This is a genomic window from Paenarthrobacter sp. 22069 (assembly GCF_052046035.1).
Lineage (GTDB): Bacteria > Actinomycetota > Actinomycetes > Actinomycetales > Micrococcaceae > Arthrobacter.
Map to the genome: position 1 here is coordinate 1 of NZ_JBQEQF010000013.1, position 56680 is coordinate 56680.

The following is a 56680-nucleotide window of genomic DNA, read 5'->3' on the forward strand; positions in this document are numbered from 1 at the left end:
GGCCAGGACGCCGGCGCCGGCCGCGAGGAGCAGGAAGGTTCCGGGGTTGTTGCGGGCGTACCGCTGGACCTCGGTCAGGAGATCGCCCGGCTGCCGGTTCTCCAGCCAGGACGCCACCGAGGAGGTGCGTTCTGCTGCCTGGCGGATCAGGTCGCTGGCCACGCCCTGCTGGTCCGGGGCGCTGGCCATGCTGTGCAGCTGGCTGGAAATGTTCCGGATCCCTTCGGCCGCCTTCTGCTGCTGCGTGCCGGCCTGGCTGGTCAGGCCCGACTTGGCCTGGTGCAGCAGGTCCTGCGCATTGGCCTTGGCCTCCTGCGCCACGTTCGCAGCCTCGCTCTTGGCGGTCTCCGCCACTCCCTGCGCCGCGGACGCAGCGTGTCCGGCAACATTGGAGGCCTCCTCCTTGGCTGCTTGGGACTTGGAGGTATCTGCTGAACCTGCCGGGTAGGCGGTCTGCGGAACCGAATCCGTTGTGCCGTAGGGATCGGCGATTGCCGGCTCGGTTTCGGTCCGGGGTGTCTGGGGCCATTGGTTCTCTGTCATCTTCGCTCTCTTTCCGAAAGGGGTAGCTGGCGATCAAGAACCAGCAGTGCTGGCAACTTAGTAAGCAGGGTTACTAAATAGATACTAAGCACACTTTCCAATTCGAATGCAAGGGCTAATGCTCCACAGCAGGGCTCTTGGTGCGCAAACCACCGGCGACTCGCGGAAGGATAGTAAGCCTACTTGCGAACAGGTTGCTAAGCATGCTTATTGTAGGGGTGTAGCGACGCAGGGTGACCAGCACTTCGCCACCTACAGGAAGGCCAGGGCCGATGACCAGCAATCTCGATCCGGACGCCCGGAGCAGCTACCGCCTCATCACCCTGGCGGCACGGCTGATCCAGCGGCGCCAGGACGATGCACTGGCCCCCCTTGGGCTGACCCGTGCGGCTGTCATTGCCTTGGAAGGCCTGACGGGGGGGCCATTGAACCAGGAGCAGCTTGCCGATGCGATCAGGGTTCAAAGCCAGACGCTTGGCCGGGTACTTACCCGGCTCGAATCGGCGGGACTCATCACCCGAACGCGCCACGCGTCGGACCGCCGGCAGCTGAAAGTGGAGCTGACGGACGCGGGCCTTGCCGCGGTGGACGCGGCCCGGCAGGCAGAAATCAATGCTTATCCGGACGATCCGGACATAGCGTGGAAGGCGCTGCGGGAGGAACTGACGAAGTTCGTGCAGGCCGTTCCCCCCGGCCGGGATACGGACGTGCTGCCGTTCGCACCGCCCGAGCACCGGTCCGGACATGCACACAGGCCTCCCGGCCGGGCGGGCGGCCTCCGCGGCTGGGAACAGCCCCGCCAGAACTGAAGATGCCCGTAAAAGCAGTGGCCGGACCTTTCGGACCGGCCACTGCTTGCCTTAACGGGTGTCTTCCGCTTCCCCTTCAGCAGGCCGCCCTGTACGAGATCTGACTCGTCGCAGCCTCCGCCCGCAGCGGAGCCGTTCCTGGACGTTAGCGCCTGACGGGTTCTTGCTGGCCTCCTGCTAAGGCCGGCAGGCATCCTTGAGGGCCCGGACGGAGTCGGCCGGCACCTGGTCCCCCGCCTCCGCAATCTGGCCCAGCGGCGTCGTAACTTCCGTGGGCACCCCTGCGGTCCGTGCCGCTGAAACCAGGCCCGCCAGCGCCTGCTTGTCCGATGCACTGACCAGGCCGTCCTGCACCACTGCGCAGATCTGCCGGTTGAGTTCCTGGGCGGCGGCGGAGGCGGCTTTGGAGGCGGCATCGCTGGCGGCGTTGCCGGCCGCTTCCTCCACTGCGCCGCAGCCCGTGAGCAGCAGCAGGGCAGTGCAGAGTGCGGTGGCTGGGGCGACGGCGGTGCGGAAGTTCATGCACCCAGCGTACCGATGGCAGGTTAACGGCGGGCGGGCACGCCCAGGACGCTGTCCAGCAGCCTGTTCCGGAACTTGCCCTCGGGATCATGCCGTGCGGCGAAGGAACGGAAGTCGGCGAAGCGCGGGTACAACTGCTCCCAGTCGTGGCCCCCGGCGGTGAACAGCTTGCCCCAGTGCGGGCGTGCGCCGAATGGCCGAAGCGCCGCTTCGAGTTCGGGGAGGAAGGCTTCCACCTCGGGCTGCAGCGGTTTCCAGGTGAAGTGCAGGGCCACGCTTTGTTGCCGGTAGAAGGGGCTGAGCCAGAACTCGTCCGCCGCGCCGGTCCGGATTTCCGAGACAAACAGCAGGGGCGCCAGCCTGTCCGCCAGGCCACGGACGGCCTGGAGCGCTGCCGGGGCATGCTCCAGGGGAAGGATGAACTCACTCTGCAGTTCGTCCCCGTTGCTTGGCGTGAATTCGTGGCGGAAGTGCGGCAACCGGTCCAGCCACAGTCCGGGCTGGTCCAGCTGCACAGTGCAATTTTCCGCGGACATATCCGGCAGCGGGTGCCGCGGGCTGATGGCGGCCGTGGCACCGAACAGGCTGGACAGCGGCGGTTCGCCGTCAAGTGCCTTGAGCCAGACCTGGTTGATCCTGTCGCCGGCGTAGTCCGTGAAGAGGCTGACGCTGTAGGCGCTCGAGACGATGGCGCCGAAATCCGAGAGTGCGTTCTCCCAGGGCAGGTCCTCGAGGACGCGCTGGCGCATCCCGAAGCTTGGCCGCACCGAGAGTTCCAGGCCGGTGACGATGCCCAGCGCGCCGATGCCCACCACGCTGGCCAGGAACTCGTCCCCGTCGGCCCGGCTGAGCGTGGCGTGCTCACCGGAAGCCCGAACCAGCTCGATGGACTCCACGGCGCCGGCGAGTGCCTGGTTTTCCACCCCGGAGCCGTGCGTTCCGGTCTGCACCGCGCCAGCCACCGAGATGTGCGGCAGCGAGGCAAGGTTGTGGATTGCCGTGCCGGACGCCTCGAGGGTGCGGCACAGGGCCCCGTAGCTGACCCCGCCGCTGACCCGCACGGTTCCGCGTGCGGTGTCCAGCTCCACCTGCTGCGGCAGGGCGTCAAGGAGCACGTGCACGCCGTCGGTGTCACCCACGCGGTTGAACGAATGCCTGGAGCCCAGTGCCTTTACCTGCGGTGCCGCGGCCACCACTTCGGCCAGCTCCGCGACGGATTCCGGCCGTACGACGTCCGTGGAGGAGTATTCGAGGTTTCCTGCCCAGTTCTTCATCGGGTGGCTTTCGCTTGGGGTCGGTTTCCTCCACTGTCAGCGCTAACAATCCCGCCTGTCAAGGCGCTTCCGCGGTCCGGTCGGAGCGTCTTCCGGGACGGACGCCGCCCAGTGGCCGGGGCGCGCCAGCCCTTCCGGGAGCCTGGTCGATCCACTGCCCCTGGCTGCGCCGACCTGCGGCGGGGTGAGGAAGAGGGCACCGGCCAGGTCGGCGCCGTCGAGCCTTGCGTCCCGGAGGTCGGCGCCCAGGAGATCCGTGGCCGTCAGGTCTGCGCCCCGGACATCGGCACCGATGAGGCATGCCCCGCGAAGATCCGCCCCGCACAGCACCAGCCCCCGCAGGTCGGCACCCGCAAGGTCGGCGCCAGGCTCAAGGCGGATCCGGGGGTGAAGGCTGGAGGAACCGGCATCACCGTAGGCTGCACTGAAGTATCCGGCGCGGACCTCCTCACTCACCACGCGGAGTGTTTCGCCCACCTGCCGGTGGAGGGACTCGACGTCGGCCGCCAGGAGGTCTTCCAGCCCGCTGTCCGCAACCTTCCGGACCGCGGCCGCCAGGGAATACGCGTCCCCGGCAGTATCCGGGCCGTAGGCCCTCGCCGCGGCCTGGCCAAGCAGCCACAACATTTCATGCAGTTGGCGCAGGACCTTGAACGCGGTGAACATGCCGGCCGCCGAGTCAGGGTTGTCCCGCCAGCTGATGCCACCGAAAAGCCGCTGGCTCACCGCCTGTCCGGCGCCGAAGCAGTCAAAGACCGTGCAGCCGGGAAAGCCCCGGGGCCGGAGCCGGTCATGGATGGTGCAGGAGAAGTCCGCGGCCAGGTTGGGGCATGGCGTGGCAGGTGGCTTGTCGATGGCGAAGTCCGCCGATCGTGCGAATCCGAAAGCGGTGCAGCACAACGCGAAGCATTGTGGGCAGTCAGGCCGGAGGGCGCCCTGTACAGGGAAATTGGCTGTTGATGAAGGCGTTGGAGGTTTCATGGTTACTCCCGAAGGTGGTTCCGATAAGGGTGCGGAAGGGAGGGGAACCCAGGGTTGGGTCCCCCTCCCGGGTGCACGGAATCACCGTTCCTGCAAGGAAGGACGGGAACGTGGGACGGCTGGAGGTCAACGGCAAAGAGGAGAAGTCACTGACTCCAGAATATCCGTTGCGGGCGTTTCAGCCAGAGATTTCCTGAGTAGCAGCCGGTGTGGTGCGGGGCGGTGGAACGCGCCTGCGGCCGGTGGCTTCGAAGGCGGCGGAAAGGCGGAGCAGGTCCGTGTCCGCATAGGCCTTTCCAGCGAAGGTCAGTCCCACCGGCATCCCGATGTCGGCCGCGAGGCCCATGGGAACGGTGACGGTGGGGATGCCCAGGTGACGGGGAACCAGGTTTCCGTTGGCCACCCACACCCCGTTGCGCCAGGCGATGTCCGCCGAGGCGGCATTGGTGTCCGCATCAGCGGGCGCCACGTCCGCTGCTGCCGGGAACACCACCGCGTCCAGGCCCAGGCGGTCCATCCAGTCCTCGAGGTCCACGCGGCGGGTTTCCTCCAGGCCCGCCAGGCCTTCGGGCAGGTGCGGTATGCGGTCAAGGTCGGGAACGCCGTGCTCGCGGATCCAGGCGGGGTAGTCGCTGATGTCGTCATCAAACCCGTCGTAGCGGTCCGGCAGGGCGCCGGCCGGGGCAGGGAAAATGGCGGCACCCTCGACGTCGGCCAGGCGGTTGAGCTGCGGGTCGCCGTTGGCATCAAGGAAGTCGTTCCAGGCCCAAGCGGACAGGTCGACAATCTCGCGCCGCAGGTACTCCGGGGACACCAGGCCCCGCGTGGCAATGGTGGGTGCGCCGGTCCGGTCGCCTTCGTAGTTGGACACCACGGGGAAGTCCACCTCCACCACCTCGGCGCCCGCGGCTTCCAGGTCGCGCCGCGCGGCGTTCCACAGCTCCAGGATCGAGGCGCGGGTCAGGATCTTCTGGCCGGTTGGCCCACCGATGCCCGGTGCCGCCGCCGTGCCGGCCTCTGGATCGGCGTTGATGTACATCCGGGGAACGCCGAGCCGCTTGCCCGCCAGCACCCCGGCGGCTGCGGCACCGTCCGGTACGGCCAGGTCCAGGTACGACGGCGGGCGGACGGCGGATGCCTTGGGCACCTGAATCCAGGGCTGGACCCGCCAGAAGTCACCGCGGTTCTCAGTGTCGTCGGCGACCACCACGTCCAGGACTTCGAGCAGGTCTGCCATGGTGCGGGTGTGGGGGACCACCACGTCCATGGTGGGCACCAGGGGCCAGTTGCCGCGCACCGAGATGACGCCGCGCGAGGGCGTGTAGGCGCAGAGCGCATTGTTTGACGCCGGTGCCCGCCCCGAGGACCAGGTCTCCTCGGCCAGGCCGAAGGCTGCGAAGCTGGCCGCGGTGGCGGTTCCTGAACCGTTGGACGAACCGGACGCGAAGGCGGCGGTGAGGTAGTTGGCGTTGTATGGGCTTTCCGCCCGGCCATATACCCCGCGCTGCATACCTCCGTTGGCCATGGGTGGCATGTTGGTCAGCCCGATCAGCACGGCCCCACCGGCCCGGAGCCGTTCGATGGTGAAGGCGTCCTGCTGGGCTACGAGGTCCTTGAATGCCGGGGAGCCCGCTGCCACGCTGAGCCCCTTTACCTGGTAGCTGTCCTTCGCCGTGTAGGGGATTCCGTCGAGGGGGCCGAGAGTGAAACCTGCGGCCCGGCGCCGGTCCGACGCCTGGGCCTCGGAGATGGTCTCCGGGTTCAGGACGACCAAGGCATTGAGGCATATGCCAGTGGAGTCATACTTCTCGATCCGTTCCAGGTACAGGCGTACCAGTTCCTCGCTGGTTACCTCGCCGGAGTCCAGGGCGGCGCGAAGCCGGCTGATGCCGGCCTCCACCACGTCGAACTGCGGCTGGGACCGCGGAAGCGTTTGCGTGGGGGCGGGGTTCACCATGTTCCTCCCTCCTTGGCCGCAGGCTGCTGCTGCGTGATGCAGTGGATGCCCCCGCCGAAGGCGAAGATATCGCGGGCGTCCACGAGTTCCACTGTCCGCCCCGGGTAGGCGCGCTCCAGGATGCCTGCCGCGATGGCGTCGTTGGGATCGTCGAAGCTGCAGAGCACTACAACGTTGTTGGCGACGTAATGGTTGATGTAGGACCAGTCCACCCAGCCGTCATCGTCCTTGAGTGTTGTGGGGGCGGGAACGTCGATGATGCGCAGCGGCCTGCCCTGGGCGTCCAACTGGCCGGCAAGGACTGCCTTCAGCTGCAGGTAGACAGCATGATCGGGGTGTGCGGGGTCGTCCTGGCGGTGCAGCAGGATGGTGCCTGCTCCGGCGAAGGTGGCCACGATGTCCACGTGGCCGCGGGTCCCGAATTCGTCGTAGTCCCGGGTGAGGCCGCGCGGAAGCCAAATGGCCTTGGTGGTGCCGAGCGCGGCGTGGAACTCCGCCTCGACGGATGCCTTGGTGGCGCCAGGGTTGCGGCCCGGATCCAGCTGGACCGTCTCGGTCAACAGCACGGTTCCTTCGCCGTCTACGTGGAACCCGCCGCCTTCGTTCACCAGGGAGCTGGGCCGGACCGGCACGTCGATGCCGGCCGCCACGCTCCGGGCCACATGCTGGTCCTTGTCCCAGGCCGCCCACTCCTGGGCGCCCCAGCCGTTAAAAATCCAATCAACGGCCACCAGTGAACCATCCGGCCCGTGCACGAAGGTGGGGCCGCTGTCCCTCAGCCAGGCGTCGTCCAGTGGCACCTCCACGACGTCGATGCCATCGCCCAGCCATTCCCGTGCGGCCGTGGCATCGCGGGGGTCTGCCAGCACGGTGACCGGCTCGTACAAGGCGATGGTTCGGGCCACCCGGGTCCACGCTGCCCGGGCCCGGTCGAGAGTGGGACTTCCCACGGGACCAAAGGTGTCGTTCGGGGGCGGGAATCCCATCCAGGTGCGGCGGTGGGTGGCCCACTCTGCGGGCATGCGGAGCCCGGGGCCAAGGGAAGAGTGCCCTGGGGCGGCACTGCCCCGGAGTTCTGTCGAATAAATGAATGCCATTCATTTATTATGAGGACACGGCACCCCGTGCGCAAGAGTGTGTCGGGTCAGTTCCGGGGTTCCCGGTCCACGGCCGCCACGATGGCGCGTCCAAGTTCGGCCGGCTTTGTGAACTGGGGCCAGTGCCCGGTGGGCAGGTCGACGAAGTCGATGTCGTCAACCTTCGCCAGTTCCGCGACGAACGGGTGGCCGGCCGCTATCCATTCACGCAGCGTGGCGGAAGGGAATTCGCACGAGATCACTGTCGCGGGCACCGCATAGCGGCGATCGTCATGCAGGTGCTGCTGTCCGTACGCCACACCGCGGGGCTCGGGGATTGCGCGGCCGCGGAACGCCCGGCGGAGCCCCTCGTCCAGATCCACCAGGTCGGCGTCGTCGAAACTGTCCCAGGGCGGCAGCGGCACGTCGTCGCCTTTGGCGGGGAGTTCGTCATTGATGACGCCGCCCTCGCCCAGCGGTCCGCTGTCCACGTAGATGGCGCGTTCCACCTTCTCCGGCCTCGCGTCCACGGCACCGTGAATGATGGCACCGCCGCCGGAATGGCCCACCAGGACCACCTTGCCGGGCGTGCGGTCCACGGCTTCCACCACGGCGTCGATATGGTCCTGCAGGCTTATGCCCGCGCGATTGGCGTCCGCCGACTCCTTCCCGGGAAGCGTGAGGGGGTGGGCGCGGTGCCCGGCAGCTTCCAGTGCCGGCGTCACCGGGTCCCACGAGGATGCGTCCAGCCAGAAGCCGGGAACCAGGATGATGTCCATGACCGAACCCTACTCCCGGCCCCGGCCGGGCAGCAGGGGGTGCTACCTCTTCTGCTTCCGGTCCTTCCCTCCCGTCCGGTTGCCGCGCTCGGAGGCTTCGCGCTCAGCCGAGCGCTGAGACTTTCCCCCGGAGACCACTTTCTGGTGCCACTCGCGATGGTAGGCGCGTTGGGCGGCGACGTCCGAGCGGCGTGCCAGAGCCGCCAGTTCCCGCTGCATCTTCTGGTAGGAGTTCCAGCGGCGCATGGCGAGGAGGCCGGTGCCGATCGCTTCCCGGACTGCGCAGCCGGGCTCGGTTCCGTGAGCGCAGTCCGCAAACCGGCAGTTGGCTGCCAGTTCCTCCACGTCGGCGAACATGCCACCCAGCCCTTCCCCGGCGTCGAACAGCCCAAAGCCGCGGACCCCGGGGGTGTCCATCAGCACAGTGCCGTTGGCCAGCGGCACCAGCTCCCGGGCGGTGGTGGTGTGCTTGCCCTTGAAGTCCCCGGACCGGACCTCCCCGGTCTGCTGGACTTCGTGTCCCACCAACGCATTGACCAGGGTGGACTTGCCGGCACCTGACGGGCCCAGGAAAACGATGGTGCCGCCGGCCGGAATGTGTGCCAGCAGTTCGTCGATGCCGTCGCCGTTTTCTGCGGACGTGGTGACCACCTCCACGCCTGCCGCCTGCAGGATGACTTTGCCGACGACGTCGTCCGCCACCTGCGCAAGGTCAGCCTTGGTGATGATCACCAGCGGAGTGGCACCGGAGTCCCAGGCGGCCACGAGGGTGCGCTCAAGGCGGTTGTGGGTGAGCGGGCGGTCCATGGGCACCACTACCCCCACGGTGTCCATGTTGGCGGCCAGCACTTGTTCCGCGGAGGAATCCTCGAACGCACGTTTACGGCTGAGTTCCGACCGGCGGGGGAGGACGGCAAGGATCTGGCGGTCGCCCGCACGGTTGGGGCCGACCCAGACCCAGTCCCCGGTGACGGGCTGTTCACCGGACAGCGGATAGGGCAGGTGGAGCAGCCCATCTGCGACGGCGACGAGCAGCAGGGTGCGGTCCACCCGCACCACCCGCCCGCGTCCCGTCGCGCCCGGACATGGATGCTGGTTGAAGTGGCAGTCCACCCCTGGCGTGTAGCCGTAGGCGGCTGGACCGTCGGTCATTGATGGGCTGTTGCCGGCGGCGTTGGCCAGGGCATTGTCTGAAGAAAACTGCACGGTGGGTTCCTTGGGAATGTCCCCAGTGCAGCCGCATCGGGCCGGACAGGCGCCCGTCAGTTAAGGCGGATACAGCAGGGAAGGATGGTTGATGGTGTGGGTGCGGGGCGCTCAGGGCGCGCGGCGACAGCAGTCATCAAAACCACCTCCATTCCCTCGTGCGGCGTCCCGTTGTCCTGCCGGGACGGCAGGTGGGGGCCGGGTTCCACTCTAGTGGCCGCCGGCACCGGGGGCCAGAGCTGGAGTGGTGCAGTTCCGCCGGTGGACACCGGACGGGATGCCGGGCCGGTTCTTCCGCAGGGGCTTACAGCCGGCCTTCCAGGGCGCGCTTGCGGGCGCCGCTGATGGTTGAGGCGTAGCCGCAGTTGGTGCAGGTGATCCGGAATTTCCGGGAGACGGTGAGCACCGGAAGGAAGAACAGCGTGAACTTTGTGGCCTGCTCCTCCAGCAGGTGGTGGATGAAGGCGCCGCAGTGCGGGCAGGTTGCCGTACGGCCGGGCAGTGCCTTGTGGACAGTCTTAAAACCAAAGAGCAGGAGCATGGCGGCCTTTCGTTATCCCGGATAACCCAACCCTAGGCCCGTTACGGGATTCTGATCAGGGGTAATGACCACCCGCAGCCTGTATGCTGCGATTCGATACTGGTGTGGGCATTCGGGTTTGGGGGCACTGCGGTCAGATGGTTCTGGACACGGCAACCCTGCGCACCGCTTTTGGCCTGATGGCCCTGGTGCTGGTGGTCCTCTTCTACTTTTCCGCGTACCGGCTGACGCGCTCGCCGTACAGTGCGTGGTGGTGCGGAGCCCTGCTCTTCTTTCTGACCGGATCAGGCTGCTTCCTGCTGGACGGCACCGTGCATCAGGTGTGGGCCAACCCGGTGGGCAACACACTGCTGGTCCACGGCGGTGTGGCAGTGTGGGCGGGAGCGCGTTCGCTGCGGACAGTGCCGCCGCCAAAGTGGGCCTTCACCGGCATTCCCCTGGTCACCTTGGTGGCCTCACTGCTGGACCATCCGGCCACCAATACATGGTCCGGCGGCCCGGTGTTCCTGGCCGCCATGAGCCTGACCATCGGGCTGGCCTCCCGCGAGCTGTGGCGTTTGGAGCCGGGCTATTCACGGGTCCGGCTCCCCATGGCCGTGGCTGCCGGAGGCCTTTCCGTCTTCTACTTCTTCCGTTGGCTCGCGTTCCTTGTGGAAGGCCCGCAGGGGGCGGTCTTCACCACCATGTTCGGATCCGCAGTGACCACCATGGTGACCATGGTGCTGCTGGTGGTTGTCTCCTTCAGCATGGCGGCCTTGAGCACGGAACAGCAGACCCGCGCCCTGCGCGTGGTGGCCACACGGGACGACCTCACCGGGCTCCTGAACCGCAAGGCGTTCCTTGACCTTGCCGCCGAGCAACTTGCCGACCGCACCATCACCGGTGGTTCCGGGGCCCTGATCCTGGCGGACCTGGACCATTTCAAAGCCGTCAACGATACCTACGGCCACGCAGCCGGTGACGTCGCGCTGCAGGCCTTTGCTGACGCCTGCGTTGCCACCGTCCGTTCCACCGACCTGACCGGGAGGTACGGCGGGGAAGAGTTCCTCATCCTGGTTCCCGGGGCCACCGCAGAACGGGCCGAAGCGATTGCCCAGGAAATCAGCCGACGCCTGGCCGGCGCAAAGACGCGGAACGGCATGGAGATGCCCACAGCGAGTTACGGCATTTCAACGTACGACGGCGGTACCTCCACGGTGGACGGGCTCATCGAAGCAGCGGATGAGGCGCTTTACCGGGCAAAGTCGCTGGGCCGGAACCGCGCCGCCCGCAGCGACGGGCGGGGGTAGCCCTGCTGCAATCAGCGGCGCGGTTCCTACATGCGGCTTACCGTGAATGGAGCGCGTCCGCCTGTTCCGCAAGGACTGTCAGCGGTACGCTTTCGGGCCGCTCAACGGTGCTCTGGATGCCCACCGTCATGCCGCTTTGTGCTGCCTTGAGGACGGATTCCATGACCTCCAGGACGTGATAGGCCAGGGTTCCGCCGGCGCGCGGTTCTTTGCCGTCCGGGGTGGAAGCCAAGTCTGCGATGCCGAATCCGCGGCCGGAATCGACGTACCCTGCCGAGGCGGGAAGGGTTTCCCAGTCCTCGGCTCCCAGCGGGAACAGCTGCACGTCACCGTCGAAGTGGTTGGGGTCAGGCACTACCAGGGATCCCCGCTCGCCGTGGATTTCGATGTTCGGTGATTTGGACTTCACAGCATCGAAGCTCATGAACAGGGTGGAAAGTGCCCCGGACGCGTGGACCAGGATCCCGGTGACGTGGGAGTCGATGGTGACTGGCACTTTTTCACCCTGCCGGGGACCGGATCCGATGGTGCGTTCGTCGCGGGTGTGGCTGGCTGCGCCGATGACCGACACCACCGAGCCCAGCAGCGTGACGAGGGCGGTGACGTAGTAGGGGCCCATGTCCAGGAGGGGGCCGCCGCCGGGCTGGTAGTAGAAGTCCGGGTTGGGGTGCCAGCGCTCATGGCCGGGCGTCACCATGGTGGCCGATGCGGAAATGGGCGCGCCAATGAGGCCGTCGTCGATGGCTTTCCGGGCTGTCTGGACCCCGGTGCCCAGCACCGTGTCAGGGGCGCAGCCGACGACGACGCCGGCCTGGCGTGCTGCGATCAGCACCTGGCGTGCCTCTTCGGTTGTGGCCGCGAGGGGTTTTTCGCCGTAGACGCTCTTTCCTGCAGCGATCGCCTTCAGGGCCACCTCCGCGTGCGCTGCGGGGATGGTCAGGTTCAGGACCAGGTCCACGTCCTCCGCGGAGAGCAGTTCGTCGACGGAGACGGCGCGGACGCCGTCGTAATCAGCCGCAACTGCCTGCGCACGTGCCGGATCCAAGTCCGCCACGGCCACCAGCTGGATTTGGTCCAGCCGGCGGAAGTTGGCGAGGTACTGCGCGATGATGGCTCCGCAGCCAACGATTCCTACGTTCAACGGCTTGCCCACAGCAGGCCCCTTTCGATGATGGTGCGTACGTTCCGGTCCTGGAGGATTTCCACGCGATGCCCGGGGGTGGCCACGAAGATCCGGCCTTTGCCCCACTGACGGGTCCAGATGGCAGGGGACGTCACTTCGCGGTTCCAGGGGTCCCACTCGCGGACTTTTTGGGTGGTGGTGGCCAGGACGTCGATGTAATCGTCGGACAGGACCCAGTACTGCTCGGTGACCAGGTCGAAGTCCTTGATTCCCTTGGTGATGGGGTGGTCGGCGGCGGCCGGCAGCATGTTGACGGTGTGGGGCACGTAGTTGTCCGACTGCTCACCAATGCACTCGTCCGGGTGCTTGCCGGCGTGGCAGGCGAACTGGCCGCCGATCAGGTGCAGGTAGTCGGACGTGTTCCGGTAGGAATCGGCAATCCCGCCGTGCCAGCCGGCCAGGCCGGTGCCGTTCTCCACAGCTGCCCGAAGGCCGGCGAACTCATCCTTTTCAATACTGGACATGGTCATGCACTGCATGATGAGGTCCACCCCAGCCATGTAGCCGGCATCGGCGTAGACCTTGGGGGATTCCTCCACCCGGACGTCGTAGCCGTTGTCCTTGAGGTAGGGGATGAAGAGCTCTGTGGCCTCGTAGGGCTGGTGGCCGTCCCAGCCGCCGCGGACCACCAGGGCGTTCTTGCGTTCTGTCATTGGAGTTTCCTTTGGTTTGCTGCCGGCTTTTGCCGGCAAGGCGTGGGGTCAGCGGCTGGCGAAGGCGGCGTCGAAGGCTGCTGCCGGCGGGGCGATCCGGGCCAGGTCCTGGACCATGGCCAGCGCCTGCGGGGCGCCGACGAGCCGGTCCATGCCGGCGTCCTCCCACTCGATGCTGGTGGGGCCCTGGTAGCCGATGGCGTTCAGGGTCCGGAAGATCCGGTTCCACTGCACGTCCCCGTGCCCGGCCGTGACGAAATCCCAGCCGCGCCGGGGATCGGCCCAGGCCAGGTGCGAGCCCAGGCGGCCGTTGCGGCCGTCGAGCTGGCGGATGGATTCCTTGACGTGGACGTGGAAAATCCTGTCTGCGAAGTCCTGCAGGAACATCACGGGGTCCAGGTCCTGCCAGATGAAGTGGGAAGGGTCGAAGTTCAGGCCGAAGTTTTCCCGGTGGCCGATGGCTTCGAGGGTACGTTTGGCGGTCCAGTAGTCGTAGGCGATTTCGGACGGGTGGACCTCCAGGGCGAACCGGACACCCACCTCGTCGAAGACGTCGAGGATGGGGTTCCAGCGGTCCGCGAAGTCCTGGTAGCCGGCGTCGATCATTTCCTGGGAGGCGGGCGGGAACATGGCCACCGCCTTCCAGATGGAGGAGCCGGTGAAGCCGGTGACGGTTTTCACCCCGAGGCGGGCAGCAGCCCTGGCGGTGTCCTTCATGGCTTCCGCTGCCCGGCGGCGTACGCCTTCGGGCGCGCCGTCACCCCAGACGTCCGCTGACGGGATGCCCTGGTGGCGCTCGTCGATGGGGTCGTCACACACTGCCTGTCCGGTCAGGTGGTTGGCGATGGCGAACACCTTCAGGTTGTTCTTTTCGAGGATGTCCAGCCGGCCCTGGAGGTAGTTGTCATCCTCGGCCGCGCGGCGCGGATCCAGATGGTCGCCCCAGCAGGCGATCTCCAGGCCGTCGAAGCCCCACTCGCCCACGAGCCGCGCCACTTCCTCGAAGGGCAGGTCGGCCCACTGGCCGGTAAACAGCGTGATTGGTCGTGTCATGTCTATTCCTTGGATCGCTTGAAGCTGGTCATTGCCGTGCCGAACCGCTGCTCAGACTTTTTGCCACTGGCTGGAATTTGCGGCACTGGACTCCACGGCGGCCAGAACCCGCTGCACCTGCAGGGCGTCCGCGAAGGACGGTTCCGGCTGCCGGGCTTCGCCGATGGCCGTGACGAGGTCCACCACCTGGTGGGTGAAGCCGTGCTCATACCCCAGGCCGTGGCCGGTGGGCCACCAGTTTCCGACGTAGGGGTGCTCGGGCTCGGTGACGAAGATCTTCCGGAACCCGGCGTCGGGGGATTCGGCGGCGTCGTAGAAGGACAGGACGTTCATGTCCTCGAAATCGAAGGCGAGGGAACCCTTGGTGCCGTTGACCTCCAGCCGCATGGCGTTCTTCCTGCCCAGGGCGTACCGCGTGGCTTCAAAGACGCCGATCGCACCCGAAGCCGTGCCGCCGTCGAACTTGGCACTGAAGATTGCCGCGTCATCAACCGTGACTTTTCCGCGCGGAGCATCACTGCTGAGGTCGCCGTGCCCGCCGAGGCCCACCAGGTCGCCGGCCAGCGGGCGTTCCTGCACAAAGGTCTCCATCAGTGCCGATACCCCGCTGATGTTCAGGCCTGTGACCCACTGCGCGGCGTCGATGCTGTGTGCTCCGATGTCACCCAGGGCACCGGATCCGGACCTGCTCTTGTCCAGCCGCCACGTCATGGGGGCGTTGGCATCGGTGAGCCAGTCCTGCAGGTACTGGGCCCTGACATGCCGGATGTCGCCCAGCCTGCCCTGTTCCACGAACCGCTTGGCCAGCGCCAGTGCCGGAGTTCGGCGGTAGCTGAAGCCGCACATGGAGAAGACGCCGTTCTTCGCGGCGGATTCCGCGACGAGCGTCATCCGTTCGGCTTCCTCGACGGAGTTGGCCAGCGGCTTCTCGCACAGCACGTGCTTGCCGGCTTCCAGGGCGGCCATGGCAATATCGGCGTGCGTGTCGCCGGGCGTGCAGATATCGATGAGGTCGATGTCTTCGCGCTCGATCAGGCGGCGCCAGTCCGTCTCCACCGATTCCCAGCCGAGCTTGTCTGCCGCGGCACGGACGCCCTCGGCATTCCTGCCCGCGACCGCTGTCAGCCGGGGCTGCAGGGGCAGGTGGAAAAACCGGGGTGCAGTGCGCCAGGCGTGGGAGTGGGCTGCACCCATGAAGGCGTAGCCCACCATGCCGACCCGCAGGGGTTGTGCGGTGGTCATTGTGACAGTCCTTTCTACTTGCTGAAGCCGGCGGTGAGGCCCGCAAGCAGTTGGCGCCGGCCGATGACGTACAGCACCAGGATGGGCAGGGTGCTGAGCACGACGGAGGCGAGCACGGCGGGGATGTTGACGCTGAACTCACCCTGGAAGGTCCACAGGCCCAGGGGCAGGACGCGCAGGCCGGGACTCTGCGTGAGGACCAGGGGAAGCAGGAACCCGTTCCAGACATGCAGGCCGTTGTAGATGGCAACCGTCACGATGGCCGGGCGCGTGAGCGGCAGCGCGAGCCGCCACATGGTCTGCCATTCACTGCAGCCGTCCAGCCGCATGGACTCGAACAGTTCGTTCGGGACGTCGCGGATGAAGTTGGAGAGGATCAGCACCGTCAGCGGGATGGCGAAGGCAATGGACGGCAGCATCAGCGCCAGCAGGCTGTCATACAGGTTGAGCCGGATGATCATCAGGTAGATGGGAATGATCGTTGCCTGCAGGGGAATGGCAAGCCCCATGAGGAACACGCCGTTGACCAGCTTGAGGAACCTGCCGCTGCCACGGACGATGGCGAAGGAAGCCATGAAGGAAACCAACACCGTGGGGATCACGGAACCGAGCGTGACGATGGCGCTGTTCATGAAGTACGTGGCGAAATCGGCCTCGAGGACCATCTGGTAGTTCTCCAGCGTGGGCGAGGTGGGGAGGGCCAGGGGATTTTGGCCGAAGTATCCCGCCTGCGTCTTCAGGCTGGTGATCACCACGTAATAGACCGGCAGGATGATAATGGCCAGCCAGATCCAGCCGCCAAGGCCGCCGGGAATGTTCAGCCGCCTCAGCCGTGAACCGAGCCCCCGCTTTGCGGCGGTGGTGCCGCCGCGCAGGCCGGTGCCGGCCTCCTGGATGTTGCTTTTCAGGACGGTACTCACCCTACAAACCTTCCAATTGGCTGCCCTGCTTGTCCTTGCCCCCAAGGCGCTGGAGGAACAAGGCAAGTGCAAGGCCGATGATGACGAGAATGACGGCGATGACGCTGGCAGGGCCCATGAGGTTGGCCCGGAAGCCCCTCAGGTACATGTCCAGGGCCAGGATGCGGGTTGAGTTTCCGGGTCCGCCCCCGGTGAGGACGAAGATCAGGTCGAAGTAGGTCAGTGAACCCACCACCATCAGCGTGGACGAGGTGATGATGGTGTACTTCAACTGGGGCAGGGTGATGTGGAAGAACTGCTTGATCGTTCCCGCGCCGTCGATCTGGGCCGCCTCATAGAGGGACTTCGGGATCTGCCGCACGCCGCCCTGGTAGATCAGCGTGTGGAACGGCACGAACTGCCAGGCGATGACGAAGATGACCAGGCCCAGGGCCAGTTGCGGTACGCCGAGCCAGTCCTGCGCGAGGAACGGCAGTCCCAGGCCGGTTGCCAGGCCGAAGTTGGGGTCCAGCAGGGCTTTGAAGGCAATGGCGACGGCGGCGGAGGACAGCAGCAAGGGCAGGAAGTACAGCACCGCCAAGGCGGCACGGTAACGCTGGCTGCCTGCGGTGAAGACGCCCAGCAGGAGGCTGATGGGCGTCTGGACCAGCCAGGAGACAATCATGATCAGGAAGGTCAGCCCCAGGGCGTTGTACAGTCCAGGATCTGCCAGCACGGAGAACCAGTTGTCCAGGCCCGCCGCCCCGATGGCACCGATTCCGTCCCAGCTGGTGAAGCTGAGGATCAGCACCCCTGCCAGCGGGATGACTGCGAACACCAGGAAGAAGAACAATGCGGGAACGGTCAGCCAGGCCAGGGCGGCCTTGCGCTGGTCGGTCTGCTTGGAATCGCTCACCCTGGCGGCTGCCCGCGGGGCGGTTGAGACGGCGTTGCTCATTTGCCGAGGGTGCCATTCATGTTTTCAGCAAACTGCTGCGGCGTGATCGACTTCAGGAACAGCTGGTCGATGTTGTTCAGCAGGGCCTCGGCCGCGGTGGGGCTCAGCGCCTGGTCCCAGGACTGCTGGAAGCTCGGGGCGTTCTTGGCCATGTCGTAGACGAAGTTCAGGAACTCCTTGTCCTCGGATTTGTCCAGCTTGTCCTCGATGCCGTTGACGATGGGCACCGAGCCGGAGTTGATGTAGGCATCAATCACCGTGTCCGTCAGGATGCCGTCCTTGAAGAACTTCTTGGCGGATTCCTTTTCCTTGTCGCTGGCCTTGGAGGAGATGGACATGTAGGCCGCGGGGTTTCCCACGCCGTTCTTTGGGTCGCCCTTCCCGCCGGCAACGGTGGGGAACGGGACGAAGCCCAGCTTGCCGCTCTGCACAAAGTTCTGGCCCGCCTTCTTCATGGCGCCGTAGGTCCAGGATCCGTGCAGCATCATGGCTGCCTTGCCGGAGAACAGCAGCGCCTGGTCCGCCTGCGAGTCAGCGGTGATGGAGGAGAAGCCCTTGATGAAGCCGTCGGCGGAGACGAGTTCCTGGATCTTGGTCCCGGTCTCAATCACGGCCGGGTCCATCCAGGCGTTGGGCTTGCCTTCGAAGATCGCCTTGAACACCTCCGGGCCGCCGATGCGGTCCAGCAGGTACTCGAGCCACATCATTGAGGTCCAGCGCGACTGGCCGCCCAGGGAGAAGGGGGCCACGCCCATGTTGTTGAAGGTCTTGACCAGCGACATGACGTCGTCCCAGGTATTGGGCGGCTGGACGCCTGCCTTCTGGAAGAGCTCCTTGTTGTAGAACAGGACGATCGGGGCTACGTACTGGTTGGGGAGGGCATAAATCTTGCCGTTGACCGTTGCGGCGCCAAAGACGGACGGGAAGAACTTCTTCTTCAGGTCCGGGTTCTGCTCGAACCAGCCCGTGAGGTCCTCCACCTGGTTGGCCTCGGCGTACGTTTTCAGGCCACCGCCGCCCCAGCCGTAGATGATGGTGGGCGCCTGGTTTGCGCCGATCGCGGTCTTGATCTTGGTCTTGTAGGCGTCGTTCTGGAAATAGGTGACGGAGATCTTGTCACTGGAGTTGGCCGAGTTGAAGGCGTCCACAGCCTTCTGCATGGTGGTCTGGTTCGGCTCGCCGGACAGATACCACATGCTGGCGCCCCCGCCCCCGCTGGAGGCACCCGGACCGGACGTTCCGCAAGCAGTGGTTACGGCAACGGCAAAAGGAGTAAGGGCAGCGAGGGCGAGGAAAGAGCGGCGGGAGGTCTGGGGTTGCTTCATTGCTTCTCCATTGTGAAATTTGCTGTCAGGTGCGGGCTGTAGAGCCGCCACATGTCCGAAACATTTCGAACAGTGATTTAAGTCACGGTCTAAACTAAAGCGGCAAATGTGCTCTTCGTCAAGGGCTGGTCAGGGAATCTTTCGCCTGGAAGTTCGGCTTCGCCTGGTCCTTGACCCCGCACATTCATGATCCGCACAATAAAGGCAGTCATCATTTTCGAAAGATTGCGAACTCATGAGCCTCAAATCGCCGGCGGACCCCAAGCCGACGCTTGCCACCATTGCCAGGCAGGCGGGGGTGTCGGCGCCAACCGTTTCCAAGGTGGTTAACGGCCGCGACGATGTGGCACCCGAAACCAGGGCACGCATCCTCGCCGCGCTGGAGCAGGCTGGCTACCAGTCACCTATGCAGCGCCGGGCGGCCGCGGACACTGGAGCCGTCATTGAAGTCGTCATCGACGTCCTGGACTCCGCGTACACCATCGAGGTCCTGAACGGCATTCTGCAGTTCGCCGCAGCTGCCGATGTCGAAGTCCTGGTAAGCGTCACGGGGCAGGCAGGGCCGGCGCGGCATGCCCCTGAGCGCCGCGCCCAGCGGATGCTGGAAGAGGGCAGGGCGGGAATGATCGTTGTCACCTCCGCCTTCAGCGAGGACCAACTGCACGCTTTCCGGCGCCGCCACATACCCGTCGTCGTGATCGACCCCCTCAACCCGCCGTCGGCTGACGTTGTCAGCGTCGGGGCGACCAACTGGGCGGGCGGCAAGGCGGCCACGGAGCATCTCCTGGGACTGGGACACCGTCGGATCGCCTACATCGGCGGCATTGAGGGCTCCGAATGCAACCAGGCACGGCTACACGGCTACATGGCAGCCCTGATGGCTGCCGGCATACCGGTAGACCCTGAATGCATCATCTCCGGGGGCCGATTCCGGGCCGAGAGCGGGGTGGCCGGGCTGCGGGCGGTGCTGCAGCTGGACCCGAGGCCCACCGCCGTCTTCGCCGCCAGCGACACCATCGCCCTGGGCGTCCTCAGCGAAGCCCGGCGCCACGGGATCAAGGTTCCCGAGGACATCAGCCTCATCGGTTTCGACGGCACCAACCAGGGTGAGCAGTCTGTTCCGTCGCTGAGTTCGGTGTCGCAGCCGCTCGAGGAAATGGGGCGCGCGGCGCTGCGGTCACTCCTTCGCCAGGTGCGCGGCGAGATCCTGGATTCGCACCGGGTGGAGCTTGCAACGCAGCTGATCGTCCGTGAATCCACCGCGCCTCCCGCATCCTGAGCCGGCCGGTGGTAACTCCTGCAGCAGCAACGGCAAGGAAACCAGACGGATGAAAATCACCAGCCTCGACACCGTGACCGACATCCGGCCGCCATCAGCTGACCGTGGCCGCCAACGCTTCCGGCTCCGCGCCCCCGGTGCCCCGGCGGGGCCCCACGGATCCGCGCCGCACCAGGGTTGCCGTGAACTGCGCGGGCGGCCCCGGTGGCCGTCCCTCCATCTGGCGGATCAGTGCCTTGGCGGCCGCCACGCCCATGTTGTAGACGGGCTGGGCGATGACGGTCAACGGCGGGGTGGTGAGCCGTGTCCAGGCAAAATCGTCGTACATCAGGAATGAGACGTCTGCCGGAATGGACAGGCCCAGTTCCCGGATGGCCTCCACCACGCTGAGGGCGATCAGGCCGTCCGAAGCCACCACGGCTGTGGCCGCATCCGGCCCGCGGAGCACCTCGCGGGTAACGCCGCGGATGGAGTCCTCGTCGCCGGCGTTCAACCGGACCAGGTCCTCGGGAAACGGCAGCCCCGACCCGGCGAAGGCCTGCCGCATCCCCTCGATGCGGTCTGCGATCTGCGAGGATTCCAGCGTCATCCCGGGCGTGTATGGGGCGTCCGTCCGCAGTGTGGAAATGAACGCGATCCGGCGGTGTCCGGCGTCCAGGAGGTACTGCGTGGCCTCCCGCGAGATCCTTGCCATGTCCACGGCCATGGTCTCCACCGGCAGGTCCCCGGCCGTGCGGTCGATGAAGACCAGGGGGCGCCCGGACCGGTGCACTTCCTGCAGGTGTCCGGTGTCCACTGATGACGCCGGAGCGACGATCAGCCCGTCCACCCGCTTGTCCAGCAGGACGCGGACAGCGTCGACTTCCGCCGCGCGGTCCTCGTCGGTGTTGACCAGGATGACGTTGTAGCCGGCCTTCTTGGCGGTGTCGGTGATTCCCCGCGTGGCAAGGCCGAAGTGCGGGTTTTCGATGTCGCCCACCACCACGCCAATGGTGTGGGACTTGCCCGTGTTCATGCTCCGGGCAAGCTCGTTGGGCCGGTAGGAAAGCGCCTCCGCGGCAGCCAGGACGCGCTCCCGGACTTCGTCGCTGACAGCGCCGTAATTGCCCAGCGCGCGGGCGGCCTGGGCCTTGGAGACCTGGGCGGCCTTTGCGACGTCGGCAACGGTTACGTCCCGCCGTCGTGCTCCTTCAGCGCTCATCTTCACCTTCCAGCGGGGTGTTGACGTCCGTTGTGACGTCAGCTACATTTCTATCCATCGATGTGAGTCCGGTCTCAATCCTAGAGGGTGAGACCGGACTCAACAAGAACATCGGCGACTTTTATCGGCGGCCCTGACAGCACCGCCTCCCACCAAACGATTGGACAACGCTGTGAAGAAGAAGAATCTCCGCCCGGCCGGAATTGCCGCGGCAGCACTGGCCGCGGTCCTGGCCCTCTCCGGCTGCGGCTCCACGTCTGCTGCATCCACCACGGAGAACAACCCCTATGGCCTCATCCAGCCCGGCACCATCCGCGTGGCCAGCCTGGGCGACTCCAAGCCGTACACCTTCGCCGACGCCTCCGGTAACTTCACCGGTTTCGACGTGGAACTGTTCAAGGATGTGGCCCACCGGGCCGGTGTGGACAACGTGGTCTTCACCGGGCAGGACTTCTCCGGCCTGCTGGCCGCAGTCGCTAACGGCCAGTTCGACGCCGGTGTTGCCGCAATCGGCATCACGGACAAGCGCAAGGAAACCGTCGATTTCTCCGACGGCTACCTGGCCGGCTACCTGACCGTTATCACCACCAAGGCCTCCGGCATCACAGGGGTGGACGGCCTCGCCGGCAAGCGCCTGGGCGTGGTCCAGGGGACGCTGCAGGAGGCCTACGCAGTGAAGAACTTCACCTCGGCCAACCTGGTCCGCTTCCCGGACAACAACACCGCCATCGCGGCGGTGAACAGCGGAAGCGTTGACGCCCACTTCCTCGACTACGAGGCCGCCAAGGCCTACGAAGAGCAGCACGGGCTGGTCAGCGCCGCTGACATCCCGTCCTTCGACGCCCCCGCCGGCTTCGCGGTGGCCAAGGGCAAGACCGCGTTCAAGGAAGCCCTGAACAAGGGGCTGGCGGCGGCCATGGAGGACGGCACCTGGAAGAAGCTCTACCAGAAGTGGTTCCCCGGCTCGCCGATGCCTGAGCAGTACCTGCCCAAGGCCGAGCAGACGGCGTCACCCGCCCCGAGCAAGTAAGCGCGGCAGGCACGCAGCCTGCTACCCGGCCTCTGGCCGCCCCGCCGGGNGCAAGCGGCCCGCCCGGCACCTCCCCACAATCTACGTCTGAGAGCAACCATGGACTGGCTCAACACCATCATCCGTACCTTCTTCGACTTCCGCGCTATGGCCGAAGTCATGCCCCAACTCCTGGCGGTCGGCCTGCTGAACACGCTGATCATTTCCATCGCCGCCACCGTCCTTGGCACGGTGCTGGGAATGGTGGTGGCCGTCATGGGCATCTCGCCGTCCACGTGGCTGCGGGTTCCAGCAAGGATCTACACCGACCTCTTCCGCGGCCTTCCCGCCATCCTCACCATTCTGCTGATCGGCCAGGGCTTCGCCCGCCTGAGCCAGTCGGTCTTCGGCCCCTCGCCCTACCCGCTGGGCATCATTGCGCTGAGCCTGATCGCCAGCGCCTACATCGGGGAGATCTTCCGCGCCGGCATCCTCAGCGTGGACAAGGGCCAGGGCGAGGCCTGCCGCGCCCTGGGCATGAGCTACGCCAGGTCCATGGCCCTGGTGGTGGTGCCCCAGGGCGTCCGCCGGGTCCTGCCGGCACTGGTAAACCAGTTCATCGCCATCGTCAAGGACTCCTCCCTGGTGTACTTCCTGGGCCTGCTGGTCACCGAACGCGAACTCTTCCGCGTCGGCCAGGATGCCGCCGTGCTGTCCGGCAACCTTTCACCGCTGGTGGCAGCCGGCCTCTTCTACCTGGTGATCACCGTCCCGCTGACGCACCTGGTGAACCACTTCGACAACAAGTTCCGCACCGGCCGCCGCCGCCCCGCACCGCCCACCAGCGGGCTGAAGGAAGTCAAGGAACTCGACGCGGCCTCGCCGCTCACCACCGGGAGCAACACATGAAAACCCCAACCCCCACCACCACCGCAGCGCCCGACGCCCAGGCGTTCCACGGCTCAAGTCTGGAACTGCGCAACCTGACCATGGCCTACGGGGACATCGAGGTGCTGCGCAACGTCAGCCTCACAGTGGCCCCGGGCACCACCACCTGCATCATCGGCCCCTCGGGGTCCGGCAAGTCCACGTTGCTCCGCGGCATCAACCGGCTGCATGAACCCAAAAGCGGCGACGTGCTCCTCGCCGGCGAAAGCGCGCTCACGGTCAATCCGGACACCCTCCGCACCCGCATCGGCATGGTCTTCCAGCACTTCAACCTCTTCCCTGACCACACCGCAGAAGAGAACGTTGCCCTGGCCCTCTGGAGCGTCAAGGGCATGCCGAAAGCGCAGGCCATGGAACGCGCGCGGCGGCGGCTCGCCGAGGTAGGCCTGGCCGAGCGCGCCGACCACCGGCCCCGGGACCTTTCCGGCGGCCAGCAGCAGCGCGTCGCCATCGCCCGTGCCCTGGCCATGGAACCCGAAGTCATGCTCTTCGACGAAGCCACCAGCGCCCTGGACCCGGAACTGGTGAAAGGCGTCCTGAACCTGATGGCAGGCCTGGGCCGCCGCGGCATGACCATGCTGGTGGTCACCCATGAGATGGGCTTCGCCCGCAAGGTGGCCGACCAGGTGGTCTTCATGGACGAAGGCGAAGTGGTGGAAGCGGGAACACCCGCACAACTCTTCGACAACCCCCGCAGCGAACGCCTCCAGCGCTTCCTCTCGGAGGTGCTCTGATGGCGGAGGCTGCAACGGCACGCATCCGGACCGCCGTCGTCGGCTTCGGCATCTCCGGCAAGGTGTTCCACGCCCCGCTGATCGCCGCCAACCCGGACTTCTCCCTCGACGTCATCGTCACCTCCAACGGGAGGCGGGCGGCTGAGGCGGCACGCCTCTACCCGCAGGCCCGGATTGTTGCGACGCCGGAGGAACTGTTCGCGCTTGCCGCTGACCTCGACCTGGTCATCCTCGGTACCCCGCCGCACACCCATTACGGGCTGGCGGCAACTGCCATCGCCCACGGGCTGCACGTCGTTGTGGACAAGCCTTTCGTCCCCACCTCCGCCCTGGGTGAGGAACTGGTCAGCAGGGCGGCCGACGGCGGCGTGCAGCTTACGGTGTTCCAGAACCGCAGGTGGGACGCCGACTTCCTCACCCTGCAGAAGGTGTTGGCCTCCGGAGAGCTTGGCGAGGTCACCAGCTTTGAATCACGGTTTGAATGGTGGCGCCCGGAAGGCTTCGGAAACTGGCGGGACACGGTGTCGCTTGCCGAAGGCGGCGGCATCCTGCACGACCTCGGCGCGCACCTGATCGACCAGGCAATCCAGCTGTTCGGCCCGGTTGAACAGACCTACGGCGAGACGGCCAACCGCGGGCCGCACCCGGACGCCGCCGACACGGAGGCCTTCGTGTCCCTGCTGCACGCATCCGGCGTCCGGACGCGGCTCTGGATGAATGGCATGGTTGCCCAGGCCGGCGCCCGGTTCCACGTCCTCGGCTCCCGGGCTGGCTATACCAAGTGGGGCCTGGACGGCCAGGAACCTGCCCTCGCAGGCGGGATGCCGCCGTCGGATCCGGCCTACGGACTTGACCCCCAGGAGTCTTGGGGGCTCCTGGGCATCGACGGGGCAACGTCTCCCGTTCCTGCCGAACGCGGCGCCTACCCGCAGTTCTACGAAAAGCTGGCAGCCGCCCTGCGCGGCCAGGGCCCGCTGCCCGTGGATCCGGCCGGACCGCTCGAGGTCCTGAAGGTCATCGAAGGCATCTACGCCCTGGCCTGACCCGCCGCATCCGCATTCCATTCCATTCCATTCCATTCCACGACGCAGGTCCGCGTCCTTCAGCATTACGAATTTCCATAGAAAGGGACACCAATGTCCTCTGCAGCATCCACCAAGCGCGTCGCGATCATCGGCGGCGGCATCCTGGGCGTTTCCACCGCGGTGCACCTCCTCCGCGAAGGCGCCTCCGTGATCCTGCTGACCGAGCGCGGCCTGGCCAGCGAAGCCAGCGGCCGCTCGCTGTCCTGGCTCAACTCCGCCGGTGAACGGTCCACCCCCTACCACCAGCTGCGGGTGGCCGGTGTGGACCGCTACCGCACCCTTTTTACCGCCGACCCCAACCGGGAATGGCTGCAGTTCGGCGGCGGACTGATGTGGAACGCCGAGGGGGAGCGCGGGGCCACCGAAGCCCGGCATGCCTACGAAAAGTCCATTGGCTATGACTCCAAGCTCGTTGGCCCGGAGGAAATCGGCTCCGTCACCCCCGGGATCGATTCCAGCGCCGTCCCCGAGAACGCCATTTTCAACCCCGGCGAAGGCTGGGTAAGCCTGCCGGACCTTATCGACTTCCTGATGGAGGAGTTCCATTCCCGCGGCGGCGAACTGGTCCTCAACGCCGGCAAAGCCTCCGTCATGGTGGCGGGCGGCCGCACCACGGGCGTGGAGACTGCGTCCGGCGGGACCTACCCGGCCGACGCCGTGCTGGTGGCCTGCGGCGCAGCGACGCCCGCCGTCGTCGCTCCTCTTGGTGTCCACATCCCCAACGGTTCCCCGGTGTCCATGCTGGTGGTGACCAAGCAGGTCCAGCACCAGGTTGCCGCCGTGATGAACACGCCGCGCGCAGCCCTCCGGCCCAACCCGGGCGGCACGTTCGCGCTGGACCACGACTGGTACGAGGAGCGCATTACCGAGCACGCCGACGGCTCATTCACCATCCCGGATGAGGTGGTGCAGGAACTGGCCGACGAAGCCTCCAAGCTGGTGGCCGGCAACCCTGAACTCAAGCCCGCTTCCTGGAAGATGGGCTACAAGCCCATCCCGGGCGACGGCGAGCCGGTCCTGGGCGAGCTGGGCCAGGTTCCCGGCTGCTTCGTCGCGTTCACCCACTCCGGCGCCACCCTGGGCCTCATTGCCGGTGAACTGCTGGCCGGCGAGATCCTGACCGGAAAGAAGCACCCCATGCTGGCCACCTTCCGGCCCGGACGTTTCTCCTAGGAACCAAAGCAGCAGGCGTGGCCGGATGGCCCCGCCTGCTGCTGCGTTAAAGGGTGTCCTGCCCGGGTGCGGGCAGCGGGTCAGGTGCCCAAATGCCCCGTCAGGCGGCGGTGGAAGCCGGTGCTGCGCTCATCGAGGCCGACGATTGCCACCGTGGCGCCGTGGTCCGCGTACTTGGTCTCGATTGAGTCCAGGGCGGCAACGGTGGAGGCGTCCCAGATCTGCGCGCGGCTGAGGTCGATGGTCACGGAGCCCGGATCGTCGGCGTAGGCGAAGTGTTCCACCAGGTCGTTGCTGCTGCCGAAGAACAGCGGTCCCACCACCTCGTAGCGGACGCTGCCGCCGTCGCCGGCCAGGCTTCGCTCCACAGTAATGACGTGGGCCACGCGGCGGGCGAACAGCACCATGGCGAGGATGACGCCCACCAGGACGCCGTAGGCCAGGTTCCCCGTGAGGACCACGACGGCGACCGTGACACCCATGACCAGCGTCTCCGGGATGGGCATCCGCTTCAGGGTGGACGGCTTAACGCTGTGCCAGTCCACGGTGGTGACCGCGACGACCATCATGACGGCGGCCAGGGCCACCATGGGAATCTGTCCCATGATGGAGCTCAGGCCGGTCACCAGAGCCAGCAGGAACAGCCCGGCCACGAACGTTGAAATCCGGGTGCGGGCCTGGCCGGTCTTGACGTTGAGGACAGTCTGGCCAATCATGGCGCAGCCGGCGATGCCGCCGTAGAAACCCGCGAGGATGTTCGACACGCCAAGGGCCCAGGACTCCCGTCCCTTGTGCGAGGGAGTGTCCGTGATCTCGTCCACGAGTTTGGCGGTCAGCAGGGTCTCCATCAGGCCGACGAACGCCACGCTCAGCGCCGTGGGCAGGACCAGCTGGAACGTCTCCAGTGTGAACGGGAAGAGGAACGGCGTGATCCCGGGCATGGCACCGGTGAGGGGCCCTTCGTCCGAGACGCTGGGCACGGCGAGGCCGGCGACAATGACGATCGCTGTGACCACGACGATGGCCACCAGCGGCGAAGGGACTGCCTTGGTGAAGCGCGGAAGGATGAAAATGATGGCGAACGTCAGGGCGAACAGGACGTAGGCCAGCCACGGAACGTTGATGACATGGGGCACCTGGGCCATGAAAATCAGCACGCCCAGGGCATTGACGAATCCGATCATTACCGACCGCGGAATGAACCGCATCAGCCGGGCAAGGCCGGCCAGGCCAAAGACCACCTGGATCACGCCGGCGAGGAGCACGGCCGGCAGGACGTACTGGGTGCCATGCTCATGCACCAGCGGGGCGATCACCAGGGCCACGGATCCTGCCGCGGCCGTGACGACGCCGGGCCGTCCGCCGAGGACCGACATGGCTAGCGCCAGCACGATGGAGGCAACGAGGCTCACCATGGGATCCACGCCGGCCACGATCGAGAACGATATGACTTCCGGGACGAGGGCCAGGGTGGTCACCATCCCGGCCAGGACCTCGCGGGACAGCTGCCGTGGGGAACGCAGCGCCGTGAGCACGGTGATTGGTTGCCGGATGGGGCGGATGCGGTCGGCGGTGGCCATGGAGCGGCTCCAGGGGGTTGGCTCTGCGGAAAGAGCGGTGGGCAACGTTTCTGCGCGCCACGCTGCGCACGGACCCGGCACTGCCGTGGAAGGCAGACTGCCGTGGAAGACAATGGGATGGAAAGAAAATGCGCCGAAAACCCGGCTGCCTTTCCAACGCTAGCTTAGCTATGTTGCCAAACTGTGGCGTTCCGGGCGCCGCGGACCGGGGGTGTCCATAAGCATGGCTGATAAAATAGCCGGGTTGCAGGGCGGCCTTGTGAAGCTGGGCGAGCAGTGCCGTAACAAGGTAGGGGACCACACAATCATGTCGGCAGGCGGGTCACACCTCAGGACATCGGAGAGCAGGCCGGGCGCACTGGCCGACGCCTCCGTGCCCGCCAGGGGCCGCGCCTACCTGGCGACCATCGAAGGTTTCATCGGCGCCCTCATGATGTTTGTCGGCTCCATTGGAACCGGCTGGATCGCCAACGGTTCCCCCATGATCCGGCAGCCGGTGGTGATCGCGCTCCGCACCGAGGGCTGGGGAGTGGCGGTGTCCACGATCCTCCTGACGGCCGGCGCCATGCTCCTGATGCGCTCCTGGCTGCGGCTGGGCCAGCGGCTGGGGGACTGGGGCCACTCGGCGCTCCGCTCTGTAGTGCTTGCCATCTCCGCCTGGTCCCTGCCGCTGATGTTCTGTGTCCCGGTCTTTTCCCGGGACGTCTACGCCTACACCGGCCAGGGCAGGCTGGTCATGGAGGGCCAGAACCCCTACGAGGTGGGCATCTCCACCCTCAACAACTGGTTCGCCCTGGGCGCCGACCCCGCCTGGGCGGAAAACCGGACGCCGTACGGGCCGTACTTCCTGTGGCTGGCGCGCGCGGTGGTGGGACTGACCGGCGCCCAGCCGGACGCCTCGGTCCTGCTCTTCCGCCTGCTCGCCGGCGCCGGTGTGCTGCTCTGCGTCATCTTCGTGCCCAAGCTCGCCGAACTGCACGGCATCAACGGCGCGCGGGCCCTGTGGATCTCCGTGGCCAACCCGCTGTTCCTCATCAGCTTCATCGCCAGCGCCCACAACGACGCACTCATGGTGGGCCTGGCCGTCGCCGGCGTCTACTTCGCGGCCACCCGCCGCTACCTGGCGGGCATCCTCCTGGTCACCGCCTCCATCGGCATCAAGCCCATCACGGTCCTCTTGCTGCCGTTCATCGGGGTTATGTGGGCGGGCCCCTCAGCCTCCTGGCCGCGTAAGTTCCTGACGTGGGGGGCGACGGCGGCCATCAGCTTCGGCGTGCTGGTCCTCAGCGGCATCCCCTACAACCTGGGCATCGGCTGGACCTGGGCCATCATGGACCCCACCCCGGGCTACACCGGCTACTCGCCGTCCGGTTTTATCGGCCAGCAGGTGGAGATGCTTGCGAACGCGCTGGGCCTTCCGGGCGGAACGCTGGCCACCTGGCTGCGCACTGCCATGAAGTGGGCGGCGATCGCCCTGGTCCTGCTGCTGATGTTCCGCGGCGACTACTCGCGGGCGGTGCGGCGGATGGCCCTGGCGTTCACCGCCGTCGTGATGCTTTCACCCATCATCCAGCCCTGGTACATCCTGTGGTTCCTGCCGTTCCTTGCCGTCACCGGCATCCGGGACGACTGGCAAATCCGCTCGCTCTACGTGGGCGTGACGTTTTTTGTGGTGTTCGGCGCCCAGGACCAGCTTTCCGTCTGGTCCTTCGTGGAACTGCCCATCGACGCGTCGTCGCTGGCGTTCTTCACGGCCCTTGCGTTCACGTTCTACCTGCTGGTCCTGGACGTGCACACGCGCAAACTGCTCATCGAAGGCAAGCCGCTGGATCTTGCCCGCAGCGGCTGGCAATGGGCGATGGAACGGCGGGCGGCCAGGCGCGCTGCCGCGGCTCCGGCCGCAGCCGACCGGCCCGAAAGCCGCTGACCGCCGGACCTGCCAGCCGTTAACCTGCTACCTGCCCGCCGGCACCTGCGCGGCCGTCCTGCGGCCCAGTTCGGCGGTGCGCTTCACCGACCACCAGAGCAGCACCACCAGCAGGACGTTGCGCGTGGTGAGGATGGCCGCCATGACCGGGTGGGCGTGGATCAGCGGGGTGTAGAACAGCGGGTAGATCACGAACGTGGTCATCGCGATGCCCATCAGCAGGGCAGCGGGGACCTTCCAGCGCTCCCAGTCGTGCGCCAGGCCCGCGATGATCACCGGTGCCAGCCAGATGATGAACTGCGGGGAGCCCACCTTGTTGAAGACGATGAATGCGGTGACCATCATGAGCGAGCCTTCGAGGAAGAGTTCCTCGCGTTCGGCGCCGCGCCGCATGGCACGGACCAGCAGGATGGCGGCAATGATGGCCGCGAGGATCAGCAGCGGCTGCATCAGGACCGCTGCCGTGGCGGCCCCGGGCCCGTAGACCTCAGTGGAGTTGATGGCCGTGTTGTCCGCCATCTTCGAGCCCGCGATGTGGAACACGCTCAGCCAGACCCAGGGCGTGGAGAAGGTGGCCTCCAGCTGCATGCCGCGCTCGCCCTGGTTCAGGAGGAAGTCCATGATGTGCGGCAGGCCCCCGGCCAGCCACGTGCCCAGGGCCACGGCGGCGCTAACGGCGGCGCCGGCGAGCACCACCTGGATCCGCTTGTGGCTGGCGATGACGATGGGAACCAGGACAGCTGCGGGCCACACCTTGATCCACGTGGCGATGCTGAGGAGGACGCCGGCCACGACGGGCCGTTCCGCCGCATACAGCAGGGCGATCAGCACGATCGGGGCGGTGATGCCCTCCACCCGGGCGAAGCTGAGGTAGCCCATGAAGACGGTGAAGAACAGCCACCACCAGGCCGGGGCGACGCCCGTCACCTTCCGCGGACCCAGGGTGAGGTAGAGCAGGCCGACGGCGTTGAGCAGCGTGATGATCAGGAACCAGACCAGCAGGTAAAGGCTTGGGCCGGCAATGTTGGCGAGGAAGATGGGGATCTGCGCCAGCACCGGGTAAACCCATGGGCTGATCTTCCCGGTCAGGTCCGCCGGGTTGTAGCCGGCCATGGCCCACTGCCGGTACTGCTCGGTGTCGCTGAAGGTGTCCCCGTTCAGGAAGAAGGACGCCATCCAGCCCAGGAAATACAGATGGACGACGGCGAAGCCCCACCAGACGCTGGACGGACGGGCGAACCAGTCCACCACCTTTGCCGGCAGGACTTTGCTGCGGACCGTCACCAGGCGGTCAAAGAACCTCGTGGAAATCTCAGGACTCCTTGAGCGCGGGGGCGGGTACGGCGGTCTTCCGGCCCAGGGAGTACAGGCGCCGGACGCTCCACAGGAAGAGGACCACCAGCAGGACGTTGCGGGTGGTCAGCACCAGCGCCATCCACGGGTTGTTGTGGCTGAGGGCGTCGTAGAACAGCGGGTAGATGAAGTAGGTGGCCACGGCGATGGCGATCAGCATCGCGGCCGGGACGCGCCATTCCCGCCAGCTGTGCGCCAGGCCCACGGCGACGGCGGGGCCCAGCCAGACCATGAACTGCGGGGAGCCCACCTTGTTGAAGACAACGAAGGCGGCAGCCAGTGCGAGGGCGCCGGCGAGAAGCAGCTCAGTCCGGTCCACGCCGCCGGCCACCTTGTGCTGCTTGCCGTTGTGGAGGGCCCAGAAGGCCAGGCCTGCCACCAGCAGGGCGGCCAGGACCAGGAGCGGCTGCATCAGCACGGACATGGTGGCGGTGCCCGGGCCGTCCACCTGCATGGAGTTGATGTCCGTGTTCATGTACATCCGGGAACCGCCCGCGTTCAGGACAGAGAGCCAGAGCCAGGGGGTGGTGAAGGTTGCCTCGAGCTGCATTCCGCGGTCGCCCTGCTGGGTGAGGAAATTCAGGAGCCGGGGGACGCTGCCCAGTGCCGCTGCCAGCGCAACGACGGCCGCCGTCGTCGCGATTCCCGCCAGGACCACCAGCAGGCGGTTCTTCACCACCGCGAAGAGTGCCAGCATGATGGCCGCAGGCCAGACCTTGACCCATGTGCCGATGGCCAGCAGGACCGAGGCGACGAAGGGGCGCTTGACGCCGTAAGCCAGGGCGACCAGGACCAGCGGGGCAGTGAGGCCGTCCACGCGGGCGAAGCCAAGCCAGCCCATCAGGAAGGTGAAAGCCAGCCACCACCAGCCGGCCGGGATCGCCTGGCTGGCACGGCCGCGTTCGGTCAGTTTCAGCAGGGCCCAGCCGTTGAGGAGCGTGGTCATGAGGACCCAGAGGAAGAAGAACGGTCCGGGCCCCGCCAGTCCGGCGATGGCCATGGGGATAAGCGCCAGGATGGGGTAGACCCACGGGCTGGGGCCGCCGCTCAGGTTCGCGTCATTGAAGCCGGCCATGGCCCACTCGCGGTAGATGAAGGTGTCGCTGAAGGCCTCGCCCCGCAGGGACAGCGATGCGGCGAAGACAAGGAAGACCAGGTGGACCACGATGAAGCCGCCCAGCAAGCCGCGCCCGGAGTTCAGTGCGTTCCTTGCGGGGGTGGGGAGGATGACGTTGCGGATCCTGGTTAGATTGCCGAAGAGAGCGTCGGTGGAAATGGCGGAATCCTTGTCAGGTCGTTGCACAGTCAGCGGTCGCGCAATAATGGCTCGGGTGGGGCCGCGGGGCGGGTTTCAAAGGCACGTGGAAGCCCTGAAATTCGGCTCCCACTCCTGTCCAACTCTAATTGACGGTGCCTCCCGGCCAGTAATTGTCAGGACAAACGCAGGGGCGTGAGGCGCTGACCTGCGTCATTTATCTAAAGTTGTTGGCCCTTATTCGCTCGGGCACCATGGTTCGAGCACGAAAGTGCCAACCGCCTATGCAGCCAGGGGGAGCGCTGGGCGGCGTTTGCCCACCCACCCTGAAAGACATAAGGCCCACCCATGAACTTCCCACTGACCCTCACCGTGTCCGATCGCCACAGCATGGACAGCCAGCTCGACGACGCGGTCGCAGCCGCCAAGGCCCACGCACTGGACGGCAAGCGCCACGGCATCCTCGTCACGCGGCACGGCGCCGACACGTTCACGGTTGACCTCAGCGAGACAGTTCCCTTCGGCCTCACCCGGGAATGCCAGGCCTGGTAGGCCCCTTCCGTTCGGGCGCGGCCGGTTTCGGTTCAGCTGCCTGAACTGTCCCCTTCGCCGGAAACGCGGTTGCTGCGCTGCTGCAGCCTGTCGATGTGCTTTGACGCCTCCGCCTTGCTCAGGTCTGCGGGAAGTTCCTCCCCGGCCTCCCGCGCCAGCGTATCGAGGTAGCTGCGCTGCGCCGCCGTCATGGGTTCATCACCGGTCACCCAGTCTTCCGGATCCCTGTTAAGGCCTGCGTTGGGCTCGGGTTCGGGGCTGCCGATGGTTTCCTGGTTGCTGTCGCTCATGCGCACGAGTCTAGGACGGGCCACCGACATTCGTCAGGAGCCGGCAGTCCTGATGAATAACCAGCTGAATCCTGGAAACGTTGGTTTGGTAGGCAAAGCCAAACATTGACAGGAGGATGACGTGAACGACAGCAAACTCACTGTGGCGGTGCTGGGGACCGGGATCATGGGGGCGGCCATGGCCCGGAACCTGCTCCGCGCCGGCCACGCGGTGTCAGTGTGGAACCGGGACGCGGCCAAAACGGAACCACTGGCCGCCGAGGGTGCCAACCGGGCGGCGGACCCTGCCCAAGCCGTGGCCACTGCCGACGTTGTCCTGACCATGCTGTACGACGCCGCGGCTGTTGACCAGGTCATGCGGCAGGCTGCTCCCGGCGTCAGGCCAGGAACGGCGTGGGTCCAGTCCACGACGGTGGGTGTGCAGGATGTTCCTGCCGTGGCAGCCCTGGCCGCGGAACTGAGCTTGGACCTGGTCGAGGCCCCGGTTTCCGGCACCCGCGCGCCGGCCGAAGCGGGCCAGTTGCTGGTGCTTGCCGCCGCCCCCGGTCCCGTACGCCGGCGCGTCGCTCCGGTCCTGGACGCCATCGGCGCCCGCACCATCTGGGCGGGCGACGACCCGTCCGCCGGTTCGGCGGCCCGCCTCAAGCTCGTGGTCAACAGCTGGGTCATCGCCGCCTCCAATGCCGCCGGTGAAGTGGTTGCCCTTGCCCAGGCGCTGGGCGTCGATCCCCAGCAGTTCCTTGACGTGGTGGACGGCGGTCCCCTGGACCTTCCCTACCTCCGGATGAAGATGGATCTCATCCTCAAGGGCGCGCTGGAACCTGCATCCTTCGCAGTGGACACCGCCTGCAAGGACGCCCACCTCATTGTCGATGCTGCCGCCGAACAGGGCCTGACGCTTGACGGCGCCGAAGCGTTCGCTGCCCGGCTGGACCGGGTGGCCGGGCAGGGGCATGCCAAGCAGGACATGGTTGCTGCCTACTACGCCAGCCGGTAGCCCGGGAACGCGCGGCTCTTCCGCGGGATAGCGCTTGCCAATTGACGTTGCGCACGTCACCTTCTATAGTGAATGAATCGATTCAAGAGCTGTTCCGCCGTTCCAATGCACCGGCGCAGACGACAACCCCGAACACCTGCTTTGGCCAGCGGTTCCTTGCCAATGAAGACGAAGGACAAGCACATGAGCACCACCCCAACCCGAACCCCGCTCACCGGTGAGGATGCTGGAACCGGAGCGCGGGACCTGAGGAAAGCGGCGATGAGCGGCTGGATCGGAAGCGCGCTGGAGTATTACGACTTTGCGCTGTACTCGCTCGCCGCCACGCTGATTTTTCCCTCCATCTTCTTCCCGTCGGAGAACCCCACCGTTGGAATTATCGCCTCGCTCGCAACATACGCCGTCGGGTATGTTTCCCGCCCTGTAGGCGCAGTGGTCCTTGGGGCCTACGGTGACCGGCATGGCCGCAAGAAGGTCCTCGTCTTCGCAATGCTGCTCATGGGCTTCGCCACGTTCGCTGTCGGCCTGCTGCCCACCTACGGACAGGTAGGCCTCCTGGCCCCGGGCCTCCTGGTGGTCCTCCGCCTCATCCAGGGCTTTGCCGTGGCCGGCGAACTCGGCGGTGCCAGTGCCATGATCGTCGAGCACGCTCCGGACTCCAGGCGCGGATTCTTTGCCAGCTTCAGCCTCCAGGGCACACAGGTGGGCTCCATCCTGGCCACCGCCGTCCTGCTCCCGCTCGCCGCCGTCCTTCCGGCGGACCAGTTCGGCTCCTGGGGCTGGCGCATCCCCTTCCTGCTCAGCGCCGTCGTGATCCTTGCTGGCTACTTCATCCGCCGCCGGGTCCAGGAACCGCCCACGTACGTTGCCCAGTCAGGCCAGCCGCAAGCCAAGCGTTTCCCGCTGGTCGAGCTCCTGCGCACCCGTCCGGGCGTCCTGATCCGTTGCGTCGCGATGACCTTCACCAATGTAATCGGCATGGCCACCCTGATTTTCGGTGTTTCCTACGCCACCCAGAAGGGCTACGGCAACGGCTTTTCCAGCAGCGAGTTCCTTTGGGTGACCCTTGTGGCCAACATCGCCGCCGTTGTGACCATTCCGCTCTTTGGCGCACTGTCCGACAGGATTGGCCGGCGGACGCTCATGGCGGCCGGCGGAGTTATCGGTGGCCTGCTGGTGGGCGGCTACCTCTGGGCGATTGAGCAGGGAAGCCTGCCGCTGGTCTTCGTCTGCGTGGTGATCGTGCAGGGCATCTTCTTCCAGATGTGGAACGCCACCTTCGCCACCTTCTTCCAGGAGCAGTTCCCCATGCGGATCCGGGTGACCGGCTTTGCCGTCTCGCAGAACATCGGTCTCATGATTGCCTCCTTCTTCCCGAGCATCTTCACGGCGATCGCGCCCCCGGGTTCCGCCAATGTCCCGCTGACCATCGGCCTGACCACCCTGGGCATCTGCCTCGTCTCCGCCGTGGCCACCCTCCTGTCATCGGACACCAAGGGGACCTCGCTGCAGGACCTCGAGGCGCAGAAGGTGCGGCGCCCCTAGGCGGACGGCACCGAACAACGGCCGACGACGGCGGGGAGGTCCCGCCGTCGTCCCCTCCCCAAATGCCCGGCAGGGAAGTCGCTGCCGGGCATTTTCTTTGCCCGGCGCCTTCCGCAGGAATTCCCGGAGGTCATGTTGTATAGATGTATACAAGTATGATGTTTGGTGGAGGTGCATCTTGCCCGAAACACCAGCCCGGAACACCGGAGCATATGTTGTCTACGCCGAATTGAAGCGGCGCATCCTGGCCCTCGAGCTGAAACCGGGGGAGCGGATCTACGAGCCCGCCATGGCCGCGGAACTCCATGTCAGCCGCACGCCACTGCGGGAGGCGGTTCGGCGGCTGATTTCGGAGAGCCTGCTGGAGCAGCAGCCCACGGGGGCCGTCCTGGTGCCGGCCCTGGACGAGGCGGCCATGTCCGACCTCTTCGAAGTCCGCGCGGCCATGGAGTCCCTGATGGCCCGCAATGCCTGCCTGAAGGCAACGGAGGCGGACATCGCGGTGCTGCGCGGCATCCTTGCCCGCAACGCCGCGATGGTGGGGTTCGCCGATGACGCGATGCAGCAGGGAATGTCGCTGCACGCAAAGATCGCGGAGATGGCGGGAAATGCCTGGGCGCGCCGCTTCCACGGCCAGATCACGGGCCACATGGAGCGCTACCGGCACTTCACTAACAGCACCCAGGAGCGGCGGGACCAGGCTCTGGTCCAGCACCGCGCCCTGGTGGACGCCATCGCCGCCGGTACGGCGGACAAGGCAGCGAACATCGCCTTCAACCATGTGATGGCCGCCCGGGACGCGGCCCTCCGGGCCATGTCTGGAAGCGCGGCGAGCGATACCGAGAGCGGCGACCCCGAGGCTGGCGACCCCGAGGCTGGCAACGCGGTAGCCGGCGCATGATCGGCGAACTCGGGCGCCGCTCCGCCACTGCACTCCTGGTCCATTCGGCGCTGATCCAGGCGGTCACCTTCCTGGTCCGGCCTGCTGCCACCTACCGCGCCCTGGAGCTGGACGTCCCCGACTTCGCGCTGGGCCTGCTGGCCGCCAGCTACGCGGTCTTTCCCCTGCTGCTCGCAGTTCCCACGGGCGGCCTGGTGGACCGCCTCGGTGAGCGCCGGCTGATGGGGATCGGGTCCGCCGTCGTCCTTGCCTGCTCGGTCTTCCTGCTCCTCTGGGGTTCATCCATCGTGGCCCTGGTCTTCGGAACCGCACTCCTGGGTGCCGGGCAGCTGGCGTGCGTGGTGGGGCAGCAGGCGGTGGTGGCCAACAACGCCGCTTCATCCCGCATGGACTCCGCGTTCGGATACCTGACCTTCGCCGCATCGCTGGGGCAGGCGCTGGGACCGCTGGCGATTGCCCTGGTGGGGGGCGCCGCCGTCCGGCCCGACACCCAGGCCATCTTCCTCCTTGCCGTGGGCATGGGCCTGGTACTTTTCGCCACCACCTTCGCGGTCTCTGCCCACGTCAGCGGCGGGAAGCGGAAGGCCGTCGCCGCCGACGGCGCCACGGGCGGTCCCATGGCGCTCCTGAAGGCGCCCGGCGTCGCCCGCGCCCTCGCCACGAGTGCCACCGTGCTGGCCGTGGTGGACCTGACCATGGTCTACCTGCCCGCGCTTGGCGCCGACCGGGGGCTGACGGCCGCAACGGTGGGTGCCATGCTGACCGTCCGCGCAGTGTTTTCCATGGTGTCCCGGCTCCTGCTGGGCCGGGTCTCCCGGAGCATTGGCCGGATGCGGCTGCTGGTGGTGAGCCTTGCCCTCTCCACCGTTGCGCTGGCAGCCACGGCCATTCCCATGCCGGCGTGGCTGCTGTTCGTCGTGATGGCGGTGCTGGGTTTGGGCCTGGGTATCGGCCAGCCGCTGACCATGTCGTGGCTTTCCGCGCAGGCTCCCGCCGGGCAGCGCGGCCGGGCGCTCGCGCTTCGGCTGGCCGGCAACCGGGTGGGCCAGGTGGTGCTGCCGAGTGCCATCGGCGTTGTTGCCGCCGGCCTTGGCGCGGGCGGCGTGTTCCTCGCGTCCGCCGTGGTGGTGGGCGGAACCATGGTGCTGCTGCGGGGTGTGCAGCTGGATTAGCTGCTGCGGGAGCGTCACGCCAGGCAGCCTTTGAGGGCAAGGCCGACGGCGGCAGCCCCGGCTTTCCGGGCCCCCGCCCCGGGTGGGACGAAAGCGTGCCGTGCGTGACGCCGTCGTACATCTCTTGGTGGGGGCGGCCGGGAGGGGTCAGTAGACGGAGCCCTCCAGCAGTTCGGAGAGCCGGCCGGCGGCGCGGCGCAGCTCGGGGACGCCGGCTTTCAAGGTGGCCTCGCTGGCCGCTTCCACCGGGCTGGTAAGCGAAATGGATTCGGTGGGCCGGCCCGTCCTGTTGGGGACGGCCATGGCCACTGACAGGACGCCGGTGGCCCGCTCATCGGCCGAGAACGCATAGTCGGTTCCGGACTCGGGCATTCGGGCACGAAGGTCTTCCGCCGTCAGGGTGGCGTCTTCCTGGCCGGCCGCAACGGCCGCCGCCACCGCCTGCTGAAGTTCGTCATCGGACGCCGATGCGAGCAGGATCTTTCCTGCGGCGCCGAGCGTCAGGGGCAGCCGCTTGCCCAGCGGCAGGTCGTAGCGCAGCGGTGCCTCGCCGTCCACGCGGGCCACCAGGATGCGTTCGAACCCAAGCCGTGAATACAGCGACGCCGTCAGTCCGGTCTGCGACGCCACCTGCTGAAGGACGGGGCGGGCGGCGACCACAAGCGGATCATTTTCCAGGAAACTGCGCGCAGCGGGGAGGACCGCCGGGCCGATCCGGTAGGACTTGTCGGTCTGGCTTACCATCCCGAAGTCCTGCAGCACCCGGAGGATCCTCAGCGTGGTGGGCAGGCTCATGCCACAGTTACGCGCCAGATCACTGAGCCGCTGTGGCCGTTCCGCCCGCTGCAGTTCCGCAAAGACCTCCATCGCCCTCGAAAGGGAGCGCATGTTCGAGGACTTGGGGCCCTCTTCTGCCGTGCCGGCCGTGGTGGAAGTCGTCGTCGCCATTCTTTCATTGTATGTAAGTTCCTTCCGCTTGACAGTCCCTGTGTCTCCTGTCACTATTTCTCAGTACGCAATATAGTTTCATTCTGTGAAATGAAACGCCACGCTGTGAAAAGGAAACTCATGACAACGGAGTCAGTCACGACCAAAGCAGGGAGCACCCTTCGGGTCGCCCCCAGCGTGCTGGCGGGAATCGGCGCCTTCGCCGCGGTCGGCATCTATGTCCTGGTCAGCTCGGTCAGCCTGGGCCTCTGGACGTCCCTCGGCCCTGGTGCCGGGCTGTTCCCCTTCGCGATGGGAACGCTCCTGGTGGCGATGTCGGCAGTCTGGCTCCTCCAGGAACTCCGCAGGCCTAGCGCCAGGGGCGAGGGCGTGGACAAGGGGGTGGTCATCTCCGTCGTGGCCAGCCTGGTCATCCTGGCGTCCGTGATGGACCTGCTGGGCTTCCAGCTGAGCATGTTCGCGTTCCTGCTCTACCACTTGAAAATCCGGGGACGCCGGGCATGGATGCCATCACTGATCATTTCCCTGGCGGGAAGCGTCGGCGCCTTCTACGCCTTCAATTACGGCCTGAACGTGGCCCTTCCCGTCTCGGCATTTACTCCGCTGAACCTGATCGGACTCTAGGCATGGAAACCCTCAACGAACTGCTCGGCGGCTTTGCCACCGCCATGACCTGGCAAAACCTGCTGTTTGCCTTCCTCGGCTGCCTGCTCGGCACCATCATCGGCGTCCTGCCCGGCGTCGGACCCGTCGCGGGAGTGGCCCTGCTGATCCCGCTGACGCTCAACCTCGACCCAGCCGGGTCCATCATCATGCTGTGTGCCATCTTCTACGGCACCCAGTACGGCGGAACCATCACCAGCGTCCTGCTGAACACTCCCGGCGAAGCCTCCTCAGCCATCACCACCATCGACGGCTATGCCATGACAAAGATGGGGAGGGCCGGAGCGGCGCTGACGCTGGCCGCCGTCGGCTCTTTCATCGGCGGCACCATCGCCACCGTCGGCTTGGTCGCCGCTGCCAAGCCACTCGGCGAGATGGGCCTGCTGGTCGGGCCGCCCGAATTCTTCGCGCTCATGGTGGTTGGCATCTCACTGCTGGTCGCATTGGCTGGAAAGTCCATGGTCAAGGCCCTGATCTCCGGCGCCCTGGGCCTGCTGATCTCCATGGTGGGCATCGATCCCGTGGCTGGAGCGCCGCGCTTCACCTTTGGCATCGACAACCTGATGGACGGGGTCAGCTTCGTCGCCGTCATCGTCGGCGTCTTCGGGCTCTCCGAAATCCTCTCCTTCCGCCGGAATGAGCCCACCCCGGTGGTGCATGCCCCCGGTTTCCGGCAGCTGTTCCCATCCAGGACGGAGTGGCGCCGCAGTGCACCCGCCATGGCCCGCGGCACCGGCGTCGGCTTCGGCCTGGGCCTCATTCCCGGCATGACCGGCTCCGTGTCCTCGCTCCTTTCCTACGCCACGGAGAAGAGGTTCTCCCGGTTCCGCCATGAACTCGGCAAGGGGGCCGTCGAGGGCGTCGCCGGTCCGGAGACCGCCAACAATGCCCACGCCAACGCTGCCCTCATCCCGCTGTTCACCCTTGGCATCCCCGCCTCGCCCACCATCGCCGTGCTGATGGGCGCCTTCCTCCAGCAGGGACTCACCCCGGGACCCAGCCTGTTCACGGAACACTCGGAGATCGCCTGGGCCATCATCGCCAGTCTCTTCATCGGAAACGTCCTCCTGCTGCTGCTGAACGTCCCGCTCGTGGGACTGTGGACCTCCATCCTCCGCGTGCCCACCCCGATCCTGACCGCAGTGATCCTCGTGTTCATGGTCATCGGGGCCTACACCATCAACTTCAGCGTCTTCGACGTCTACGTCATGATCGGGTTCGGCCTGCTTGGCCTGGCACTTCGGAACCTCGACATTCCCCTGGCTCCGATGGTGCTCACCCTGGTGCTGGGGCCGCTGATGGAACGCTCCCTGCGCGAATCGCTGGAGATATCCCAGGGCGACTTCACTGTGTTCACCAGCCGGCCCATCTCGGCCGTGCTGATCGGCATTGGCCTGCTCATCATTTGCAGCCCGCTCCTCAAACTCCGTAAACCCAAGGCCCTCATGGAGGACCCCGAAGCCTGACCTCCACCTAAACCGCACACCCGCACCACTTCAAAGGAGAAGACCCATGTCCCGCAAGAAAATCTTCGCAGCCGTCGCAGCTGCCTCCCTCCTCGCCCTCACCGGCTGCGGCGCCAACGCCGGAGCCAGCAACTCCGCCGCAGCCGCCGGCGACTTCCCCAAGAAAGGCAAGTCAATCGACCTGATCGTCGCCTTCTCGTCGGGCGGCGCGGTGGACACCGCCGCCAGGCTCATCCAGCCGGTCCTCGAAAAGGAGCTCGGCACCAACGTTGAGGTCATCAACAAGCCAGGCGCCGGCGGCCAGATCGGCTACACGGCCCTGACGAGCGCCAAGCCGGACGGCTACACCATCGGCGCCACCGGATCCCCCTCGGTGGTGGTCTCACCCCTGGATCCTGCCCGCGGCGCGAAGTACACCAGGGACAGCTTCCAGCCGCTGGGCCGGCAGGTGATCGACCCCACCGTTATCGCCGTCCAGCCGGACAGCCCGTACCAGACGCTGAAGGAGTTGCTGGAAGCGGTCAAGGCCAAGCCGAAGTCACTGACCGCCAGCACCACCGGCATCCAGACCGGCGAACACTTCGCCCTGGCCCAGATCCAGGAAAGCACCGGCTCGGAGTTCGCGCCGGTCCACTTCTCCGAGGGGGCCTCGCAGGCAACCACCGCGTTCCTGGGCAAGCACGTGGACGTCCTCGTGGCAAACGTCAGCGACGTGAACGACCTCAGCAAGCAGGGCAAGGCACGGGTGCTGGGCGTCATGTCCGGGGACCGCGCCCCCTCGCTGCCGGAGATCCCCACGTTCAAGGAATCCGGCTACGACCTGACCGCGGGAACGGCGCGCGGCTACTCCGCTCCCGCGGGGCTGCCGGCTGACGTGGCCAAGAAGCTCGAAGCCGCCATCGAGAAGGCCATCGAGGACCCCGCGGTGGTGCAGAAGATGAACGACCTGGGCCTTCAGACCAGCTACCTCAACGGCACCGACTACCAGAAGTTCTGGGCAGGCCAGGAAGACGACTTCAAGAAGGTCCTTCCGCTTGTCCAGAAAAAAGACTGACCTCTCCATCCCCTAAGGAACCGACCATGACAACTCGAGCCATTGACACCAGCGCCGACTTTGCCCGCCCTGACCAGGGGATCGTGGACCGCCTCGCCAAGCTCCCCGCTGCCAATATCGGTGACGCCATGGACAGGCTCGGCGTCGCGGACTCCGCCATCCAGGCCGTGTGGCCCGGGGCGAAGATGGCCGGACCGGCGTTCACCGTGTGGACCCGTCCCGGCGACAACAAGGGCATCCATGCCGCCCTGCAGCTGGCCCATCCCGGAGATGTCATCGTGGTCGCGGGCGGCGCAGATGAATCCCGCGCCCTCCTTGGTGAACTGATCGGAGAGTGCGCCATCAACCTCGGCGTCGCGGGCTTCGCGCTGGACGGAGCAGCGCGCGACGCCGAGGCGCTGGGTGAGATCGGCATGCCGGTCTTTGCACGGGCTACTTCGCCCGCCGGCCCCTACAAGGACGGCCCCTTCAGGCTGGAAACTGCCGTCGCCTTCGGCGGCGTTCCCGTCCTGCCCGGCGATGTCATTGTCGGTGACTCCGACGGCGTGGTGGTCGTCCCCCGGGAGCAGGCCGCCGCCGTCGCAGAAGCTGCGGAAGCAGTATTCGCCGACGAGACCAGCCGCCGCCAGGCCATCGTCGCCGCACGCTCCTAGAGAAAAAGGACCAACAACCATGACAGCATGCACTGTTATTGGCCTCGGTGAAGCCGGAGCCACCTACGCCGCAGCCCTGACCGCTGCCGGCCACCAAGTCACAGGTTTCGACCCAGTGGCCCCCACAACCCCTGCGGGCGTCACCCGCGCCGCAACCGCTGCAGCTGCCTGCGAAGGCGCCGGGATCGTCCTGGTGATGACCGGGGCGGCCGCCGCGCGAAGCGTGGCGGAGGAGTGCCTGCCGGTCCTGGCCGCCGGCAGCGTCTACGCAGACTTCACCTCCTCGTCGCCCGCCGTCATGAAGGAGCTCGGACAGCTGCCCTCCAAAGCCGCTTTCGCCGACGTCGCCATCCTCGGGCCCGTGTCGGCGCTGGGGGAGAAGACGCCCCTGATGGTAAGCGGCCCCGGTGCCCAGGCCGTCGCCGGACTGCTGGACCCGCTGGGCGTCCAGGTGGAAATCGCCGACGGCGGGCCGGGGGCGGCCATGGCGCACAAGCTGCTGCGCAGCATCCTGATGAAGGGCCTGGCCTCCGTGGTGGTGGAAGCCGTCACGGCCGGCCGGGCAGCCGGCTTGGAGGAATGGATCCGCACCCAGATCGCGCGGCAGCTGGCCGGCGATGGCCAGGCGGTCATCGACAGGTTCCTTACCGGCAGCGCGAAGCACGCCGTCCGCCGGTCCAAGGAGATGCAGGACACCGCCAGCTACCTCACGGACCTGGGTGTTCCCGCTGAAATGACCACCGCCTCCGCCACGGCCCTGGCCCGCATGGCCCAGGCCACGGAGCCAGCCTTGCGCTGACCGCGCAGTCGGGCACAATCAGGAACAGGGCAACACATGATTTCCACAGCAACCGGCATCCCGCCGTCAGGAGCAGCAGCATGATCGGCATCTGGGCACTTGGAGCCTATCTGGCCGTCATCCTGCTCTGGACGACCCTGATCAAGCGCAGCGTCGGGGAAGCGATGATCCTTGGCTTCCTCGTCGTACTTCCCTTCACCGGTGCCGCCGCAGGGCAAATCGGATGGCATGGCTTTCGTCTTCATGGGCTACCTGCTGGACAAGGCCGGCGTCCTGGACCGGCTGATCGACCTGCTCAATTCGTTGATTGGCGGCCTCAAGGGTGGGCCGGCCTGGGTCTCAACTGTGGCGTCGGCAGGCCTTGGCGGAGTGGTCCACAACCAGGCCGCAATTGCCGCCACGGTCGGATCCGTCACCATCCCCTGGATGGAAAAATCCAAGCTCGACAAGCCCTCGGCCGCAACGCTTGTCGCCGGCAACGCCGGCATGGGGATTACCTTCCCGTTCAGCGCCTCCATGTTCGTGCTGGTCGGGTCGGCCACAGTGGGACCCCTGCTGAATGTCAACGAACTGGTCATGCCCCTGCTGTTCGGCGGGCTCTGGTGCTTCCTGCACAGGCTGATCGTCACGTGGCTGCTGATCGGGAAGAGTGGAATGTCCCCGTTGGATGCCGCCCACCGGATGGCCGTCCGCAAAGCCTTTGACCGAGGCTGGGCCACCCTCCTGCTGTTCGTCGTTGTGGCCATCCCGCTGGTCATAACGTCAGGTTTCCTCACCACGGCACTCTCCGAGTGGACCGGAGGTGATGTCAGCAAGTCGGTCAGCGTCATCGTGTGGATCCCCGTGGTCCTGCTCTTGACAGGCGCATTGCTGGGCCGGAGACAGCTGCCGCGCAGCGCCCGGGGCTGGGGGGAGCTGCTGCACAACTCGGCGCCCCGATTCGGAATTGTGGGCGTCACCGTGGTCTTTGCCTTCGCCGGGGCCAACGCGCTGGCGGCCACCGGCCTCCCAAAGCAAATGACGGCCCTGCTGAACGGGATGAACCTGCCGCTCTGGCTGCTCGCCATCCTGATCGGGCTGATCGTCATCGCCGTGGCGGCCCCGCTTTCCGCCACGGCCACCATGGCCGCCGTCGGAACCGTCGGCGTCGCCGCCCTCGTTGCCGCCGGGGTGCCGGCAACCACCGCCGCCGTCGCCGTCCTGGTTTTCTCGTCCTGCGAAGCCGCAGTCCCACCCGGCGGGGCACCGCTCTATGTCGCCTGCGGAATCGCGGACGTCAACCCCATCAAGACCTTTGGCCGCCTGCTCACCCACTATGCCCTGCCCCTCCTGGTCATTGGCGTCCTGATCATCCTCGGCCTCCTGCCCATCTAAGGAACCGCAATGAAGACCCTTCAAAAGACCGCCGAAATCCTTTTCGTCAGCACGCTTGGAGCGCTCCTGATTGGCGGCGTCCTCTTCGTGGCCGGGCAGGCCGTTGGACTGCTGGCCGGGCAAAATGCGTGGCTGGAGTTTTTCAATACCGCCATCAAGCCGCCGATTTGTATCGCAGCGTCCGTGTGCGCTGTGGCCGGGTTCCTGCTCAGTTACAGGCGCCCAAAAGAGCAGTTGCAGCGCCGGCAGGAGGCACAGTCCCGGTGACCGATGACATCACGGTTCCCCCGTTCGCCGACCTCCTCGACAGGGACGGTGCACTGTCTGGTACCTCCTGGGGACTCTTTCCGGAGCCGGAGCGGGGCACGCCGTCCTTCATCACTCCCGGCGCGGTCCGGGAAGCCAAAAACAGCATCAGGACCGGGACAGTGTTCGGCCTGGACTATCCGGCCGATGCCTTTGACCCCGGCATGTCGCTCAAGCGCAGCGCCCCCCGGCACTCCATCTACTCCTCCCATCCCGCCCACCGGGACGACTACCTCGACGGCTATTACCTTCAGGGCTCGAGCCAGATCGACGGGCTCCGGCACCGGCGGGCTGACGACGTCGGGTTCTACAACGGCACCGCAGATGAGCTGATCACCGAAGGCACGCCGGACCTCGGCGTCCAGGAATGGGCTGAACACCCCATCGCGGGCCGGGGCGTCCTGGTGGACCTCGACGGTTTCCGGAACGGCATGGGGGAGCCCATCGACCACGAAGCCGGGGAACCGCTGGGCCTTGACCTGATCCATTCAGCCATGGAGTCCCAGTCCCTGACCACCCGTCCCGGCGACCTCCTCATGCTCCACACAGGATGGTGCGAATGGTTCCTCGCACTGGATCCGGAGGAGAAGCAGCGGCTCCGTGAGAGCCGGAAGGCAACGGGCGTGGCGCAGTCGCAGGGGTTCGTGGCCTGGGCATGGGACAGCCAGTTTGCCGTGATCGCCGCAGACAACTTTGCCTTCGAATGCCTCCCCGCCGTCCCGGGGAGCCCCTACCGGGAGTCCGCGTTCAACGACCACGGCATGATGCACCAGCAACTCCTGGCCAAACTCGGCATGCCCCTTGGTGAGCTGTGGAAATTGGGTCCAGTCGCACGGCATATGCGGGCCACCGGCCAGTGGGACGCCTTCATCACCATCAAACCGCTGAACATCACGGGCGGCACCGGGTCACCGGCCAACGCCACCGCCATCATGTGACCTTAGGACGTAGGAGAGTCACGCCGGCAGCCTTTGAGCGCAAGGCCGACGGCGGTGTCCCGGCTTTCCTGGGCACCCCCGCCCGAGGTGGGCCGAAAGCGTGCCGTGCGTGACGCCGTCGTCCGGCACAGCACCCGGTTCCGCTGGACAGAAGCCGCCGTTGCCAGCCGTCCGGCCGCCGGGCAGGCTGGAGGGATGACGAAGCTGCAGCCCGCCGCCAACCATTCGGGCCTCGACGCCGACGCTGTTGCCTCCGGGATCGAGCCGAACCCAGCCGGGGTCATCGCGCTGGAACCGCCACTGGCCGGGATCTGGGAACTCGCCGCGCCGTACTTGACGATCCGGGACAACGACGCCCATACCCTGTACGCCTTCGGCCTGGCCCGCGCCCTGCTGGACGCCCACCCGGACGCGGACGCCGCCGTCGTGCTCCCTGCCATCCTGCTGCACGACATCGGCTGGTCACAGGTCCCGCCCGGCGACGTCCTGGCGGCCATTGCGCCGGGCGGCGGCAGGCCGGACCTGGTGCTGCTGCACGAAAAGGAGGGGGCGCGCCTGGCCGCGGACATCCTCGCGGAGTGCCGTTATGACCGCACCAGGATCCCCGCCATCCTGAACATCATCGACGGCCACGATTCCCGGCGGGAGGCCCTCTCCATTGAGGACGCAATCGTCAAGGACGCGGACAAAACCTGGCGCCTCAGCCCGCACGGCATCGACACCGTCATGGACTGGTTCGGGCTGGACCGTGGACAGGCCCTGCGGCTGTGCTCCCAGCGCGTGCACGGCCACCTGTTCACCGCGGAGGCGCAGGCCATGGCGCGGGCGCTGTCGGCACTGGAATCGGTCACCCTCTGGCCGCAGCGGCAACGCCTGCTTGGCTGACCCGGAAACCGGCGCGGAGCCGTTCCCGCGCTTAGACTCTTTCCGGACGCTGCCGGCACCCTGGGCCCAGCGCCAGGAGCGAGGAGGCCCCCATGGCCGGCGGCAGCCGCGACCCCGGACGGACCGTGACGTCCAAAGTGCTGTCCATCCTTGAAGCTTTCGAGACGTCCCGCGGCGCCCTGAGCCTGACCGACATCGCGGACAAATCCGGGCTCCCACTCAGCACCGCGCACCGCCTGGTGAACGAACTGACCGACTGGGGATTCCTGTCGCGGGAACCGAACGGCCGCTATCAGCTGGGCATCCGGCTGTGGGAGCTGGCGCAGAACACCGGCCGCCAGCTGCGCGATGCCGCCCACCCCTACATCCAGGACCTGTTCTCGCTGACCGGCGAGACGGCACACCTGGCCATCCGGGCCGGCAATGAGGTCCTGTACATCGACCGGGTCTACGGCTCCAAGCGCGTGCCCCGCGCATCCCGGGTGGGCGGCCGCCTGCCCATGCACGCCACCGCCGTTGGAAAAGTCATTCTGGCGTTCGAAGACGACTGGGTGCGCGACGCCTACCTGCACCGGGACCTGGAACGCGCCACCGCCCACACCCACATCGACCCGCAGAAATTCAGCGCCGAGCTGGCGGACATCCACGCGCAGGGCTACGCCACCACCCTCGAGGAAGTGCGGCTTGGCTCGTGCTCCATTGCGGTCCCGGTGTTCCATACAGGCCGTATTGGCGCCGCCATCGGCCTGGTGCTGCCCACCGCCCAGGCGTCCACCATGACCAGGTACCTTCCCGTCCTCAAGGGCATATCGGCCCAAATCGAAAAGGCCACAGCACGCATCCCCCTGGAGACACTGATCGGCGTCCATAAAGGACCCCGCGGCTGAGACCATTCGTTTCCGTCCAGTGGAAGCCGGCGCTGTCCCTGCCCGGTGATGTGGACCACACTGGTCACTAAGAACCCCCGCCGCCCTTAGGCGCCGGACGGAGCCAAAATCACCAGGAGTCACCATGTCATCGTCGACAGAAACGGCTGGCCGCTGTCCTTTCGGGTACGGCGCCGAAGCCCCCGCCGGACACCACGGCTACGAACCCTTCCAGATGAAGGATCCCTTCACCGCCTACGCAGAACTCCGAGCCGAGCAGCCTGTGATGTTCGATGAACGTACCGGCCTTTACGTCGTCTCCCGCTACGACGACATCAAAGCCGTCTTCGAGGATTGGGAAACGTTCTCCAGCGAGAACGCCCAGGCCCCGGTCCGGGAGCGGGGACCCGCCGCGAAAAAGATCATGGAGGACGGCGGGTTCACCGCCTACTCCGGCCTGTCCGCCCGCCGTCCGCCGGAGCACACCCGCATCCGCGCCGTGGTGCAGAAGGCCTTCACGCCCCGCCGGTACAAGGCCCTGGAACCGTTCATCCGGCAGAACGTGGTGGACCTGCTCGAAAAGATGCTTTCCCGCGAAGAACGCCGCGGGGACCTGGTCAAGGACCTGGCCTACGACGTTCCCACCATCACCATCCTGACCCTGATCGGGGCCGACGTTTCCCAGGTGGACACGTTCAAGCGCTGGTCGGACTCCCGCGCCGCCATGACCTGGGGCGACCTCAGCGACGAACAGCAGATCCCGCACGCCCACAACCTGGTGGAGTACTGGCAGGAATGCCTGCGCCTGGTCCGGATGGCCCACGAACAGGGCGGCGACAACCTCACCGCGGACCTGGTCAAGGCCCAGCAGGACGGCGCCGAGATCTCGGACCACGAGATCGCCTCGGTCCTGTACAGCCTGCTCTTCGCCGGCCACGAGACCACCACCACCCTCATCTCCAACGCCCTGCGGGAGCTCCTGGCGCGCCCGGAGCAGTGGCAGCAGCTGGTGGAGGATCCCAAGAAGATCCCCGCCGCCATCGACGAGGTCCTCCGCTTCGCCGGCTCCATCGTCGGATGGCGCCGCAAGGCCCTGAAAGACACCGAGGTGGGCGGCGTTCCCATCGAGAAGGGCTCGCAGTTGCTGCTCCTGATGGGCTCGGCCAACCGCGATGAAACCAAGTTCACCGCCGGCGAGGACTTCGACATCGCCCGGCCCAATGCCCGCGAGCACCTTTCCTTCGGATTTGGCATCCACTACTGCCTGGGCAACATGCTCGCCAAGCTCCAGGCAAAAATCGCGCTCGAGGAAGTGGCCCGGCTCGCCCCCGGGCTGCAGCTCGACGCCCCAGAGGACATCGCCTTCCGCGAAAACCTCTCCTTCCGTGTTCCCGAGACCGTTCCTGTTACCTGGAAGGCCTAAGCACCATGCACAGCAACGATTTTGTCCAGTTCTTCGACGGCGGCATCGAGCCGAAGCTTGAAAACCTCGGCGGAAAGGGCGCGTCCCTGGTCACCATGACCTCCGCCGGCATGCCCGTTCCGCCCGGCTTCGTCGTCACCACCGCGCAGTTCGATGCCTTCATGGACGAAGCCGGCATCACGGCAAAGATCCACGAACTCCTCGCCGGCCTGGACCCGGAGGATACCCGGCAGGTGGACCAGGTGTCCGCAGCCATCCGCGAGGACATCTGCTCCCGCCCCGTGCCTGAAGAACTGCGCAGCATGACCATCGCCGCCTACCAATCCCTGATGGGACGCTTCGACGCCCCCGTCCCCGTGGCAGTGCGATCCAGTGCCACCGCCGAGGACCTGCCGGACGCGTCCTTCGCCGGGCAGCAGGACACCTACCTCTGGCTGGACGGGGTCAAGGCAGTCACCGACCACATCCGCCAGTGCTGGGCTTCGCTCTACACCTCCCGCGCCATCATCTACCGGCTCAAGAACAGCATCCCCGACGAAGGCCTCTCCATGGCCGTAGTGGTGCAGAAGATGGTCAACTCGAAGGTCTCCGGCGTGGCGATCACCATGGACCCCACCAACGGCGACCGGTCCAAGATCACCATCGATTCCTCCTACGGCGTGGGCGAGATGGTGGTCTCCGGCCAGGTCACCCCGGACAACATCGTGCTGGACAAGGTGACCCTCGCCGTCGTCACCGAACACCTGGGCGACAAGCACGCCGAACTGGTCCCGGACGCCGGCGCCAAGGGCCTGGTTGAACGCGAGGTCGACGACGAACGCCGGGGCCGCCGCAGCCTCACCGACGCCGAGCTCACCGCCGTCGCCCAGATGGCCAAGCGGGCCGAGAAGCACTACAAGTGCCCGCAGGACATTGAGTGGGCCCTCGACGCGGACCTCCCCGACGGCGAAAACCTGCTCCTCCTGCAGTCCCGGCCGGAGACGGTCCACTCCTCCAAGCCCGCACCGGTGACCGCACCCCAGCCCGTCGTCACCGGCGGCTACTTCTCCGGACTGAGCACCCCCGCGCTCAAACCGACTGCCTGACCCCCATCCGAGGCTTCACCCCCACCAAGGCTCACCGCCGAGCCCTCCTGAAAGGACCGCCATGTCCATGAAGTCGTTCCCCAAGCCCTCCGAACTGCCGGTTCCCGCCGGGGCCGAAGGCTGGGAAAAGATCTACCCCTACTACCTGGTGTTCCAGGACAAGCTCAAGGAGCAGGAGGACGCCAAGTTCTGGTTCTGCGACAGCCAGCACTGGCCCACCGTGTTCAAGCCCTTCGAGACCATCGGCGCCGAATTCGCGGTCAAGTGCCTGGGCCAGTACAACGCCCGGCACCTGATGATCCCCAACGCCAACGGCATCGAGTTCCGCATCCACCTGGGATACCTCTACATGTCCCCCATTCCCGTTCCGGAGGACCAGATCGCCGCCCGCGTGCCGCTGTTCGAGCAGCGCGTCGGCCACTACTTCCAGAACTGGGAGCAGCTGCTCAAGGACTGGCACGTCAAGGTCAAGGGCACCATCGCCGAGATGGAAACCATCTCCTTCCCCAAGCTGCCGGACATGGTCCCGCTCGAGGACATCACCTCCGGCAAGGGCAAAGACGGCTCCGAGAAGCTCCTGGAAAGCTACGACCGGCTCATCCAGCTGGCCTACCAGAACTGGCAGTACCACTTCGAGTTCCTCAACCTGGGTTACATCGCCTACCTGGACTTCTTCAACTTCTGCAAGCAGGTCTTCCCCAACATCCCGGACCAGTCGATCGCCAGCATGGTCCAGGGCGTGGACATGGAACTGTTCCGCCCCGATGACGAGCTCAAGCAGCTCGCCAAGCTCGCCGTCGAGCTGGGCCTGCAGCCCCACTTTGGAAACACGGACGACGTCGAGGCTACTTTGGGTGCCATCGCCGCCGCCCCGGGCGGGGACCGCTGGCTGGCCCAGTACGAAGGTGCCAAGGACCCGTGGTTCAACTTCACCGTGGGCAACGGCTTCTACGGCCACGACAAGTACTGGAACGTGAACCAGGAAATCCCGCTGGGCTACATTGCCGACTACATCCGGCGCGTGGACGAAGGCCAGGAGATCATGCGTCCCGTCGATGCCCTCATCGCCGAACGCGACCGCATCATCGAGGAATACCGGGACCTCCTCGAAGGCGACAACCAGGCCGTCTTCGACGCCAAGCGCGGCCTCGCCGCCACCGCCTACCCCTACGTGGAGAACCACAACTTCTACATCGAGCACTGGACCATGGGCGTCTTCTGGCGCAAGATCCGCGAACTCTCCCGCATGATGCATGCCGAGGGTTTCTGGACCCAGCCGGACGACCTGCTCTACCTGGGCCGCAATGAGGTCCGCGACGCCCTCTTCGACCTGGTCACCGGCTGGGGCGTGGGCGCCAAGCCCATCGGCCCCGACTACTGGCCCGAGGAGATCGAACGCCGCCGCGGCATCGTGGACGCCCTCAAGACCGCCCGCCCCGCGCCCGCCCTGAACACCCCGCCGGCCTCCATCACCGAACCCTTCACCCGGATGCTCTGGGGCATCACCACCGAACAGGTCCAGCAGTGGCTGGGAGCCGGTGAAGAAGTGGAAGGCGGCGGACTGCGCGGCATGGCCGCCTCACCCGGCGTGGTGGAAGGCCTGGCCCGCGTGGTCACCGACGCCGACCAGCTCTCCGAGGTGCAGCAGGGCGAAATCCTGGTGGCCACCGTGACGGCACCGTCCTGGGGTCCCATCTTCGGCAAGATCAGCGCCACGGTCACGGACATCGGCGGCATGATGAGCCACGCCGCGATCGTGTGCCGCGAATACGGCCTGCCGGCCGTCACCGGCACGGGCTCCGGGTCCACCACCATCAAGACCGGCCAGCGGCTCCGCGTGGACGGCACCAAGGGCACGGTTCAGATCCTGGACGCCGAGGACGACCTCGTGGTTGCCGGACCCGGCGCCCACAGTCACAGCCATGTCTGATCAGGACATGCCCTCAGGCGAATATTCCGCTGAAGACATGAACGAAAAGACGGTCCTTATCACCGGCGCCGCGGGCGGGCTCGGCAGGGCGTTCGCGCTCGGTTTTGCCGGCCGTGGATACCGGGTAGCGGTGGCGGACATCAACCTCGAGGGTGCCGAACAGACCGCCAAGCTGGTCCGTGAAGCGGGCGCCCACGCCGCTGCCTTCGCCGCCGACGTGACCGACGTCGACTCCACGGATCAGCTCGCCGCAAGCTGCGCGGAGTTCGGAAACGGACGCATCGACGTCGTCCTCAACAACGCGGCGGTGTACGCGGGGGTGACCCGCAGCCGCTTCGAGGACATCGATCCGGCCGAATGGGACCTGGTGATGAACGTCAACCTCAAGGGACCCTGGCTGGTGACCCGTGCCGCGAGCCCCTACCTCGGGGAAGGCGGACGCGTCATCAACCTTTCCAGCGCCACGATCTTCAGCGGCTCCGAGCAATGGGCGCACTACGTCGCCTCCAAGGGCGGCGTGGTGGCACTCACCCGGGTCATGGCCAAGGAACTGGGCCGGCGGGGGATCACGGTGAACGCGATCGCCCCCGGCTTCACGCTCACGGAAGCCAGCTATGGGCTCATGGAAAACGCCGAGAACTACGGCGTGGACCGCGGGGCCATCAAACGCGCCAGCCAGCCCGAGGACATTGTGGGCGCCGCCCTGTTCCTGGCCGGGCCTGACAGCTCCTACTACACCGGCCAGACCATGGTGGTGGACGGCGGCCGGCAGTTCATCTGACCGGCCACCCCCGCCCCCATCCAACCAACTTCAAGCAAGGAGGACCACAATGCCAACGATTCACTTCACCGACGCAGAAGGCACCGTCCGCGACGTCGAAGGCAATGCAGGCGATTCGGTCATGGAAACCGCGGTGCGCAACGGCGTCCCCGGCATCGTGGCCGAGTGCGGCGGTTCGCTGTCCTGCGCCACCTGCCACGTCTTCGTCCGCGAGGACTGCGCCTCGCAGCTGCCCGCCATGGAGGACATGGAGGACGAGATGCTCTACGGCACCGCCGTGGACCGTGAGGACAACTCCCGGCTGTCCTGCCAGCTCCGCCTGACGGAGGAGCTCGAACTGTTCGTCACCACCCCCGAAACCCAGGTGTAGCCATGGGAACGCAGGCAGTGGAGCAGGAAGCCGGAACGGCCACGATCCCCACCAGGACCGGGCTCCTGATCATCGGCGCCAGCCAGTCCGGCGTGCAACTGGCCGTATCGCTCCGGGCGCTCGGCTTCGACGAACACATCACCCTGCTGGGGGACGAGGACCACCGGCCCTACCAGCGGCCGGCGCTGTCAAAGGAGTTCCTGCAGGGCACCGTGGAAAGCGAATCCCTCATCTTTCGCTCCAACGACTACTGGGCCGAGCACAACGTGGACCTGGTCAAGGGCGAATACATCGTCCGGATCGACAAGGAAGCGGACGGCTCCGGAGTGGCACATGCGTCCTCGAGCCGGGAGTTTCCGTTCAAGCGGCTGGCCCTCACCGTAGGCGCCCGCGCCCGGAAACTGGAGATCGAGGGCAGTGGCCTGGACGGTGTGCTCTACCTCCGCAACGCCGACGACGCCCTGGCCCTGAAGGCAAAAGTGGGCGACGCCACGGATGTGGTGGTGATCGGCGGCGGGTTCATCGGCCTCGAGGCCGCGTCCAGCCTGCAGAAGATGGGGAAAAATGTCACCGTGCTCGAGTTCGGGCCGCGGCTGGTGGGCAGGGCCGTCGGGGAGGAAACAGCCGAATACTTCCTGCAGGCCCACCGCTCCCGCGGCCTCGACATCCGGCTCAACACCAGTGCGGCGCGCTTCACCGCTGACGACGGCGGCACCCGGGTTGCCGCCGTCGAGCTCCAGGACGGGTCGGTACTGCCGGCACAGATCGTCCTGATCGGCATCGGCGTCATTCCCAACACCCAACTGGCGGAACAGCTGGGCCTGGCCGTGGACAACGGCGTGGTGGTGGACCGGTTCGCGCTGGCCTCCGACGGCACCACGGTGGCCGTGGGGGACGTCGCCAACATGCCCAACCCCGTTCCCGGCTCCGAGCCCGGGGAACGGATCCGGCTGGAAAGCGTCAACAACGCCATCGAGCACGCCAAGGTGGCCGCGTATTCCCTGACCGGACGGCGCGAGGAGTACGCCGGAATCCCGTGGTTCTGGTCCAACCAGGCCGACCTCAAGCTGCAGATCGCCGGCCTGTGCAACGGCTACGACCGGACCTTGGTCCGGAACGACCGGGAACGCGGAAAATTCAGCGTCCTCTACTACCGCCAAGGACGCATCATCGCCGCGGACTGCGTCAACGCGCCGCTGGACTTCATGGCCGTCAAGAACGCGCTCGCCAAGGGCCTCAACATTCCGGCCGAGGCCGCCGCTGACCCCGGCACCCAACTCAAGACCATCACCACGGACAGCTAACTGCACCCAGACAGTAGGCCGGCCAACCCGAAGGAGCATTATGAGCACCCCCAAGACGCCGTTTGCCCCGGCAGAGCCCGGCACCGTCGCCGGTGCCTCCGGTAACGGACCTGACACCGGCGACGCCCTAGCCGATGCTTTCGCCGCGGACTTCAGCGTCCGCCCCATTCCCGCCGCGGGACCCGTCGACACCACCCCCATCGCCGGCACCCCCGCGGCCCTGGATTCCCTCGATGCGCTCTGGAAGGCAGTGGTCCACGAAACCCGGACCCGAGGCAACGACATCCACCTGCCCATTTCCCTGGCTTTCGCCGAACGGCTGTGCCGCGCCTACCCTGACGCGGATGCCGAACTGGTGCGGGTGGCCACGCTGCTGCACGATACCGGCTGGGCCCACGTGGATGAGTCCCGGATCCTCTCGGAAGGCTTTACGGGGGACTGGCGCAAGGCCACCATCCGCTATGAGCACGAGAAGCAGGGCTGCGACGTGGCCCGCCTGGTCCTCCCCGGACTGGGCTACGCCCCCGGGTTCGTGGACCAGGTCTGCGCAATCATCGACGGCCACGACACCCGGCCCGTGGCCCGCTCACTGGAGGACGCGCTGATGCGTGACGCCGACAGGCTGTGGCGGTTCGACCACGCAGGCATCGCCCTGGCTTCATCCTGGTTCGGAATGGATCCCGCCACCTACACGGACCGGCTGGCCGCCGAAATCATCCCGGAACTCATCACTGAGGCTGCCCTGGAGATGGCCACCGCGGACCTCTGCCGGTCCACCGCCCTGCTGAAGACGGCGGTGATCCGATGAGCTCCGCCACGCATGACGCACCGGCCCTGGCCACACGGTCCGGCCTTGCCCTGCCGCACACCCACGTGGACACCATCTACTTCGACGGCGCCTGGCAGCGGTCCCGGGGCACCGGCCGGAACACGGTCACCGACCCCGCCACCCGCGAAATCTGGGGCTCGGTCCCGGACGGCACCCCGGAGGACGTGGACGCCGCCGTCGGCTCCGCCCACAAGGCCTTCGACGGCGAATGGCCCCGGCTGGCACCGTCCGAGCGGGCCGCCTACCTGCTCCGGATCGCCGATGAAGTGGAGAAGCGCGCCGACGAACTCTCCCTGACCAACTCGCGGGAGAACGGATCCCCGGTGGCCGAATCCTCAGGCGCCGCCGCCAACGCCGCCGGGATCCTGCGCTACTTCGCCACCCTGGCCGGATACCTGGAACAGGAGGACGTCCGTCCCTTCCCCCGCGGCGGCGGCGAATCCGTGGTGCGGCGCGATCCCCTGGGCGTCTGCGCCCTGATCGCCCCGTGGAACTTTCCCATCAACCTGGTGATGATCAAGCTGGCACCGGCGCTGCTGGCCGGCTGCACCGTGGTGATCAAACCGGCGTCGCCTACCCCGCTGTCCATCCGGGTCATTATCGATGCCATCGCTGCAGCAGGCGTCCCCGCCGGCGTCGTCAACCTGGTCACCGGCTCCGGCCGGCTGGGCGACGTCCTGGTCAAGCACCCCGGGGTGGCCAAGGTGGCATTCACCGGCTCCACGCCCGTGGGCCGGAAGATCGCCGCCGCCTGCGGTGAGCTGCTGCGCCCGGTCACGCTGGAGCTGGGCGGCAAGTCCAGCGCGATCGTGCTGCCGGACGCGGACCTGGACGCCATGTCCCGGGTGCTGGTCAAGTCCTCCATGCGCAACACCGGGCAGACCTGCTACATCTCCACCCGCATCCTGGCCCCGGCCAGCCGGTACGACGAGGTGGTGGACATGGTCACGGCCACCATCGCCGCCGGGAAGCAGGGCGACCCCCTGGATCCGGACACGGTGTTTGGCCCCTGCGCCACCGAAGCGCAGTACCGGACGGTCATGGAATACGTCGAGTCCGGGCTGGCTGAAGGTGCCCGGGCCACCACCGGAGGACGCGCTGCGTCGCTGGCCGGAGGGCTGGAGGACGGCTACTTCATTGAGCCCACGGTGTTCGCTGACGTCACCCCGGACATGCGGATAGCCCGGGAGGAGATCTTCGGGCCGGTGATCACCATCTTCAAATACAACGACGCCGGCGGCAGCGTCGAGGAGGCAGTGGCACTGGCGAACAACACCGAGTTCGGACTGGGCGGCCTGGTGTTTGGCCGGGACGAGGACGCCGCGCTCGCCGTGGCGGACCGCATGGACACGGGATCGGTGGGACTGAACTTCTTCGCCTCCAACCACTCCGCCCCGTTCGGCGGCCGGCACGACTCCGGGCTGGGCACCGAGTACGGGATCGAGGGCCTCAACGCCTACCTAAGCTACAAGTCGATCCACCGGAAAAGGTAGGCTGCGGGAGCGTCACGCCGGGCAGCCTTTGAGGGCAAGGCCGACGGCGGGTCCCCGGGTTTCCGGGGCTTCCCCGCCCAAAGTGGGCCGAAAGCGTGCCGTGCGTGACGCCGTCGTCCGCTTGGCTATGGCAGCCGGGAGGGGCGCAGCAGGCTCGGCTCGCCCGCCCGGGCAGGGTCCAGCGGCACCGGGCTGACCAGCACGGCAGGGCCGCGGTGCAGG

General features: G+C 66.7%; 53 protein-coding genes and 2 pseudogenes (1 of these 55 cut by a window edge). 32 read left to right on the plus strand and 23 right to left on the minus strand.

The genetic code is table 11. From position 1 onward, the window contains the following. Positions 1–543 (minus strand): annotated as a pseudogene (locus ACTJK0_RS11905) (hypothetical protein); the annotation flags it as partial. Positions 544–815: 272 nt separating this feature from the next. On the opposite strand from ACTJK0_RS11905, the gene ACTJK0_RS11910 reads away from it, so the two are divergent. After that, complete coding sequence (locus tag ACTJK0_RS11910; RefSeq protein WP_440745296.1) at positions 816–1352, plus strand: MarR family winged helix-turn-helix transcriptional regulator; 537 nt, start codon at positions 816–818, stop codon at positions 1350–1352. Between the two features lie 177 nt (positions 1353–1529). Here the strand turns inward: ACTJK0_RS11910 and ACTJK0_RS11915 are convergent, their stop codons facing one another. The 8 genes from ACTJK0_RS11915 to ACTJK0_RS11950 all read right to left on the minus strand — a co-directional run bounded on the left by ACTJK0_RS11915 (position 1530) and on the right by ACTJK0_RS11950 (position 9688). Then, the gene (locus ACTJK0_RS11915) at positions 1530–1874 is read right to left on the minus strand and encodes a hypothetical protein (protein ID WP_440745297.1); all 345 of its coding nucleotides are present in this window, start codon (positions 1872–1874) and stop codon (positions 1530–1532) included. A 23-nt stretch (positions 1875–1897) separates the two neighbouring features. Beyond that, positions 1898–3148, minus strand: coding sequence for a D-arabinono-1,4-lactone oxidase (locus tag ACTJK0_RS11920; RefSeq protein ID WP_440745298.1), 1251 nt, complete (start codon positions 3146–3148; stop codon positions 1898–1900). 42 nt (positions 3149–3190) lie between these two features. Further along, positions 3191–4129 (minus strand): pentapeptide repeat-containing protein, encoded by a 939-nt coding sequence (locus ACTJK0_RS11925; RefSeq protein ID WP_440745299.1) that lies wholly within the window; start codon positions 4127–4129, stop codon positions 3191–3193. 178 nt (positions 4130–4307) lie between these two features. Then, entirely contained in the window at positions 4308–6086 is a 1779-nt protein-coding gene (locus ACTJK0_RS11930; protein WP_440745300.1) for an amidase, read from the minus strand. Further along, entirely contained in the window at positions 6080–7183 is a 1104-nt protein-coding gene (locus tag ACTJK0_RS11935; RefSeq protein ID WP_440745301.1) for an agmatine deiminase family protein, read from the minus strand. The genes ACTJK0_RS11930 and ACTJK0_RS11935 overlap by 7 nt, the downstream gene beginning before the upstream one ends. Positions 7184–7230: 47 nt before the next feature. Further along, positions 7231–7941 (minus strand): alpha/beta fold hydrolase, encoded by a 711-nt coding sequence (locus ACTJK0_RS11940; protein ID WP_440745302.1) that lies wholly within the window; start codon positions 7939–7941, stop codon positions 7231–7233. A 42-nt stretch (positions 7942–7983) separates the two neighbouring features. Continuing rightward, positions 7984–9093 (minus strand): ribosome small subunit-dependent GTPase A, encoded by a 1110-nt coding sequence (gene rsgA / locus ACTJK0_RS11945; protein WP_440745405.1) that lies wholly within the window; start codon positions 9091–9093, stop codon positions 7984–7986. A gap of 358 nt (positions 9094–9451) precedes the next feature. Then, on the minus strand, positions 9452–9688 hold the full coding sequence (locus ACTJK0_RS11950; protein WP_440745303.1) for a zinc-ribbon domain-containing protein: 237 nt from the start codon (positions 9686–9688) through the stop codon (positions 9452–9454). Between the two features lie 137 nt (positions 9689–9825). On the opposite strand from ACTJK0_RS11950, the gene ACTJK0_RS11955 reads away from it, so the two are divergent. Further along, positions 9826–10977, plus strand: a complete 1152-nt coding sequence (locus ACTJK0_RS11955; RefSeq protein WP_440745304.1) for a GGDEF domain-containing protein — start codon at positions 9826–9828, stop codon at positions 10975–10977. Positions 10978–11014: 37 nt separating this feature from the next. On the opposite strand, the gene ACTJK0_RS11960 is transcribed toward ACTJK0_RS11955, so the two are convergent. Genes ACTJK0_RS11960 through ACTJK0_RS11990 form a run of 7 tightly spaced genes read right to left on the minus strand, consistent with a single transcriptional unit; the run spans position 11015 to position 18290 of the window. Continuing rightward, positions 11015–12130 carry a Gfo/Idh/MocA family protein gene (locus ACTJK0_RS11960; RefSeq protein WP_440745305.1) on the minus strand — a complete coding sequence of 372 codons (1116 nt, stop codon included), beginning with the start codon at positions 12128–12130 and terminating at the stop codon, positions 11015–11017. Next, complete coding sequence (locus tag ACTJK0_RS11965) at positions 12115–12813, minus strand: ThuA domain-containing protein (RefSeq protein ID WP_440745306.1); 699 nt, start codon at positions 12811–12813, stop codon at positions 12115–12117. Before ACTJK0_RS11965 ends, ACTJK0_RS11960 begins: the two co-directional genes overlap by 16 nt. Positions 12814–12861: 48 nt before the next feature. Continuing rightward, positions 12862–13866, minus strand: a complete 1005-nt coding sequence (locus tag ACTJK0_RS11970) for a sugar phosphate isomerase/epimerase family protein (protein ID WP_440745307.1) — start codon at positions 13864–13866, stop codon at positions 12862–12864. A gap of 51 nt (positions 13867–13917) precedes the next feature. Further along, complete coding sequence (locus ACTJK0_RS11975; protein WP_440745308.1) at positions 13918–15108, minus strand: Gfo/Idh/MocA family protein; 1191 nt, start codon at positions 15106–15108, stop codon at positions 13918–13920. Positions 15109–15122: 14 nt separating this feature from the next. Further along, positions 15123–16028 carry a carbohydrate ABC transporter permease gene (locus ACTJK0_RS11980; RefSeq protein WP_110542182.1) on the minus strand — a complete coding sequence of 302 codons (906 nt, stop codon included), beginning with the start codon at positions 16026–16028 and terminating at the stop codon, positions 15123–15125. A 1-nt stretch (position 16029) separates the two neighbouring features. Next, complete coding sequence (locus tag ACTJK0_RS11985; RefSeq protein ID WP_440745309.1) at positions 16030–16965, minus strand: carbohydrate ABC transporter permease; 936 nt, start codon at positions 16963–16965, stop codon at positions 16030–16032. Next, a complete protein-coding gene (locus tag ACTJK0_RS11990) occupies positions 16962–18290 on the minus strand; it encodes an extracellular solute-binding protein (protein ID WP_440745310.1) in 1329 nt (442 codons plus the stop codon). The genes ACTJK0_RS11985 and ACTJK0_RS11990 overlap by 4 nt, the downstream gene beginning before the upstream one ends. A 235-nt stretch (positions 18291–18525) precedes the next feature. Here ACTJK0_RS11990 and ACTJK0_RS11995 point away from each other — a divergent pair, with 235 nt between their 5' ends. Further along, positions 18526–19569 (plus strand): LacI family DNA-binding transcriptional regulator, encoded by a 1044-nt coding sequence (locus ACTJK0_RS11995; protein ID WP_440745311.1) that lies wholly within the window; start codon positions 18526–18528, stop codon positions 19567–19569. A 94-nt stretch (positions 19570–19663) separates the two neighbouring features. On the opposite strand, the gene ACTJK0_RS12000 is transcribed toward ACTJK0_RS11995, so the two are convergent. Next, positions 19664–20770 carry a LacI family DNA-binding transcriptional regulator gene (locus ACTJK0_RS12000; protein WP_440745312.1) on the minus strand — a complete coding sequence of 369 codons (1107 nt, stop codon included), beginning with the start codon at positions 20768–20770 and terminating at the stop codon, positions 19664–19666. A 172-nt stretch (positions 20771–20942) separates the two neighbouring features. On the opposite strand from ACTJK0_RS12000, the gene ACTJK0_RS12005 reads away from it, so the two are divergent. The 5 genes from ACTJK0_RS12005 (at position 20943) to ACTJK0_RS12025 (ending at position 25719) form a co-directional block, all read left to right on the plus strand. Continuing rightward, positions 20943–21800 (plus strand): ABC transporter substrate-binding protein, encoded by an 858-nt coding sequence (locus ACTJK0_RS12005; RefSeq protein WP_440745313.1) that lies wholly within the window; start codon positions 20943–20945, stop codon positions 21798–21800. Between the two features lie 99 nt (positions 21801–21899). Continuing rightward, a complete protein-coding gene (locus ACTJK0_RS12010) occupies positions 21900–22688 on the plus strand; it encodes an amino acid ABC transporter permease (protein WP_110542188.1) in 789 nt (262 codons plus the stop codon). Next, complete coding sequence (locus tag ACTJK0_RS12015; protein ID WP_440745314.1) at positions 22685–23461, plus strand: amino acid ABC transporter ATP-binding protein; 777 nt, start codon at positions 22685–22687, stop codon at positions 23459–23461. The genes ACTJK0_RS12010 and ACTJK0_RS12015 overlap by 4 nt, the downstream gene beginning before the upstream one ends. Further along, positions 23461–24504, plus strand: a complete 1044-nt coding sequence (locus ACTJK0_RS12020; RefSeq protein WP_440745315.1) for a Gfo/Idh/MocA family protein — start codon at positions 23461–23463, stop codon at positions 24502–24504. The genes ACTJK0_RS12015 and ACTJK0_RS12020 overlap by 1 nt, the downstream gene beginning before the upstream one ends. Before the next feature lie 93 nt (positions 24505–24597). Continuing rightward, on the plus strand, positions 24598–25719 hold the full coding sequence (locus ACTJK0_RS12025; protein WP_440745316.1) for an NAD(P)/FAD-dependent oxidoreductase: 1122 nt from the start codon (positions 24598–24600) through the stop codon (positions 25717–25719). Between the two features lie 80 nt (positions 25720–25799). Here ACTJK0_RS12025 and ACTJK0_RS12030 read toward each other — a convergent pair whose 3' ends face one another. Next, the gene (locus ACTJK0_RS12030; RefSeq protein ID WP_440745317.1) at positions 25800–27299 is read right to left on the minus strand and encodes a SulP family inorganic anion transporter; all 1500 of its coding nucleotides are present in this window, start codon (positions 27297–27299) and stop codon (positions 25800–25802) included. Positions 27300–27606: 307 nt separating this feature from the next. Between ACTJK0_RS12030 and mptB the strand changes: the two genes are divergently transcribed. After that, a complete protein-coding gene (gene mptB / locus ACTJK0_RS12035; protein ID WP_440745406.1) occupies positions 27607–29226 on the plus strand; it encodes a polyprenol phosphomannose-dependent alpha 1,6 mannosyltransferase MptB in 1620 nt (539 codons plus the stop codon). Between the two features lie 27 nt (positions 29227–29253). Here mptB and ACTJK0_RS12040 read toward each other — a convergent pair whose 3' ends face one another. Next, a complete protein-coding gene (locus ACTJK0_RS12040; RefSeq protein WP_440745318.1) occupies positions 29254–30510 on the minus strand; it encodes a glycosyltransferase 87 family protein in 1257 nt (418 codons plus the stop codon). A 28-nt stretch (positions 30511–30538) separates the two neighbouring features. Continuing rightward, the gene (locus ACTJK0_RS12045) at positions 30539–31807 is read right to left on the minus strand and encodes a glycosyltransferase family 87 protein (RefSeq protein ID WP_440745407.1); all 1269 of its coding nucleotides are present in this window, start codon (positions 31805–31807) and stop codon (positions 30539–30541) included. A 375-nt stretch (positions 31808–32182) separates the two neighbouring features. Between ACTJK0_RS12045 and ACTJK0_RS12050 the strand changes: the two genes are divergently transcribed. Beyond that, positions 32183–32386, plus strand: a complete 204-nt coding sequence (locus ACTJK0_RS12050) for a hypothetical protein (RefSeq protein WP_110542194.1) — start codon at positions 32183–32185, stop codon at positions 32384–32386. A gap of 32 nt (positions 32387–32418) precedes the next feature. On the opposite strand, the gene ACTJK0_RS12055 is transcribed toward ACTJK0_RS12050, so the two are convergent. Beyond that, positions 32419–32676, minus strand: coding sequence for a DUF3072 domain-containing protein (locus ACTJK0_RS12055; RefSeq protein ID WP_110542195.1), 258 nt, complete (start codon positions 32674–32676; stop codon positions 32419–32421). A gap of 121 nt (positions 32677–32797) precedes the next feature. Between ACTJK0_RS12055 and ACTJK0_RS12060 the strand changes: the two genes are divergently transcribed. From ACTJK0_RS12060 to ACTJK0_RS12075, 4 genes are all read left to right on the plus strand, one after another. After that, positions 32798–33673: an NAD(P)-dependent oxidoreductase gene (locus ACTJK0_RS12060; RefSeq protein ID WP_440745319.1), complete on the plus strand. Its 876-nt coding sequence runs from the start codon at positions 32798–32800 to the stop codon at positions 33671–33673. A 183-nt stretch (positions 33674–33856) separates the two neighbouring features. Next, on the plus strand, positions 33857–35218 hold the full coding sequence (locus tag ACTJK0_RS12065) for an MFS transporter (RefSeq protein ID WP_440745320.1): 1362 nt from the start codon (positions 33857–33859) through the stop codon (positions 35216–35218). Positions 35219–35396: 178 nt separating this feature from the next. Next, positions 35397–36119, plus strand: coding sequence for a GntR family transcriptional regulator (locus ACTJK0_RS12070; RefSeq protein ID WP_440745321.1), 723 nt, complete (start codon positions 35397–35399; stop codon positions 36117–36119). Then, positions 36116–37291, plus strand: a complete 1176-nt coding sequence (locus ACTJK0_RS12075) for an MFS transporter (protein WP_440745322.1) — start codon at positions 36116–36118, stop codon at positions 37289–37291. The genes ACTJK0_RS12070 and ACTJK0_RS12075 overlap by 4 nt, the downstream gene beginning before the upstream one ends. A gap of 147 nt (positions 37292–37438) precedes the next feature. On the opposite strand, the gene ACTJK0_RS12080 is transcribed toward ACTJK0_RS12075, so the two are convergent. Next, positions 37439–38239 (minus strand): IclR family transcriptional regulator, encoded by an 801-nt coding sequence (locus ACTJK0_RS12080; protein WP_440745323.1) that lies wholly within the window; start codon positions 38237–38239, stop codon positions 37439–37441. Between the two features lie 120 nt (positions 38240–38359). Here ACTJK0_RS12080 and ACTJK0_RS12085 point away from each other — a divergent pair, with 120 nt between their 5' ends. From ACTJK0_RS12085 to ACTJK0_RS12170, 18 genes and pseudogenes are all read left to right on the plus strand, one after another. Continuing rightward, on the plus strand, positions 38360–38863 hold the full coding sequence (locus ACTJK0_RS12085; protein WP_440745324.1) for a tripartite tricarboxylate transporter TctB family protein: 504 nt from the start codon (positions 38360–38362) through the stop codon (positions 38861–38863). 2 nt (positions 38864–38865) lie between these two features. Then, a complete protein-coding gene (locus ACTJK0_RS12090) occupies positions 38866–40368 on the plus strand; it encodes a tripartite tricarboxylate transporter permease (RefSeq protein ID WP_440745325.1) in 1503 nt (500 codons plus the stop codon). Between the two features lie 46 nt (positions 40369–40414). After that, positions 40415–41422 (plus strand): tripartite tricarboxylate transporter substrate binding protein, encoded by a 1008-nt coding sequence (locus ACTJK0_RS12095; RefSeq protein WP_440745326.1) that lies wholly within the window; start codon positions 40415–40417, stop codon positions 41420–41422. Positions 41423–41448: 26 nt separating this feature from the next. Beyond that, positions 41449–42075, plus strand: coding sequence for a methyltransferase (locus tag ACTJK0_RS12100; protein ID WP_440745327.1), 627 nt, complete (start codon positions 41449–41451; stop codon positions 42073–42075). 19 nt (positions 42076–42094) lie between these two features. Next, a complete protein-coding gene (locus tag ACTJK0_RS12105; RefSeq protein ID WP_440745328.1) occupies positions 42095–42874 on the plus strand; it encodes a DUF1932 domain-containing protein in 780 nt (259 codons plus the stop codon). Between the two features lie 80 nt (positions 42875–42954). Further along, positions 42955–44248: pseudogene (locus ACTJK0_RS12110) on the plus strand (TRAP transporter large permease subunit). Between the two features lie 9 nt (positions 44249–44257). Further along, entirely contained in the window at positions 44258–44515 is a 258-nt protein-coding gene (locus tag ACTJK0_RS12115; RefSeq protein WP_110542207.1) for a hypothetical protein, read from the plus strand. Continuing rightward, the gene (locus ACTJK0_RS12120; RefSeq protein WP_110542208.1) at positions 44512–45492 is read left to right on the plus strand and encodes a cyclase family protein; all 981 of its coding nucleotides are present in this window, start codon (positions 44512–44514) and stop codon (positions 45490–45492) included. Before ACTJK0_RS12115 ends, ACTJK0_RS12120 begins: the two co-directional genes overlap by 4 nt. Before the next feature lie 195 nt (positions 45493–45687). Next, a complete protein-coding gene (locus ACTJK0_RS12125) occupies positions 45688–46377 on the plus strand; it encodes an HD domain-containing protein (protein ID WP_110542531.1) in 690 nt (229 codons plus the stop codon). A 92-nt stretch (positions 46378–46469) separates the two neighbouring features. After that, a complete protein-coding gene (locus ACTJK0_RS12130; protein ID WP_440745329.1) occupies positions 46470–47264 on the plus strand; it encodes an IclR family transcriptional regulator in 795 nt (264 codons plus the stop codon). 124 nt (positions 47265–47388) lie between these two features. Continuing rightward, positions 47389–48666 (plus strand): cytochrome P450, encoded by a 1278-nt coding sequence (locus tag ACTJK0_RS12135; protein WP_110542210.1) that lies wholly within the window; start codon positions 47389–47391, stop codon positions 48664–48666. A 5-nt stretch (positions 48667–48671) separates the two neighbouring features. Continuing rightward, entirely contained in the window at positions 48672–49751 is a 1080-nt protein-coding gene (locus tag ACTJK0_RS12140; protein WP_440745330.1) for a PEP/pyruvate-binding domain-containing protein, read from the plus strand. A gap of 61 nt (positions 49752–49812) precedes the next feature. Beyond that, complete coding sequence (locus tag ACTJK0_RS12145; RefSeq protein WP_440745331.1) at positions 49813–51681, plus strand: PEP-utilizing enzyme; 1869 nt, start codon at positions 49813–49815, stop codon at positions 51679–51681. Next, positions 51674–52462: an SDR family NAD(P)-dependent oxidoreductase gene (locus ACTJK0_RS12150; RefSeq protein ID WP_440745332.1), complete on the plus strand. Its 789-nt coding sequence runs from the start codon at positions 51674–51676 to the stop codon at positions 52460–52462. The genes ACTJK0_RS12145 and ACTJK0_RS12150 overlap by 8 nt, the downstream gene beginning before the upstream one ends. A 49-nt stretch (positions 52463–52511) precedes the next feature. Continuing rightward, entirely contained in the window at positions 52512–52832 is a 321-nt protein-coding gene (locus ACTJK0_RS12155; RefSeq protein WP_440745333.1) for a 2Fe-2S iron-sulfur cluster-binding protein, read from the plus strand. Positions 52833–52834: 2 nt separating this feature from the next. Next, a complete protein-coding gene (locus ACTJK0_RS12160; RefSeq protein WP_440745334.1) occupies positions 52835–54136 on the plus strand; it encodes an NAD(P)/FAD-dependent oxidoreductase in 1302 nt (433 codons plus the stop codon). A 40-nt stretch (positions 54137–54176) separates the two neighbouring features. Next, entirely contained in the window at positions 54177–54944 is a 768-nt protein-coding gene (locus ACTJK0_RS12165) for an HD domain-containing protein (RefSeq protein WP_440745335.1), read from the plus strand. After that, complete coding sequence (locus ACTJK0_RS12170; protein WP_440745336.1) at positions 54941–56458, plus strand: aldehyde dehydrogenase family protein; 1518 nt, start codon at positions 54941–54943, stop codon at positions 56456–56458. The genes ACTJK0_RS12165 and ACTJK0_RS12170 overlap by 4 nt, the downstream gene beginning before the upstream one ends. Positions 56459–56583: 125 nt before the next feature. On the opposite strand, the gene ACTJK0_RS12175 is transcribed toward ACTJK0_RS12170, so the two are convergent. Continuing rightward, positions 56584–56680: the end of an MOSC domain-containing protein gene (locus tag ACTJK0_RS12175; protein ID WP_440745337.1), read on the minus strand. It continues 476 nt past the right edge of the window; 97 of the gene's 573 nt are visible here — the last part of the coding sequence; its start codon lies off the right edge, out of view; it ends in the stop codon at positions 56584–56586.

Excerpts from the sequence above, each read along its gene's own strand:
- ACTJK0_RS11910 (WP_440745296.1), top strand. The coding sequence starts at position 816 with ATGACCAGCAATCTCGATCCGGACGCCCGGAGCAGCTACCGCCTCATC.
- ACTJK0_RS11915 (WP_440745297.1), bottom strand. The coding sequence starts at position 1,874 with ATGAACTTCCGCACCGCCGTCGCCCCAGCCACCGCACTCTGCACTGCC.
- ACTJK0_RS11920 (WP_440745298.1), bottom strand. The coding sequence starts at position 3,148 with ATGAAGAACTGGGCAGGAAACCTCGAATACTCCTCCACGGACGTCGTA.
- ACTJK0_RS11925 (WP_440745299.1), bottom strand. The coding sequence starts at position 4,129 with ATGAAACCTCCAACGCCTTCATCAACAGCCAATTTCCCTGTACAGGGC.
- ACTJK0_RS11930 (WP_440745300.1), bottom strand. The coding sequence starts at position 6,086 with ATGGTGAACCCCGCCCCCACGCAAACGCTTCCGCGGTCCCAGCCGCAG.
- ACTJK0_RS11935 (WP_440745301.1), bottom strand. The coding sequence starts at position 7,183 with ATGGCATTCATTTATTCGACAGAACTCCGGGGCAGTGCCGCCCCAGGG.
- ACTJK0_RS11940 (WP_440745302.1), bottom strand. The coding sequence starts at position 7,941 with ATGGACATCATCCTGGTTCCCGGCTTCTGGCTGGACGCATCCTCGTGG.
- rsgA (WP_440745405.1), bottom strand. The coding sequence starts at position 9,093 with ATGACCGACGGTCCAGCCGCCTACGGCTACACGCCAGGGGTGGACTGC.
- ACTJK0_RS11950 (WP_440745303.1), bottom strand. The coding sequence starts at position 9,688 with ATGCTCCTGCTCTTTGGTTTTAAGACTGTCCACAAGGCACTGCCCGGC.
- ACTJK0_RS11955 (WP_440745304.1), top strand. The coding sequence starts at position 9,826 with ATGGTTCTGGACACGGCAACCCTGCGCACCGCTTTTGGCCTGATGGCC.
- ACTJK0_RS11965 (WP_440745306.1), bottom strand. The coding sequence starts at position 12,813 with ATGACAGAACGCAAGAACGCCCTGGTGGTCCGCGGCGGCTGGGACGGC.
- ACTJK0_RS11970 (WP_440745307.1), bottom strand. The coding sequence starts at position 13,866 with ATGACACGACCAATCACGCTGTTTACCGGCCAGTGGGCCGACCTGCCC.
- ACTJK0_RS11975 (WP_440745308.1), bottom strand. The coding sequence starts at position 15,108 with ATGACCACCGCACAACCCCTGCGGGTCGGCATGGTGGGCTACGCCTTC.
- ACTJK0_RS11985 (WP_440745309.1), bottom strand. The coding sequence starts at position 16,965 with ATGAGCAACGCCGTCTCAACCGCCCCGCGGGCAGCCGCCAGGGTGAGC.
- ACTJK0_RS11990 (WP_440745310.1), bottom strand. The coding sequence starts at position 18,290 with ATGAAGCAACCCCAGACCTCCCGCCGCTCTTTCCTCGCCCTCGCTGCC.
- ACTJK0_RS11995 (WP_440745311.1), top strand. The coding sequence starts at position 18,526 with ATGAGCCTCAAATCGCCGGCGGACCCCAAGCCGACGCTTGCCACCATT.
- ACTJK0_RS12000 (WP_440745312.1), bottom strand. The coding sequence starts at position 20,770 with ATGAGCGCTGAAGGAGCACGACGGCGGGACGTAACCGTTGCCGACGTC.
- ACTJK0_RS12010 (WP_110542188.1), top strand. The coding sequence starts at position 21,900 with ATGGACTGGCTCAACACCATCATCCGTACCTTCTTCGACTTCCGCGCT.
- ACTJK0_RS12015 (WP_440745314.1), top strand. The coding sequence starts at position 22,685 with ATGAAAACCCCAACCCCCACCACCACCGCAGCGCCCGACGCCCAGGCG.
- ACTJK0_RS12020 (WP_440745315.1), top strand. The coding sequence starts at position 23,461 with ATGGCGGAGGCTGCAACGGCACGCATCCGGACCGCCGTCGTCGGCTTC.
- ACTJK0_RS12025 (WP_440745316.1), top strand. The coding sequence starts at position 24,598 with ATGTCCTCTGCAGCATCCACCAAGCGCGTCGCGATCATCGGCGGCGGC.
- ACTJK0_RS12030 (WP_440745317.1), bottom strand. The coding sequence starts at position 27,299 with ATGGCCACCGCCGACCGCATCCGCCCCATCCGGCAACCAATCACCGTG.
- mptB (WP_440745406.1), top strand. The coding sequence starts at position 27,607 with ATGTCGGCAGGCGGGTCACACCTCAGGACATCGGAGAGCAGGCCGGGC.
- ACTJK0_RS12050 (WP_110542194.1), top strand. The coding sequence starts at position 32,183 with ATGAACTTCCCACTGACCCTCACCGTGTCCGATCGCCACAGCATGGAC.
- ACTJK0_RS12055 (WP_110542195.1), bottom strand. The coding sequence starts at position 32,676 with ATGAGCGACAGCAACCAGGAAACCATCGGCAGCCCCGAACCCGAGCCC.
- ACTJK0_RS12065 (WP_440745320.1), top strand. The coding sequence starts at position 33,857 with ATGAGCACCACCCCAACCCGAACCCCGCTCACCGGTGAGGATGCTGGA.
- ACTJK0_RS12075 (WP_440745322.1), top strand. The coding sequence starts at position 36,116 with ATGATCGGCGAACTCGGGCGCCGCTCCGCCACTGCACTCCTGGTCCAT.
- ACTJK0_RS12080 (WP_440745323.1), bottom strand. The coding sequence starts at position 38,239 with ATGGCGACGACGACTTCCACCACGGCCGGCACGGCAGAAGAGGGCCCC.
- ACTJK0_RS12085 (WP_440745324.1), top strand. The coding sequence starts at position 38,360 with ATGACAACGGAGTCAGTCACGACCAAAGCAGGGAGCACCCTTCGGGTC.
- ACTJK0_RS12090 (WP_440745325.1), top strand. The coding sequence starts at position 38,866 with ATGGAAACCCTCAACGAACTGCTCGGCGGCTTTGCCACCGCCATGACC.
- ACTJK0_RS12095 (WP_440745326.1), top strand. The coding sequence starts at position 40,415 with ATGTCCCGCAAGAAAATCTTCGCAGCCGTCGCAGCTGCCTCCCTCCTC.
- ACTJK0_RS12100 (WP_440745327.1), top strand. The coding sequence starts at position 41,449 with ATGACAACTCGAGCCATTGACACCAGCGCCGACTTTGCCCGCCCTGAC.
- ACTJK0_RS12105 (WP_440745328.1), top strand. The coding sequence starts at position 42,095 with ATGACAGCATGCACTGTTATTGGCCTCGGTGAAGCCGGAGCCACCTAC.
- ACTJK0_RS12115 (WP_110542207.1), top strand. The coding sequence starts at position 44,258 with ATGAAGACCCTTCAAAAGACCGCCGAAATCCTTTTCGTCAGCACGCTT.
- ACTJK0_RS12125 (WP_110542531.1), top strand. The coding sequence starts at position 45,688 with ATGACGAAGCTGCAGCCCGCCGCCAACCATTCGGGCCTCGACGCCGAC.
- ACTJK0_RS12130 (WP_440745329.1), top strand. The coding sequence starts at position 46,470 with ATGGCCGGCGGCAGCCGCGACCCCGGACGGACCGTGACGTCCAAAGTG.
- ACTJK0_RS12135 (WP_110542210.1), top strand. The coding sequence starts at position 47,389 with ATGTCATCGTCGACAGAAACGGCTGGCCGCTGTCCTTTCGGGTACGGC.
- ACTJK0_RS12140 (WP_440745330.1), top strand. The coding sequence starts at position 48,672 with ATGCACAGCAACGATTTTGTCCAGTTCTTCGACGGCGGCATCGAGCCG.
- ACTJK0_RS12145 (WP_440745331.1), top strand. The coding sequence starts at position 49,813 with ATGTCCATGAAGTCGTTCCCCAAGCCCTCCGAACTGCCGGTTCCCGCC.
- ACTJK0_RS12150 (WP_440745332.1), top strand. The coding sequence starts at position 51,674 with ATGTCTGATCAGGACATGCCCTCAGGCGAATATTCCGCTGAAGACATG.
- ACTJK0_RS12155 (WP_440745333.1), top strand. The coding sequence starts at position 52,512 with ATGCCAACGATTCACTTCACCGACGCAGAAGGCACCGTCCGCGACGTC.
- ACTJK0_RS12160 (WP_440745334.1), top strand. The coding sequence starts at position 52,835 with ATGGGAACGCAGGCAGTGGAGCAGGAAGCCGGAACGGCCACGATCCCC.
- ACTJK0_RS12165 (WP_440745335.1), top strand. The coding sequence starts at position 54,177 with ATGAGCACCCCCAAGACGCCGTTTGCCCCGGCAGAGCCCGGCACCGTC.
- ACTJK0_RS12170 (WP_440745336.1), top strand. The coding sequence starts at position 54,941 with ATGAGCTCCGCCACGCATGACGCACCGGCCCTGGCCACACGGTCCGGC.